General features: G+C 62.8%; 50 protein-coding genes and 5 tRNA genes (2 of these 55 cut by a window edge). 42 read left to right on the forward strand and 13 right to left on the reverse strand.

Annotated features, from left to right (window positions below; genetic code table 11):
- The 20 genes from CD04_RS24670 to rplL all read left to right on the forward strand — a co-directional run.
- Positions 1 to 494: the 3' end of a secretin N-terminal domain-containing protein gene (locus tag CD04_RS24670; protein ID WP_038167778.1), read on the forward strand. Its footprint begins 703 nt before the window's first position; only the last 494 of its 1,197 coding nucleotides appear in the window; its start codon lies off the left edge, out of view; its stop codon occupies positions 492 to 494.
- Complete coding sequence (locus CD04_RS24675) at positions 473 to 1,960, forward strand: AMIN domain-containing protein (protein ID WP_051849153.1); 1,488 nt, start codon at positions 473 to 475, stop codon at positions 1,958 to 1,960. The genes CD04_RS24670 and CD04_RS24675 overlap by 22 nt, the downstream gene beginning before the upstream one ends.
- A 12-nt stretch (positions 1,961 to 1,972) precedes the next feature.
- Positions 1,973 to 3,397 carry a type II secretion system ATPase GspE gene (gspE, locus tag CD04_RS0112385; RefSeq protein ID WP_031407223.1) on the forward strand — a complete coding sequence of 475 codons (1,425 nt, stop codon included), beginning with the start codon at positions 1,973 to 1,975 and terminating at the stop codon, positions 3,395 to 3,397.
- A 47-nt stretch (positions 3,398 to 3,444) separates the two neighbouring features.
- Positions 3,445 to 4,659, forward strand: coding sequence for a type II secretion system inner membrane protein GspF (gene gspF / locus CD04_RS0112390; RefSeq protein WP_031407225.1), 1,215 nt, complete (start codon positions 3,445 to 3,447; stop codon positions 4,657 to 4,659).
- A gap of 3 nt (positions 4,660 to 4,662) precedes the next feature.
- Positions 4,663 to 5,577, forward strand: a complete 915-nt coding sequence (locus CD04_RS0112395; protein ID WP_031407228.1) for a 5'-nucleotidase — start codon at positions 4,663 to 4,665, stop codon at positions 5,575 to 5,577.
- A gap of 44 nt (positions 5,578 to 5,621) precedes the next feature.
- Positions 5,622 to 5,906: an acyl-CoA-binding protein gene (locus tag CD04_RS0112400; RefSeq protein ID WP_031407231.1), complete on the forward strand. Its 285-nt coding sequence runs from the start codon at positions 5,622 to 5,624 to the stop codon at positions 5,904 to 5,906.
- A gap of 243 nt (positions 5,907 to 6,149) precedes the next feature.
- Positions 6,150 to 6,722: an aminodeoxychorismate/anthranilate synthase component II gene (locus tag CD04_RS0112405; RefSeq protein WP_031407233.1), complete on the forward strand. Its 573-nt coding sequence runs from the start codon at positions 6,150 to 6,152 to the stop codon at positions 6,720 to 6,722.
- A 14-nt stretch (positions 6,723 to 6,736) separates the two neighbouring features.
- Positions 6,737 to 7,798: an anthranilate phosphoribosyltransferase gene (trpD, locus tag CD04_RS0112410; RefSeq protein ID WP_031407235.1), complete on the forward strand. Its 1,062-nt coding sequence runs from the start codon at positions 6,737 to 6,739 to the stop codon at positions 7,796 to 7,798.
- Positions 7,795 to 8,625, forward strand: coding sequence for an indole-3-glycerol phosphate synthase TrpC (trpC, locus tag CD04_RS0112415; protein ID WP_038167781.1), 831 nt, complete (start codon positions 7,795 to 7,797; stop codon positions 8,623 to 8,625). The genes trpD and trpC overlap by 4 nt, the downstream gene beginning before the upstream one ends.
- 39 nt (positions 8,626 to 8,664) lie before the next feature.
- A tRNA-Tyr gene (locus CD04_RS0112420) sits at positions 8,665 to 8,750 on the forward strand.
- Positions 8,751 to 8,860: 110 nt separating this feature from the next.
- A tRNA-Gly gene (locus tag CD04_RS0112425) sits at positions 8,861 to 8,934 on the forward strand.
- An 83-nt stretch (positions 8,935 to 9,017) separates the two neighbouring features.
- Positions 9,018 to 9,092 (forward strand) — tRNA-Thr (locus CD04_RS0112430).
- 52 nt (positions 9,093 to 9,144) lie between these two features.
- On the forward strand, positions 9,145 to 10,335 hold the full coding sequence (gene tuf / locus CD04_RS0112435; RefSeq protein WP_031407240.1) for an elongation factor Tu: 1,191 nt from the start codon (positions 9,145 to 9,147) through the stop codon (positions 10,333 to 10,335).
- A gap of 78 nt (positions 10,336 to 10,413) precedes the next feature.
- Positions 10,414 to 10,489: transfer RNA gene (locus tag CD04_RS0112440), tRNA-Trp, on the forward strand.
- A 28-nt stretch (positions 10,490 to 10,517) separates the two neighbouring features.
- Positions 10,518 to 10,901, forward strand: a complete 384-nt coding sequence (gene secE / locus CD04_RS0112445) for a preprotein translocase subunit SecE (protein ID WP_031407241.1) — start codon at positions 10,518 to 10,520, stop codon at positions 10,899 to 10,901.
- Between the two features lie 12 nt (positions 10,902 to 10,913).
- Positions 10,914 to 11,468, forward strand: a complete 555-nt coding sequence (nusG, locus tag CD04_RS0112450) for a transcription termination/antitermination protein NusG (RefSeq protein WP_031407243.1) — start codon at positions 10,914 to 10,916, stop codon at positions 11,466 to 11,468.
- 170 nt (positions 11,469 to 11,638) lie between these two features.
- The gene (rplK, locus tag CD04_RS0112455) at positions 11,639 to 12,070 is read left to right on the forward strand and encodes a 50S ribosomal protein L11 (protein WP_031407245.1); all 432 of its coding nucleotides are present in this window, start codon (positions 11,639 to 11,641) and stop codon (positions 12,068 to 12,070) included.
- Entirely contained in the window at positions 12,071 to 12,778 is a 708-nt protein-coding gene (gene rplA, locus CD04_RS0112460) for a 50S ribosomal protein L1 (protein ID WP_031407247.1), read from the forward strand.
- Positions 12,779 to 13,081: 303 nt separating this feature from the next.
- Complete coding sequence (gene rplJ / locus CD04_RS0112465) at positions 13,082 to 13,582, forward strand: 50S ribosomal protein L10 (protein WP_031407249.1); 501 nt, start codon at positions 13,082 to 13,084, stop codon at positions 13,580 to 13,582.
- Positions 13,583 to 13,632: 50 nt separating this feature from the next.
- Entirely contained in the window at positions 13,633 to 14,007 is a 375-nt protein-coding gene (rplL, locus tag CD04_RS0112470) for a 50S ribosomal protein L7/L12 (protein WP_031407251.1), read from the forward strand.
- Here rplL and CD04_RS23755 read toward each other — a convergent pair.
- Complete coding sequence (locus tag CD04_RS23755; RefSeq protein WP_156030254.1) at positions 14,000 to 14,167, reverse strand: hypothetical protein; 168 nt, start codon at positions 14,165 to 14,167, stop codon at positions 14,000 to 14,002. The two genes, rplL and CD04_RS23755, sit on opposite strands and share 8 nt — an antisense overlap.
- On the opposite strand from CD04_RS23755, the gene rpoB reads away from it, so the two are divergent.
- From rpoB to CD04_RS0112485, 3 genes are all read left to right on the forward strand, one after another.
- Positions 14,166 to 18,269 carry a DNA-directed RNA polymerase subunit beta gene (gene rpoB, locus CD04_RS0112475; RefSeq protein WP_031407252.1) on the forward strand — a complete coding sequence of 1,368 codons (4,104 nt, stop codon included), beginning with the start codon at positions 14,166 to 14,168 and terminating at the stop codon, positions 18,267 to 18,269. The two genes, CD04_RS23755 and rpoB, sit on opposite strands and share 2 nt — an antisense overlap.
- Positions 18,270 to 18,303: 34 nt before the next feature.
- Positions 18,304 to 22,515, forward strand: coding sequence for a DNA-directed RNA polymerase subunit beta' (gene rpoC, locus CD04_RS0112480; protein WP_031407254.1), 4,212 nt, complete (start codon positions 18,304 to 18,306; stop codon positions 22,513 to 22,515).
- A gap of 79 nt (positions 22,516 to 22,594) precedes the next feature.
- Positions 22,595 to 22,671 (forward strand) — tRNA-Met (locus tag CD04_RS0112485).
- 179 nt (positions 22,672 to 22,850) lie between these two features.
- On the opposite strand, the gene CD04_RS0112490 is transcribed toward CD04_RS0112485, so the two are convergent.
- Positions 22,851 to 23,078: a helix-turn-helix transcriptional regulator gene (locus CD04_RS0112490; protein ID WP_031407256.1), complete on the reverse strand. Its 228-nt coding sequence runs from the start codon at positions 23,076 to 23,078 to the stop codon at positions 22,851 to 22,853.
- A gap of 148 nt (positions 23,079 to 23,226) precedes the next feature.
- Between CD04_RS0112490 and CD04_RS0112495 the strand changes: the two genes are divergently transcribed.
- The 5 genes from CD04_RS0112495 (at position 23,227) to CD04_RS0112515 (ending at position 26,290) form a co-directional block, all read left to right on the forward strand.
- Complete coding sequence (locus CD04_RS0112495) at positions 23,227 to 23,457, forward strand: hypothetical protein (RefSeq protein WP_031407258.1); 231 nt, start codon at positions 23,227 to 23,229, stop codon at positions 23,455 to 23,457.
- A 71-nt stretch (positions 23,458 to 23,528) separates the two neighbouring features.
- A complete protein-coding gene (locus CD04_RS0112500) occupies positions 23,529 to 24,791 on the forward strand; it encodes a site-specific integrase (protein WP_051849154.1) in 1,263 nt (420 codons plus the stop codon).
- Complete coding sequence (locus CD04_RS0112505) at positions 24,784 to 25,752, forward strand: HD domain-containing protein (RefSeq protein WP_031407262.1); 969 nt, start codon at positions 24,784 to 24,786, stop codon at positions 25,750 to 25,752. Before CD04_RS0112500 ends, CD04_RS0112505 begins: the two co-directional genes overlap by 8 nt.
- A gap of 59 nt (positions 25,753 to 25,811) precedes the next feature.
- Complete coding sequence (locus CD04_RS23760; protein ID WP_156030255.1) at positions 25,812 to 25,970, forward strand: hypothetical protein; 159 nt, start codon at positions 25,812 to 25,814, stop codon at positions 25,968 to 25,970.
- A 110-nt stretch (positions 25,971 to 26,080) separates the two neighbouring features.
- A complete protein-coding gene (locus CD04_RS0112515; protein ID WP_031407264.1) occupies positions 26,081 to 26,290 on the forward strand; it encodes a hypothetical protein in 210 nt (69 codons plus the stop codon).
- Positions 26,291 to 26,415: 125 nt separating this feature from the next.
- Here the strand turns inward: CD04_RS0112515 and CD04_RS23765 are convergent, their stop codons facing one another.
- Both CD04_RS23765 and CD04_RS24680 read right to left on the reverse strand, forming a co-directional pair.
- Positions 26,416 to 26,559, reverse strand: a complete 144-nt coding sequence (locus tag CD04_RS23765; protein WP_156030256.1) for a hypothetical protein — start codon at positions 26,557 to 26,559, stop codon at positions 26,416 to 26,418.
- Between the two features lie 676 nt (positions 26,560 to 27,235).
- Positions 27,236 to 27,712, reverse strand: coding sequence for a GyrI-like domain-containing protein (locus CD04_RS24680; RefSeq protein ID WP_369792804.1), 477 nt, complete (start codon positions 27,710 to 27,712; stop codon positions 27,236 to 27,238).
- A gap of 455 nt (positions 27,713 to 28,167) precedes the next feature.
- On the opposite strand from CD04_RS24680, the gene CD04_RS0112540 reads away from it, so the two are divergent.
- The 4 genes from CD04_RS0112540 to CD04_RS0112555 all read left to right on the forward strand — a co-directional run bounded on the left by CD04_RS0112540 (position 28,168) and on the right by CD04_RS0112555 (position 32,579).
- Positions 28,168 to 28,779 carry a sugar O-acetyltransferase gene (locus CD04_RS0112540; RefSeq protein ID WP_051849282.1) on the forward strand — a complete coding sequence of 204 codons (612 nt, stop codon included), beginning with the start codon at positions 28,168 to 28,170 and terminating at the stop codon, positions 28,777 to 28,779.
- Between the two features lie 585 nt (positions 28,780 to 29,364).
- Positions 29,365 to 30,555 (forward strand): sulfite dehydrogenase, encoded by a 1,191-nt coding sequence (gene soxC / locus CD04_RS0112545; protein WP_081857925.1) that lies wholly within the window; start codon positions 29,365 to 29,367, stop codon positions 30,553 to 30,555.
- A gap of 22 nt (positions 30,556 to 30,577) precedes the next feature.
- The gene (locus CD04_RS0112550) at positions 30,578 to 31,141 is read left to right on the forward strand and encodes a c-type cytochrome (RefSeq protein WP_369792806.1); all 564 of its coding nucleotides are present in this window, start codon (positions 30,578 to 30,580) and stop codon (positions 31,139 to 31,141) included.
- A 496-nt stretch (positions 31,142 to 31,637) separates the two neighbouring features.
- Positions 31,638 to 32,579, forward strand: a complete 942-nt coding sequence (locus CD04_RS0112555; RefSeq protein WP_156030257.1) for a hypothetical protein — start codon at positions 31,638 to 31,640, stop codon at positions 32,577 to 32,579.
- A 193-nt stretch (positions 32,580 to 32,772) separates the two neighbouring features.
- Here the strand turns inward: CD04_RS0112555 and CD04_RS0112560 are convergent, their stop codons facing one another.
- From CD04_RS0112560 to kdpF, 9 genes are all read right to left on the reverse strand, one after another.
- A complete protein-coding gene (locus CD04_RS0112560) occupies positions 32,773 to 33,786 on the reverse strand; it encodes a tyrosine-type recombinase/integrase (protein ID WP_031407278.1) in 1,014 nt (337 codons plus the stop codon).
- Entirely contained in the window at positions 33,779 to 34,756 is a 978-nt protein-coding gene (locus tag CD04_RS0112565) for a tyrosine-type recombinase/integrase (protein WP_031407279.1), read from the reverse strand. The genes CD04_RS0112560 and CD04_RS0112565 overlap by 8 nt, the downstream gene beginning before the upstream one ends.
- Entirely contained in the window at positions 34,753 to 35,709 is a 957-nt protein-coding gene (locus CD04_RS0112570; RefSeq protein WP_031407281.1) for a site-specific integrase, read from the reverse strand. The genes CD04_RS0112565 and CD04_RS0112570 overlap by 4 nt, the downstream gene beginning before the upstream one ends.
- Positions 35,710 to 35,978: 269 nt before the next feature.
- Positions 35,979 to 36,662 carry a response regulator gene (locus tag CD04_RS0112575; protein WP_031407283.1) on the reverse strand — a complete coding sequence of 228 codons (684 nt, stop codon included), beginning with the start codon at positions 36,660 to 36,662 and terminating at the stop codon, positions 35,979 to 35,981.
- Positions 36,625 to 39,369 carry a DUF4118 domain-containing protein gene (locus tag CD04_RS0112580; protein WP_031407285.1) on the reverse strand — a complete coding sequence of 915 codons (2,745 nt, stop codon included), beginning with the start codon at positions 39,367 to 39,369 and terminating at the stop codon, positions 36,625 to 36,627. Before CD04_RS0112580 ends, CD04_RS0112575 begins: the two co-directional genes overlap by 38 nt.
- 131 nt (positions 39,370 to 39,500) lie before the next feature.
- Positions 39,501 to 40,091, reverse strand: coding sequence for a potassium-transporting ATPase subunit KdpC (kdpC, locus tag CD04_RS0112585; protein WP_031407287.1), 591 nt, complete (start codon positions 40,089 to 40,091; stop codon positions 39,501 to 39,503).
- Positions 40,092 to 40,104: 13 nt separating this feature from the next.
- A complete protein-coding gene (gene kdpB, locus CD04_RS0112590) occupies positions 40,105 to 42,171 on the reverse strand; it encodes a potassium-transporting ATPase subunit KdpB (RefSeq protein ID WP_031407289.1) in 2,067 nt (688 codons plus the stop codon).
- A gap of 19 nt (positions 42,172 to 42,190) precedes the next feature.
- Positions 42,191 to 43,990 (reverse strand): potassium-transporting ATPase subunit KdpA, encoded by a 1,800-nt coding sequence (kdpA, locus tag CD04_RS0112595; RefSeq protein WP_031407290.1) that lies wholly within the window; start codon positions 43,988 to 43,990, stop codon positions 42,191 to 42,193.
- Positions 43,990 to 44,082, reverse strand: a complete 93-nt coding sequence (kdpF, locus tag CD04_RS23235) for a K(+)-transporting ATPase subunit F (protein WP_081857926.1) — start codon at positions 44,080 to 44,082, stop codon at positions 43,990 to 43,992. Before kdpF ends, kdpA begins: the two co-directional genes overlap by 1 nt.
- Positions 44,083 to 44,378: 296 nt before the next feature.
- Between kdpF and CD04_RS0112610 the strand changes: the two genes are divergently transcribed.
- From CD04_RS0112610 to CD04_RS0112675, 10 genes are all read left to right on the forward strand, one after another.
- Positions 44,379 to 45,416, forward strand: coding sequence for an IS630 family transposase (locus CD04_RS0112610; protein ID WP_031407292.1), 1,038 nt, complete (start codon positions 44,379 to 44,381; stop codon positions 45,414 to 45,416).
- 549 nt (positions 45,417 to 45,965) lie between these two features.
- A complete protein-coding gene (locus CD04_RS0112615) occupies positions 45,966 to 46,196 on the forward strand; it encodes a hypothetical protein (RefSeq protein ID WP_156030258.1) in 231 nt (76 codons plus the stop codon).
- A 252-nt stretch (positions 46,197 to 46,448) separates the two neighbouring features.
- Positions 46,449 to 50,762 carry an EAL domain-containing protein gene (locus CD04_RS22660; protein ID WP_051849155.1) on the forward strand — a complete coding sequence of 1,438 codons (4,314 nt, stop codon included), beginning with the start codon at positions 46,449 to 46,451 and terminating at the stop codon, positions 50,760 to 50,762.
- A gap of 204 nt (positions 50,763 to 50,966) precedes the next feature.
- Positions 50,967 to 52,130, forward strand: a complete 1,164-nt coding sequence (locus CD04_RS0112630; protein ID WP_031407298.1) for a cysteine desulfurase family protein — start codon at positions 50,967 to 50,969, stop codon at positions 52,128 to 52,130.
- 558 nt (positions 52,131 to 52,688) lie between these two features.
- On the forward strand, positions 52,689 to 53,108 hold the full coding sequence (locus CD04_RS0112640; RefSeq protein ID WP_031407302.1) for a hypothetical protein: 420 nt from the start codon (positions 52,689 to 52,691) through the stop codon (positions 53,106 to 53,108).
- 10 nt (positions 53,109 to 53,118) lie between these two features.
- Positions 53,119 to 54,084 (forward strand): FHA domain-containing protein, encoded by a 966-nt coding sequence (locus tag CD04_RS0112645; protein ID WP_031407304.1) that lies wholly within the window; start codon positions 53,119 to 53,121, stop codon positions 54,082 to 54,084.
- 13 nt (positions 54,085 to 54,097) lie between these two features.
- Positions 54,098 to 54,502, forward strand: a complete 405-nt coding sequence (locus CD04_RS0112650) for a hypothetical protein (protein ID WP_031407306.1) — start codon at positions 54,098 to 54,100, stop codon at positions 54,500 to 54,502.
- Between the two features lie 68 nt (positions 54,503 to 54,570).
- The gene (locus CD04_RS22665) at positions 54,571 to 55,182 is read left to right on the forward strand and encodes an EAL domain-containing protein (protein WP_197033094.1); all 612 of its coding nucleotides are present in this window, start codon (positions 54,571 to 54,573) and stop codon (positions 55,180 to 55,182) included.
- 361 nt (positions 55,183 to 55,543) lie between these two features.
- Complete coding sequence (locus CD04_RS0112665) at positions 55,544 to 56,575, forward strand: GGDEF domain-containing protein (RefSeq protein WP_081857928.1); 1,032 nt, start codon at positions 55,544 to 55,546, stop codon at positions 56,573 to 56,575.
- Between the two features lie 567 nt (positions 56,576 to 57,142).
- A protein-coding gene (locus tag CD04_RS0112675) for an aldehyde dehydrogenase family protein (protein ID WP_051849157.1) crosses the window boundary here: on the forward strand, positions 57,143 to 57,671 show its 5' portion. It continues 635 nt past the right edge of the window; the window shows 529 of its 1,164 coding nt (coding positions 1–529); the start codon lies at positions 57,143 to 57,145; the stop codon falls past the right edge of the window.

The following is a 57,671-nucleotide window of genomic DNA, read 5'->3' on the forward strand; positions in this document are numbered from 1 at the left end:
AAAAGCTCATTGACATGCAGGCCGGCTCGACCCCAGGCGCGCCGGGTGCACCGGCTGCCGTCACGAGTGCCAACGGCATGCGCGCGGTGGTGCTGCCGGAGAGCAGCAGCAATGCGCTCATCATCCGCGCGGCCAATGGTGCGCAACTCATGCAGATCGAGCAGATGGTCAAGAAGCTCGATCGGCCGGATGACACGGACAACATTCATGTCGTCTACCTGCATAACGCCAATGCCGCCGACCTGGCGCGCACCTTGCGCGGCGTGCTGGCTGCAACTGGCGGCAGCCTGGGCTCCACGAGCGGGGGACGAAGCGGCCGCAGCACCCAACAAACGATCGGCCAAAGCAGCGCGCCCTCGACCCAGCAGGGCATGAGCAGCGGCAGCAGTGCCACCAGCCCCGGGCTGGGACAGACGCCGGAGTTCGCGCAATTGCAGGGTAGCGAGACCGTCACGCTTCCCGAGGGGGGTCGGTGCACGCCGACACGGCCCTGAATGCGCTCATCATCAATGCACCGCAGCCCGTGTACCAACAGCTGCGCGGCGTCATCCAGCAGCTCGACGTGCGCCGGGCCCAGGTGTACGTCGAGGCCCTCATTGCCGAGGTGGACGCCAACAAGGCCGCGCAACTGGGCATTCAGTGGCAAGCCATCGCGGGAAGCGCAGGCAATCAGAATGCCATCTATGGGGGCAGCAATTTCGGCACCGGCGGCTCCAACATCATCAACCTGCAAGCAGGCATCTCCGCAGGGGGGACGGCTGCCGGCACGGCCATTGCCAATGGGACCCTTGCCATCCCCAACGGCCTGAACATCGGCGTACTGCACAACGTGGCGGGCTTGGCCACGCTGGGACTGCTGGCCAATTTCCTGCAAACCCACGATGGCGCCAACATCCTGTCGGCTCCGAACCTGATGACCCTCGACAACGAGGACGCCAAGATCGTCGTGGGCCAGAACGTGCCGTTCATCACAGGCCAATACGCGCAGACGGGATCCACCGCCACGGTCACGCCCTTTCAAACCGTCGAGCGCAAGGACGTGGGGCTGACGCTGAAGGTGCGCCCCCAGATCACGGCCGGCGACACGATCAAGATGGATGTTTACCAGGAAGTGTCGAGTATCGCCAGCACCAGCAATTCGGCGGGGATCATCACCAACAAACGATCGATCCAGACCGCAGTGCTGGTCAACGATGGCCAGACGATCGTGCTTGGCGGCCTCATGCAAGACAATGTCAGCGAGAACAACAGCAAGATTCCTGGCTTGGGTGACATTCCGGGCCTGGGTGCGCTGTTTCGGTCCAACTCGCGGCAAATGCAGAAGACCGACCTGATGGTCTTCCTGCGGCCCATCATCGTGCGCACGGAAGGCGAAGGCAACACCATCAGCCAGCGCCGCTACGACAACATGCAAAATCTGCAGACGCAGAGCCAGTTGCCGTGGCAGCTGGGCATGCCCGACCTGCCTGGGCCCATCCTGCCCGAAATCACCCCGCTTCCAGGGGCAAGCACGACGCCGGCGGCCGCCGGCCCGATGGCCAACCAATCCCCTGCGGTCTTCCAGCCCGCGACCAGCCAGGCCCCTGCCCAGGGCGAAAATGTGCTGCGATCGGTGCAGGCCAGCACGCGTGCTGGCCTGCTCACCGTGCAACTCGACTTCGCGCAACCCCTGGCGGCGGCGCCAGCCGGCTTCACCATCGACCAGCCTGCGAGCATCGTGCTGGACTTTCCCGGTGTGGTCTCCGGCCTGGGCCGCAATGCAGTCAGCCTTGAACAAGGCGACTTGCGCTCGGCCAAGGTCGTGGAAGCGCAGGGCCGCTCACGCGTGATCCTCAATCTGCGCAGTCCGGCTCCCTACACCACAAGCATCGAAGGCACGCACCTTCTGGTGGAAGTGGGCAAGCCGAACACGCCACCGTCCGGCGCGAATCCTGGCACGGCCACGCCGCCACAGAACTGAGGGGTCAAAGGGGTGTCTTCGCGTTATCCACTGCCTTATGCGTTTTGCCGGGATCAGTCGCTGCTCGCCGAGCAGGACGGCTCCCGGCTCAAGCTCTGGGTGAGTGAGGCCACGCGCGCCGCAGGTCTGGCTGAGGTGCAGCGCGCGCATGCGGTCCAGGCGCTAGAGCGCATCACGGCCACGGAACTCCAGCAGCGCATCGGCGCTGCCTACGCGGCGCGCGATGGCAGCGCTGCCGAGGTGGTCAGCGAGGTCGAAGGCGATGTTGATCTGTCGCGCCTGATGCAGGATCTGCCCGCGGTGGAGGATCTGTTGGAGACCGCGGATGACGCGCCCATCATCCGCATGCTCAACGTGCTGTTCACCCAGGCCGCGCGTGATGGCGCCAGCGACATCCACATTGAGCCCTACGAGCAGAGTTCGGTGGTGCGCTTCCGCGTGGACGGCACCTTGCGTGACGTCGTGCGCCCGAACAAGGCGCTGCACGGTGCGCTCATCTCGCGCGTGAAGATTCTGGCCCAGCTCGACATCGCCGAAAAGCGCATGCCACAGGATGGGCGCATTTCCTTGCGCATCGGTGGACGTGCACTGGATGTGCGCGTGTCCACTTTGCCGTGCGCGCACGGCGAACGCGCAGTCATGCGGCTTCTGGACAAGTCGGCGGCGAAGCTCGATCTGCGCGTGGTGGGGATGGCTGAAGACATGCTGAGTCAGTTTGATGGGCTGGTGCGCCACCCGCACGGCCTGCTTCTGGTGACCGGACCCACCGGGAGCGGCAAGACCACCACACTGTATTCGACGCTCGCGCGCCTGGACGCTGCAACCACCAACATCATGACGGTGGAAGACCCCATTGAGTACGACCTGCCCGGCATCGGCCAGACGCAGGTCAATCCCCGCATCGACCTGACCTTCGCACGCGCCCTTCGCGCGATCTTGCGCCAGGACCCTGATGTGGTGATGATTGGCGAAATCCGCGATTTCGAGACCGCGCAGATCGCCATCCAGGCCTCGCTCACCGGCCACCTGGTGCTGGCCACGCTGCATACCAACGATTCGCCCTCAGCGGTCACGCGCCTCATCGACATGGGCGTGGAGCCCTTCCTGCTGGCGTCATCCCTCCTGGGCGTACTGGCCCAGCGCCTCGTGCGCCGGCTCTGCCCCGCCTGCAAGCGCCCCGCGGCCGATGGCAAGGCCTACGAGCCTGTGGGATGCGACGCGTGCAACCACTCGGGCTATACGGGGCGCACCGGCGTGTTCGAACTTCTGGTGGCCAACGACGCCATCCGCGCGGCAGTGCACGAACGCGCCAGCGAAGCCGAGCTGCGAAGACTGGCCGGTCTGACCGGCATGCGCACGATGCGCGACGATGGCATGCGCTGGGTGCAGGCGGGCGAAACCTCCTTGGCCGAATTGATGCGGGTGACACGAGAGTGATGCACCTGCCTTCCCGGCCTGCTGACCCCCGGTACGGTTGATCGCCCATGCCTGCGTACCGGTTCATCGCCCTGGATGCCACTGCGGTCGAGCAGCGTGGGGTGCTCGAAGCCGACAGCGCGCGCGGCGCACGCGGCATGCTTCGCGCACGCGGTCTGATCCCCATTGAAGTCGATGCGATCATCCCGGAGGCGGCGTCGAGTCAGGTTCGGCGCTTCAAGCGGCGGCTGCTCGCCCCCCAGGAGCTGGCACTGTTCACGCGCCAGCTCGCCGGGCTTCTGGTATCCGGGCTGCCTCTGGAGCGCGCCCTGGCCGCGCTTGCCGAAGACGCCGACCGCGCCGAAGTCGGCCACATGATGTCGGCCATCAAGAGCGAAGTCGCTGGCGGGCATAGCCTGGCCATGGCGCTGTCGCAACATCCGCGCGAGTTTTCGCCGATCTACCGCGCGCTCATCGCGGCGGGGGAAGACAGCGGGAACCTCGGCACCGTGCTGGCCAGCCTGGCCGATTATCTGGAAAGCAGCCAGGCGCTGCGTGGCAAGCTCATTCAGGCCATGGCCTACCCGGCGATCGTGGTGGTGGTGGCCATCACGGTGGTCGTGCTGCTCCTGACGTATGTCGTCCCTCAGGTGGTGGGCGTCTTTCAGGGTGCGCACCAGAAACTTCCCATCCTCACCCGCGGCCTCATCGCCGTCAGCGATTTCCTGCGGCACTGGGGCTGGGGCATTGTGGTGCTTCTGGTGGCCGGTGGCGTGCTGGCGCAGCAAGCGCTCAAGTTGCCGGGCCCGCGCGCGGCACTCGACGGTTTTCTTTTGCGCAGTCCGCTGCTGGGGCGGCTGGTGCGCGGGCTGAACACGGCGCGCTTTGCCTCGACCCTGGCCATCCTCACAGCCGCCGGCGTCCCGATCCTGCGCGCCCTGCAGGCCGCGATCGACACCCTGTCGAACACTGTGCTGAAGGCCGACGCCCAAGAGGCGCTGGCACTGGTCCGCGAAGGGTCCACGCTGTCAGCCGCACTGGCCCTGCACAAGCGCTTCCCGCCAGTGCTCATCACGTTCATCCGCCTGGGTGAACAGACGGGCACGCTGCCACAAATGCTCGACCGCGCGGCCGAGCAGCACGGCCAGGAGGTGCAGCGCCGCGCCTTTACCCTGGTGACCATCCTCGAGCCCCTGCTCATCCTGGGCATGGGTGTGCTCGTGCTTGTCATCGTGATGGCGGTGATGCTGCCCATTATCCAGCTCAACAACCTGGTGAAGTGATCCATGAGCGCCAAGATTTCCGACAGACTGGTCGTGGCCATTTCTTCGCGTGCCCTGTTCGATTTTGAGGAAGAAAACCGCATCTTCGAGAATGCTGACGACGCGGCGTACATGCAACTGCAACTCGACCGGCTGGCCGAGCCTGCGCAGCCGGGCGTTGCGTTCCAGCTGGTGCGCAAGCTCCTGGCGTTCAATACCGAAGGCGGCGAGCGCGACCGCGTGGACGTTGTGCTGCTTTCGCGCAATGACCCGGTTTCGGGGCTGCGCGTGTTCCGCTCGGCACAGCACCACGCCACGCCCATCGAGCGCGGCGTGTTCACCCGGGGACGCCCACCCTATCACTACCTGCGCGCCCTGCAGGCCAATCTCTTTCTGTCGACCAATCCGGATGACGTACGGGCGGCGCTTGCAGCAGGGTTCGCCGCAGCGCAGGTGTATCCGCAGTCCGCGCACGCCTCGAAGGCTCATCCCATGGAAGTGCGCATCGCCTTCGATGGGGATGCCGTGCTGTTTTCCGATGAGGCCGAACGCGTGTATCAGACGCAAGGCCTGCCCGCCTTCCAGCAGCACGAGGCCAACAAGGCGGCACTGCCGCTTCCGCCGGGGCCGTTCAAGCCCCTGCTGGAGGCCCTTCATCGGCTGCAAAATGCAGCCAGCTCGGGCACGGTGGCGATGCGCCTGCGAACGGCACTGGTGACGGCGCGCAGCGCGCCGGCGCACGAACGCGCGATCCGCACGCTCATGCACTGGAATGTGGCGGTGGACGAAGCGATGTTCCTTGGCGGCCTGGACAAGGGCCCTTTCCTGCGCGAGTTCCAGCCCGACTTCTTTTTCGACGACCAGACCGGCCATGTGGAGTCCGCCTCGCGTCACGTGCCCAGCGGCCAGGTCCATGCAGGGGTGCGCAATGAGCCTTGAGACACCGCCTGCAGACCCCGATGGCTCCGCCCGATCACCGCGCAATGCCAACCGATAACGACGTCGCAAAGGACGCCTTTCATGCGGCCTTTGCGAGCACCAGGCATCTCACACGGCGCCCGGACAATGCGGCACTTCTGCGCCTGTATGCCCTGTACAAGCAGGCTTCGGAAGGCGACGCTGAAGGTCCCCGACCCGGGGCCATGGACTTCGTCGCGCGCGCGAAATGGGATGCCTGGGCCGCGCTGGCGGGCATGACCTCGGAGCAGGCGATGCACGAATACATCACACTCGTGGAAACTCTGAAGGCATCGCAGGCTCGAGATTGAAAGCGCACGAACGTGACGCCCCCCGCCCTTGGTCGGGCCGAGCGATAATGTGGACATGTCAGCACTGATGACCACCCTCATCCGGCGCCAGCATTGGCGTAAGCCAAGCGCCTGACTTGCCCTACCGCCCCAAACGGGGCGCCATGTCTGCCACCGGTGCCAGCGGCTCGCGCAATGCGGGCCATTCAGGCTCCGCAATCCGGTGGGAATCGACCGAAACCCAAGCCTTGCGAGGATGGACCCATGCTGCTGATGATCGACAATTACGACAGTTTCACCTTCAATCTTGTACAGTACTTCGGTGAACTTGGGGAGGATGTGCGAACGGTGCGCAACGACGAACTCGGCCTGGCCGACATCGAGGCCCTGAGCCCGCAACGCATCGTGATCTCGCCTGGCCCGTGCTCGCCTGCCGAGGCCGGCATCAGCGTGCCCGTGTTGAAGCACTTTGCCGGCAAGGTTCCCATCCTCGGCGTGTGTCTGGGCCACCAGGCCATCGGCGCGGCCTTTGGCGGCCACGTGGTTCGCGCGCAAACCATCATGCATGGCAAGACAAGCCCGATCACCCATGACGCGCGCGGTGTGTTTGACGGGCTGCCGAGTCCCTACACCGTGGTGCGCTACCACTCACTGGCCATTGCGCGCGACAGCCTGCCGGATGTGCTTGAGATCTCGGCTGAAACCGAGGACGGGGAGATCATGGGCGTGCGCCACAGACAGTACGCGATCGAGGGCGTGCAGTTCCACCCGGAATCGATCGAGACCGAGCACGGCCACCGCCTGCTGCGCAACTTCCTCCACCTCACCAACCGTTGAACGCGAGGCCCGACATGCCCATCTCCAATCAGGAAGCGCTGGTCCGCGTGATCGAGCACCGCGAGATCTTTCATGACGAAATGCTCGCGCTGATGCGCCGCATCATGACCGGGGAGATGTCGCCGGTCATGATGGCCGCCCTCATCGCCGGTCTGCGCGTCAAGAAGGAAACCATCGGCGAGATCACGGCAGCAGCCATGGTGATGCGTGAATTTGCCACGAAGGTTGCCGTACCCGACACCACCCACCTTGTGGATATCGTGGGCACCGGTGGCGACGCAGCGCACAGCTTCAACATCTCGACCACGAGCATGTTCATTGCTGCAGCCGCGGGGGCCCGAGTGGCCAAGCATGGCGGCCGCAGCGTGAGTTCCTCCAGCGGGTCGGCCGATGTGCTCGAAGCGTTGGGCGCCAATATCCAGCTCACACCCGAGCAGGTGGCGCTGAGCCTGGCCGACACGGGCATCGGCTTCATGTTCGCGCCCAATCACCACAGCGCCATGAAATATGCCGCGCCGGTGCGCAAAGAGCTGGGCGTGCGGACGCTGTTCAACATCCTCGGCCCCTTGACCAACCCCGCCGGTGCGCCCAACCAGTTGCTCGGGGTCTTCCACCCGGACCTTGTGGGCATCCTGGTGCGCGTCCTGCAGCGGCTGGGTAGCCAGCGCGCCTTGGTTGTGCATGGGCTGGACGGGCTGGACGAGGTCTCGTTATGCGGAGAAACACTCGTTGGCGAACTCAAGGACGGCCAGATCATGGAGTACCGGGTTCACCCCTCCGATTTCGGCCTGAAGGTGTGCAACCTGCAGGACTTGCAGGTCAGAACCCCTGAAGAGTCGGCCGAGCGGGTGCGCCAGGCGCTGGACAATGTGGAGGGTCCTGCGCGCGACGTGGTCTTGCTCAATGCCGGCTTTGCCCTGTACGTGGCTGGACTGGCGGCGTCGCTTTCTGATGGCATCGAGCGTGCGCGCAAAGCCCTATCGAGTGGCAAAGCACGCGAAAAACTCACCGAATTTGTCGCTTATACGCACGAAGAGGGGCGAAAAGCGGCCCAACAATCATCAATTTCCCCATGAGCGACATTCTTCGGCGCATCCTGGCAACCAAGGCAGATGAAATCGTCCGTGGTCGCGCCTTGCGGCCCCTGTCCGATCTGGAGCGCGAAAGCCGCTGCGTGGGTCCCAGGCGCGGATTCGCCGCCGCACTCCAGCAGCGCGTGGCAGCCGGTGGCGCGGCGGTCATTGCCGAGGTCAAAAAGGCCAGCCCGTCCAAGGGGGTACTGCGCGCCGACTTCCAGCCCGCGGCCATCGCCGCGAGTTATGCCCGCCATGGCGCCACCTGCCTCTCGGTGTTGACGGACCGCGAGTATTTCCAGGGCAGTGCCGACTACCTGAGGCAAGCACGCGCCGCCTGTGAACTGCCCGTTTTGCGCAAGGACTTCATCATCGACGCCTACCAGGTGGTTGAAGCCGCAGCCATGGGAGCCGACTGCATCCTGCTCATCGCAGCGGCGCTGGACGATGGACAGATGGGCGAGCTTGAGGCTTGTGCCGCCGAGCATGGCCTGGATGTGCTGGTGGAGGTGCACGACCGCACCGAACTCGACCGCGCCCTGCAGTTGCGCACCCCCCTCGTCGGAGTGAACAACCGCAATCTACGCACGTTCGAAACCCGCCTCGACACCACGCTGGAGTTGCTCGCGGCCATCCCAGGTGACAGACTGGTGATCACTGAGAGCGGCATCCGAACGCCGCAAGACGTCACCCGCATGCGCACCGCCGGCGTGCATGCCTTCCTCATTGGCGAGACATTCATGCGCGCCGAGGACCCCGGCCGGGCGCTTGCCGAGCTTTTCTCGCCCCGGACCGAGCCCGCGTCGCAGGGATCACAAGATTTGTGTTGACAAATGCCGCAAAGAATCTGAAAATTTTAGGTTCGCCTCGGAGGGGTGCCCGAGTGGCTAAAGGGGGCAGACTGTAAATCTGTTGGCTTACGCCTACGTTGGTTCGAATCCAACCTCCTCCACCAAGCGAATCAGGTGATTGAATTCTTTAGTGGATTGCAAGTTCGGAAGCTCGTCCTGCAATCTTTGCGCGCGTAGCGCAGGCGGCATTCACGGCATGAATTGGTTGAGCCGGGCGGGAGTAGTTCAATGGTAGAACCTCAGCCTTCCAAGCTGATGGCGCGGGTTCGATTCCCGTCTCCCGCTCCAACCCTGGCGCAGGGAGCGCGGTTGCAGACAGAGTTGCATTGGCTGTTGTGAGCAGGCAGTACCACAGACGCAGTACCTCATTCGCCCATGTGGCTCAGTGGTAGAGCACTCCCTTGGTAAGGGAGAGGTCGCGGGTCCGATTCCCGCCATGGGCACCAATTTTCGGTTTCGAGTCATTTCGCACCATCATCGTCTTCAGGAGCATTCATCATGGCGAAGAGCAAATTTGAGCGGACCAAGCCACACGTGAACGTGGGGACGATTGGTCACGTGGATCATGGCAAGACCACGCTGACGGCGGCCATCACGACGGTGCTGTCGAAGAAGTTCGGCGGCGAGGCCAAGGCGTATGACCAGATTGATGCGGCGCCGGAGGAGAAGGCGCGGGGCATCACGATCAACACGGCGCACGTGGAGTACGAGACGGCGAACCGGCACTATGCGCACGTGGACTGTCCGGGGCACGCGGACTACGTGAAGAACATGATCACGGGTGCGGCGCAGATGGACGGGGCGATTTTGGTGGTGTCGGCGGCCGACGGCCCGATGCCGCAAACGCGCGAGCACATTTTGCTGGCCCGCCAGGTGGGGGTGCCGTACATCATCGTGTTTTTGAACAAGTGCGACATGGTGGATGACGCCGAGCTGCTCGAGCTGGTGGAGATGGAGGTGCGCGAGCTGCTGTCGAAGTATGACTTTCCCGGCGACGACACGCCGATCATCAAGGGTTCGGCCAAGCTGGCGCTCGAGGGCGACAAGGGCGAGCTGGGGGAGCAGGCCATTCTGAAGCTGGCCGATGCGCTGGACACGTACATTCCGACGCCGGAGCGCGCGGTGGACGGGGCGTTCCTGATGCCTGTGGAGGACGTGTTTTCGATCTCCGGGCGCGGCACGGTGGTCACCGGGCGTGTGGAGCGGGGCGTGATCAAGGTGGGCGAGGAAATCGAGATCGTCGGTCTCAAGCCCACGCTGAAGACGACCTGCACGGGCGTGGAGATGTTCCGCAAGCTGCTCGACCAGGGCCAGGCGGGGGACAACGTGGGGATTTTGCTGCGCGGCACCAAGCGCGAGGAAGTCGAGCGCGGCCAGGTGCTGTGCAAGCCCGGCTCCATCAAGCCCCACACCCACTTCACGGCTGAGGTGTACGTGCTGTCGAAGGACGAGGGCGGGCGTCACACCCCGTTCTTCAACAACTACCGCCCGCAGTTCTACTTCCGCACCACCGACGTCACCGGCGCCATCGAATTGCCCGAGGGCAAGGAAATGGTCATGCCCGGCGATAATGTCAGCATCACCGTCAAACTCATCGCCCCCATCGCCATGGAAGAAGGCCTGCGCTTCGCCATCCGCGAAGGTGGCCGCACCGTCGGTGCCGGCGTCGTCGCAAAAATTCTCGAGTAAAGGATGTGCGGCGCTGGATCCGATCCGGCGCGCCATCCTGCTGATCAAGTGTAGAGTGGCCAATTCTCCGCGTTTCACAGGGGCATAGCTCAATTGGCAGAGCGTCGGTCTCCAAAACCGAAGGTTGGGGGTTCGATTCCCTCTGCCCCTGCCACAACCGGATGCAGTACAAACAGTCCATCATGGCCAATCCGAATGTAGAAACCATCTCCACCTCGGCCGACAAGGCCAAGTTGGGGTCCGCAGGCGTTGCCTTTGTTGCAGCGTTTGCGGCGTATTACCTGCTGCACAGCCAGCAGATCTGGCTGCGCGTCTTGGCCTTGGTGCTCTTACTGGCATTGGCTGCCGGGTTATTCCTCCTTGCCGAACCCGGGAAAGCACTGATTGCTTATACTCGCGAGTCTGTTCGTGAGGTTCGCAAGGTTGTCTGGCCCGAACGCAAGGAAGCGATCCAAATGACGGCCATCGTCTTTGGTTTCGTCATTCTCATGGCGCTGTTCCTGTGGGTCACCGACAAAACGCTTGAGTGGGTGTTTTACGACCTGATCCTGGGTTGGACAAAATAAACGGAGTGGTCGATGGTTGAAACCTTGCCTGCCGGCCAGAAGCAATGGTACGTGGTGCATGCCTATTCCGGCATGGAAAAGGCGGTTGAGCGCAATCTGCTTGAGCGCATCGAGCGTGCAGGAATGCAATCCAAGTTTGGCCGCATCCTGGTGCCAACCGAAGAAGTGGTGGAAATGAAAAATGGTCGCAAGACCATTACCGAGCGCCGCTTCTTTCCGGGCTACGTCTTGGTCGAGATGGAGATGGATGATGCGACCTGGCACCTGGTGAAGCACACGAGCAAGGTGACGGGCTTCGTGGGCGGCGCGAAAAACCGCCCTGCCCCGATCAGCGAAGCCGACGTCAACAAGATCATGAGCCAGATCCAGGAAGGCGTGGAAAAGCCGCGCCCCAAGGTCTTGTTCGAAGCGGGCGAAATGGTGCGCGTCAAGGAAGGCCCGTTCACGGACTTCAACGGCAATGTCGAGGAAGTCAACTACGAGAAATCCCGGCTTCGCGTTTCCGTGACGATTTTCGGCCGCGCAACGCCCGTGGAGCTGGAGTTTCAGCAAGTCGAAAAAGTCTGAATTCGGTCGCCGAATCCATGGATCGCATCAAGATGTGATCCGAACGCAAGCACGTGGGGTGGCCCGGCGTGCTGCGCCAAACCCGGAGGTGGCAATTGCCGCTTCCGCAGAGGCCACAGGAACGAGGAGCCCGCATCGCGCGGGCGTTTGAACTCGACAGGAGAAACCGCATGGCGAAGAAAATCGTCGGCTTCATCAAGTTGCAAGTGCCCGCGGGCAAAGCCAACCCCTCCCCACCCATTGGCCCGGCCCTGGGTCAGCGTGGCCTGAACATCATGGAGTTCTGCAAGGCATTCAACGCGCAGACCCAGGGTGTCGAGCCGGGTCTCGCGCTACCCGTGGTGATCACGGCTTACGCCGACAAGTCGTTCACCTTCATCATCAAGACTCCGCCCGCCGGCGTCTTGATCAAGAAGGCAATCAAGCTCGACAAGGGCTCGGCCAAACCGCTGACCGACAAGGTCGGCAAGATCTCGCGCGCCCAGCTCGAGGAAATCGCCAAGACCAAAATGAAAGATCTGACGGCAGCCGACCTGGATGCCGCCGTACGCACGATCGCGGGCACCGCCCGTTCGATGGGCGTCACCGTGGAGGGCGTGTAAATGGCCAAGAAACTACCCAAGCGTTATGCCGCGCTGCGCGCCAAGCTTGAACCCAACAAGCTTTACTCGGTCGACGAGGCCCTGAATCTCATCAAGGGATGCGCCACCGCCAAATTCGATGAATCCATTGACGTGGCTGTCGCCCTGGGCATTGATGCACGCAAGTCCGATCAGGTCGTGCGCGGCTCCGTGGTGTTGCCCGCCGGGACCGGCAAGGTCAAGCGCGTGGCCGTGTTTGCGCAGGGCGCCAAGGCGGAAGAAGCCAAGGCCGCCGGGGCCGACATCGTGGGCTTTGAGGACCTGGCCGAACAAATCAAGGCCGGCAACCTGAATTTCGATGTCGTCATTGCTTCGCCCGATGCCATGCGCGTGGTTGGTGCGCTCGGCCAGATCCTGGGCCCGCGTGGCCTCATGCCGAACCCCAAGGTCGGCACCGTGACGCCTGACGTGGCGGGCGCCGTGAAAAACGCCAAAGCCGGTCAGGTGCAGTTCCGGGCAGACAAGGCGGGAATCGTGCATTCGACCATCGGCCGCGCATCGTTTCAGCCGGATGCGCTCAAGAGCAATCTGCAGGCCTTGGTGGATGCCCTGAACAAGTCACGCCCGCAGACAGCCAAGGGCGTGTACCTGCGCAAGGTGGCGGTTTCGTCCACCATGGGAATCGGTGTGCGTGTGGACGCGGCCAGCATCATGGCGGCTGCGGCCTGAACAGGAATGCATGAGTGGCCGCGGCTTGCGCCGCGGCCGTGAGCAAATTTGGTGGGTCGGGCGCGGGAAACCTCTACGGGGACCCAAGTCCGAGCGATCCAAGACCGTTGGCGACATGCAGTGCATGTCTTAATTGCGAAGCCCGGGGCGACCTGGGACTCAAAGCCGACGCAGATGGCGAACCCGCTGGAAGTTGCAGTCTCGCTTGGCCTTGTGCGAAGCGGATTTGTTGATCTCCAGAGGACGCTGCAACCCGGTTTGTGGCTACACGATAGCCCGGACCATTTTCTTCAGGAGTCAATCTTGAGTCTGAATCGCACTGAAAAGCAAGCCGTCGTGACCGAGGTCGCGGCGCTTGCAAGCAAGGCGCAAACTCTGGTGCTGGCGGAATATCGAGGAATCGAGGTGGAGCCCATGACCCGGCTGCGCGCGCAAGCGCGCGGCAAGGGCGTGCATCTGCAGGTTCTGAAAAATACGCTGGCCCGGCGTGCCGTGGCAGGTACCCCTTTCGAGGTACTTGCCGGAGAAATGACCGGCCCCTTGATCTACAGCTTTTCCGAAGATGCCATCGCTGCGGCCAAGGTCATCAATGACTTTGCCAAAACGAACGACAAGATGGTCGTGCGTGCGGGCGCCTACAACGGCAAGCTTCTCAATGCCGAAGGCGTCAAGCAGCTTGCCAGCATCCCCAGCCGCGAGGAGCTTCTTGCCAAGTTGCTGGGCGTGATGCAGGCGCCGCTCACGGGCTTTGTCGCTTCGGTGGCTGCGCTGGCCAAGAAACGCGAGGAAGAGGCTACGGCCTGATTCCGCGCCAAACTTCCATCCCTTATTGATTGCATTCAGGAGTACACAAAATGGCATTGAGCAAAGACGACATTCTGGAAGCCGTTGGCGGCATGACGGTTCTGGAACTCAACGATCTGGTGAAGGCTTTCGAAGACAAGTTCGGCGTGTCCGCAGCGTCCATGGCTGTCGCAGCCCCGGGCGCCGGCGCAGCCGCTCCGGCCGCTGAAGAGCAGACCGAATTCAACGTGATGCTGCTCGAAACTGGCGCCAACAAGGTTTCGGTGATCAAGGCCGTTCGCGAGTTGACCGGCCTGGGCCTGAAGGAAGCCAAGGACTTGGTGGATGGTGCACCCAAGGCCGTGAAGGAAGGCATTGCCAAGGCCGACGCGGAAGCGGCCAAGAAAAAGCTGGAAGACGCGGGCGCCAAGGCGGAAATCAAATAATCACCTTGGTTCCCAACTGGCCCGGAAGGCTGATTTGGCCTTCCGGGCTTTCGCGCCTTGAGACAGGCGCGGTTGAAGATGAACGGATCGGTTTTTGAATGTACACCTGCAGTGGTGTGCATTCCAAAACGGTTTCAGTCCTGCGCAGCGGAGCGTCCATGTCCTACTCGTTCACCGAAAAGAAGCGGATTCGCAAGAGCTTTGGCACTCGCCAAGGCGTCATCGAAGTACCCTATCTGCTGGCCACCCAGCTCGAATCGTATGAATCCTTCCTGCAGAAGGACAAGCCGATCGACAAACGCAAGGACGAAGGCCTGCAGGCGGCGTTCACAGCCATATTCCCCATCGTTTCGCACAACCAGAACGTGCGCATGGAGTTCCAGGGTTACAACCTGGCGCGACCCGCCTTCGACATGCGCGAATGCCAGCAGCGGGGCCTGACCTACGCCAGCGCCCTTCGCGCCAAGGTGCGCCTGATTGTCATGGATCGCGAGGCTGCGAAGCCCACGATCAAGGAAGTGAAGGAGCAAGAGGTCTACATGGGCGAGATTCCGCTCATGACCGATAAGGGCTCGTTCATCATCAACGGCACCGAGCGTGTGATCGTCAGTCAGCTGCACCGCTCGCCGGGTGTGTTCTTCGAGCATGACAAGGGCAAGACGCACTCCTCCGGCAAGCTGCTGTTCTCGGCGCGCATCATCCCCTACCGCGGCTCGTGGCTGGACTTCGAGTTCGATCCCAAGGACATCCTGTACTTCCGCGTCGACCGCCGCCGCAAGATGCCCGTGACCATTCTGCTCAAGGCCCTGGGTCTGAACAACGAGCAGATCTTGGCGCATTTCTTCAGCTTCGACCGTGCCGATCTGATGGATCAGGGCGCGATGATGGAATTCGTGCCGGAGCATTTCAAGGGTGAAGTTGCCCGATTCGACATCGTCGACAAGTCGGGCAACGTGGTAGTCGCCAAGGACAAGCGCGTGACCGCGCGCCATTTGCGCACCCTGGAAGACAGCGGAACGCAGCGCATTTCGGTGCCCGAGGATTTTCTGATTGGCAAGGTCCTGGCCCGCAATGTGGTTTCGGAGGACACGGGCGAGATCGTCGCACTTGCCAACGAAGAGCTCACTGAAGCGCTGCTGAAGAAGATGCGCGACGCCGGCATCCGCCGCATCGAGACCCTGTTCACCAACGACCTGGATCAAGGCCCGTTCATCTCGCAGACCCTGCGCATGGACGAAACCCCTGACCAGCTCTCGGCCAAGGTGGCCATCTATCGCATGATGCGCCCCGGCGAGCCGCCCACCGAGGACGCCGTTGAATCACTGTTCAAGCGCCTGTTCTTCGACGCTGACGCCTACGACTTGTCGCGCGTGGGCCGCATGAAGTTCAATCGCCGCCTCGGCCGCGAGGAGATCGAAGGCGAGATGGTGCTGTCGCACGACGACATCATGGCCGTGATCAAGATGCTGGTTGAATTGCGCAACGGGCGCGGCGAAGTCGACGACATCGATCACCTCGGTAACCGCCGCGTGCGCTGCGTGGGCGAACTTGCCGAAAACCAGTTCCGTGCCGGCCTGTCGCGCATCGAGCGCGCCGTGAAGGAACGTCTCGGCCAGGCCGAGACGGAAAACCTGATGCCGCACGACTTCATCAACTCCAAGCCCATCTCGGCAGCCATCAAGGAGTTCTTCGGCTCCTCGCAGCTCTCGCAGTTCATGGACCAGACGAATCCGCTTTCGGAGATCACCCACAAGCGGCGCGTCTCGGCCCTGGGCCCCGGTGGTCTCACGCGTGAGCGCGCCGGCTTTGAGGTGCGCGACGTGCATCCGACCCATTACGGTCGCGTGTGCCCGATTGAAACACCGGAAGGCCCGAATATCGGCCTGATCAACTCGCTGGCCCTGTTCGCACAGCTCAACGAATACGGTTTCATCGAAACCCCGTACCGCCGCGTGGTCGATGGTCTGGTGACCGACACCATCGACTACCTGTCGGCCATCGAGGAAGGCAAGTATGTCATCGCCCAGGCCAACGCCAAAATCGATGACAAGGACCACCTCATTGACGAACTCGTGTCGGCCCGCGAGAAGGGCGAGACCATTCTGGTGTCGCCCGAGCGCGTGCAGTACATGGACGTGTCGCCGGCGCAGATCGTCTCGGTGGCCGCCTCCCTCGTGCCGTTCCTGGAACATGATGACGCGAACCGCGCCCTGATGGGCGCGAACATGCAGCGTCAGGCCGTGCCCGTTCTGCGCCCGGAAAAGCCCCTGGTGGGCACCGGTGTGGAGCGTGTCACGGCGGTCGACTCAGGCACTGCCGTGACCGCGTTGCGTGGCGGCGTGGTGGACTATGTGGACAGTGCTCGCATCGTGGTACGCGTCAACGACGAGGAAACCCTCGCTGGCGAGGTCGGTGTGGACATCTACAACCTCATCAAATACCAGCGTTCGAACCAAAACACCAACATCCATCAGCGACCGCTGGTCAAGCGTGGCGACATCATCGCGCGCGGGGACGTGGTGGCCGACGGCGCATCCACCGACCTGGGCGAACTGGCACTTGGGCAAAACATGCTCGTGGCCTTCATGCCCTGGAACGGCTACAACTTCGAGGACTCCATCCTCATCTCCGAGCGCGTGGTGGCTGAAGACCGCTATACGTCGATCCATATCGAGGAGCTGAACGCGGTTGCGCGCGATACCAAGCTGGGCGCAGAAGAAATCACACGCGACATTCCGAATCTGTCGGAAAGCCAGTTGGCGCGACTCGACGAATCGGGCATCGTGTACATCGGCGCTGAAGTGGAAGCCGGTGACACCTTGGTGGGCAAGGTCACCCCCAAGGGCGAGACCCAGCTCACGCCAGAGGAAAAGCTGCTGCGTGCGATCTTCGGCGAGAAAGCATCCGACGTAAAGGACACGTCCTTGCGCGTGCCCTCGGGCATGTATGGCACCGTCATCGACGTGCAGGTGTTCACGCGCGAAGGCATCCAGCGCGACAAGCGTGCGCAGCAAATCATCGATGATGAGCTCAAGCGCTACCGCCTGGACCTGAACGACCAGATGCGCATCGTCGAAGCCGACACGTTTGACCGTATTGGAAAACTGCTGATCGGCAAGCCGGCCACCGGTGGGCCCAAGCGACTGGCGAAGGGCACCGTTGTCACAGCCGAATATCTCAAGGAGATCGAGCACTACCACTGGTTCGACATCCGGCCGGCTGACGAAGCCGTAGCGCAGCAGATCGAACAGCTCAAGGACTCGCTGGAGAAGCGCCGCCACGAGTTCGACCAGATGTTCGAGGAGAAGCGCCGCAAGCTCACCCAGGGCGATGAACTGCCCTCAGGCGTGCTGAAAATGGTGAAAGTGCACCTTGCCGTCAAGCGACGCCTGCAGCCTGGCGACAAGATGGCGGGGCGCCATGGCAACAAGGGCGTGGTATCCAAGATCCTGCCTGAGGAAGACATGCCCTACATGGCCGACGGCACGCCGATGGACATCGTGCTCAACCCCCTGGGCGTGCCCTCGCGCATGAATATCGGCCAGATCCTGGAAACGCACCTAGGCTGGGCTGCGCGCGGCATCGGGGACCGCATTGCTGAAATGCTGCGCAGCCATGTCAAAGCCAGCGAATTGCGCAAGCTTCTGAGCACGCTGTACAACTTCAGTGGCAAGCAGGAGCAACTGGACCAGCTGTCGGACGCCGAAATTCTGGAGCTGGGCGAGAACCTGCGAAAGGGCATGCCATTCGCCAGCCCGGTCTTCGACGGCGCCTCGGAGCAGGAAATCGACCAGCTGCTGCACATGGCCTACCCGGACGAGCAGGCGCAGCGTCTGAAGCTCACCGCCTCGAAGAAGCAGGCCATCCTGTTTGACGGCCGTACCGGGGATGCTTTCGAGCGCCCAGTCACGATCGGCTACAAGCATGTGCTCAAGTTGCATCACTTGGTCGACGACAAGATGCATGCGCGCTCCACCGGTCCGTACTCGCTGGTTACGCAGCAACCGCTGGGCGGCAAGGCGCAGTTCGGCGGTCAGCGCTTCGGCGAGATGGAGGTGTGGGCACTCGAAGCCTACGGCGCCAGCTACGTGCTGCAGGAAATGCTGACGGTCAAGTCCGACGACGTCAATGGTCGCACCAAGGTGTACGAAAACATCGTCAAGGGCGAGCATTCGATCGAAGCCGGCATGCCCGAGTCGTTCAACGTGTTGATCAAGGAAATCCGCTCGCTGGGTTTGGACATCGAACTGGAACGCAACTGAACGCGCCGTTTATTCACAGGATTTGGAGGTTCGCATGAAAGCCTTACTCGATTTGTTCAAGCAGTTCCAGAAGGACGAGCATTTCGATGCCATCAGCATCGGCCTTGCTTCGCCGGAGAAGATCCGTTCATGGTCGTTCGGGGAAGTGAAGAAACCCGAGACGATCAATTACCGCACCTTCAAGCCCGAACGTGACGGCTTGTTTTGCGCCAAGATTTTCGGGCCTATCAAGGACTACGAATGCCTTTGCGGTAAATACAAGCGCCTGAAGCATCGCGGAGTCATCTGCGAGAAATGCGGCGTCGAAGTCACGCAAAGCAAGGTGCGGCGCGACCGCATGGGCCATATTGAACTGGCCTCGCCGGTCGCCCACATCTGGTTCCTCAAGAGCCTGCCCTCGCGCTTGGGCATGATTCTCGACATGCCCCTGCGCGACATCGAGCGCGTCCTGTACTTTGAAGCCTATGTCGTGACCGACCCTGGCATGACGCCCCTGGCCAAGCGCCAAGTGCTGTCGGAAGACGAGTACGCAGCCAAGCGCACGGAGTTCGGCGACGAATTCGTGGCGTTCATGGGCGCCGAAGGCATTCGCGACTTGCTTGCCGACCTCGACCTTGAACAGGAAACGTCGACGCTTCGCGGCGACTTGCAGGGGTCGGACACCAAGGTCAAGAAGAACTCCAAGCGCCTGAAGGTGCTGGACGCCTTCCGCAAGACCAACTCCAAGCCGGAGTGGATGGTCCTGACCGTGTTGCCGGTTCTGCCGCCCGACCTGCGCCCGCTCGTGCCGCTGGACGGCGGCCGCTTTGCCACAAGCGACCTCAACGATCTGTACCGCCGCGTCATCAACCGCAACAACCGCCTGCGCCGCCTGCTTGAGCTCAAGGCACCCGAGATCATCGTGCGCAACGAAAAGCGCATGCTGCAGGAAGCGGTCGATTCGCTCCTGGACAACGGTCGCCGCGGCAAGGCGATGGTGGGGCAGAACAAGCGCCCGCTCAAGTCACTGGCCGACATGATCAAAGGCAAGGGTGGCCGTTTCCGGCAGAACCTGCTGGGTAAGCGCGTGGACTACTCCGGCCGTTCGGTCATTGTGGTCGGCCCCACGCTCAAGCTGCACCAGTGTGGTTTGCCCAAACTCATGGCGCTCGAGCTGTTCAAGCCCTTCATCTTCAATCGCCTCGAAGCCATGGGTGTGGCCACCACGATCAAGGCCGCCAAGAAGGAAGTGGATTCGCAGACGCCCATCGTTTGGGATATTCTGGAAGAGGTCATCCGCGAGCACCCGGTGATGCTCAACCGGGCTCCCACGCTGCACCGTCTGGGTATCCAGGCCTTTGAGCCGGTGCTGATCGAAGGCAAGGCCATCCAGCTTCATCCGCTGGTTTGCGCGGCGTTCAACGCTGACTTTGACGGCGACCAGATGGCCGTGCACGTCCCGCTTTCGCTTGAGGCGCAGGCGGAAGCCCGCACCCTCATGCTGGCCTCCAACAACATCCTGTTCCCAGCCAACGGCGAGCCGTCGATCGTGCCGTCCCAGGACATGGTGCTGGGCTTGTATTACGCCACCCGTGAGCGCGTCAACGGCAAAGGCGAGGGCATGGTGTTTGCCGACGTGGGCGAAATCCATCGCGCGCTGCAATCAGGCGACCTGGAACTGACCGCGCGCATCAGCGTGCGCCTGACCGAGTATGAGCGTGACAAGACCACCAAGGCCCTGACGCCGAAGACCTCGGTTGTGGAAACCACCGCTGGACGTGCATTGCTGTCAGAGATACTCCCCAAGGGCCTGCCTTTCAGCGTCATGAACAAGGCGCTGAAGAAGAAGGAGATCTCGCGGCTGATCAACACATCGTTCCGCCGCTGCGGCTTGCGCGATACCGTGATTTTTGCCGACAAACTGCTGCAATCCGGCTTCAGCCTGGCCACGCGTGCAGGCATTTCCATCAGTGTGGATGACATGCTCATCCCGCGGGAAAAACACGACCTGATCGCCCACGCCGAGGGAGAAGTCAAGGAAATCGAGCAGCAGTACTCCTCGGGTCTCGTCACCCAAGGCGAGCGCTACAACAAGGTTGTGGACATTTGGGGACGCACGGGTGACGAGGTTGGCAAGGCGCTGATGAATCGTCTGGCCACCGAACCCGTGACCGACCGCCACGGCAAGGAAGTTCGCCAGGAGTCGTTCAACTCGATCTACATGATGGCTGACTCCGGCGCGCGTGGTTCGGCAGCGCAGATCCGCCAGCTCGCAGGCATGCGCGGGCTGATGGCCAAGCCGGACGGCTCGATCATCGAAACACCGATCACGGCCAACTTCCGCGAAGGCCTGAACGTTCTGCAGTACTTCATCTCCACGCACGGCGCCCGCAAGGGCTTGGCCGATACGGCGCTCAAGACCGCCAATTCCGGCTATCTGACGCGTCGCCTGGTGGACGTCACGCAAGATCTCGTCATTACCGAACAGGACTGTGGCACCACGCACGGTGTGGCCATGCGTGCCCTCGTCGAGGGTGGCGAAGTGATCGAGTCGCTGCGCGATCGCGTGCTCGGCCGCGTCGCTGCCACGGACGTGGTGAACCCCGAGACCCAGGAGACCCTCATCCCGGCGGGCGACATCCTCGATGAAGACCTGCTGGATCTTGTCGAAGCCGCAGGCATCGACGAGATCAAGGTGCGCACTCCCCTCACCTGCGAAACCCGCTACGGCATGTGCGCCAAGTGCTACGGCCGCGACCTTGGCCGCGGTGTTCTGGTCAACGTGGGCGAGGCCGTGGGCGTGATTGCCGCGCAGTCCATTGGCGAGCCGGGCACGCAGCTCACCATGCGCACATTCCACATCGGCGGTGCAGCATCGCGCGCCGCCGTGGCGTCCAGCGTGGAAGCCAAGAGCGCCGGTACGGCCCGCTTTACGGCCACAATGCGCTACGTGACAAACTCCAAGGGGGAACAGGTGGTGATCTCCCGCTCCGGCGAAGTTCTCGTCACCGACGACTACGGCCGCGAGCGCGAGCGCCACAAGGTGCCCTATGGCGCACTGCTGTTCGTGAAGGATGGCATGGCGGTGAAAGCCGGCACGGCGCTCGCGAGCTGGGATCCGTTGACCCGACCCATCATCACCGAGTACGCCGGGCGCGCGAAATTCGAGAACATCGAAGAAGGCGTCACCGTGGCCAAGCAGGTGGACGAGGTCACCGGCCTGTCGACCCTGGTGGTCATTGACCCCAAGCGGCGCGGCTCAGCCAAGGTCGTCAGGCCTCAGGTGAAGCTGCTGAACGAGCAAGGCCAGGAAGTTAAGATTCCCGGCACGGAACACGCTGTTGCCGTGGGCTTTCAGGTCGGTGCGCTCATCCAGGTGCGCGATGGCCAGGACGTTGGCCCCGGCGAAGTGCTCGCACGCATTCCGATGGAAGGCCAGAAAACGCGTGACATCACCGGTGGTCTGCCGCGCGTAGCCGAACTGTTCGAGGCCCGTTCGCCCAAGGACGCGGGCATGCTGGCGGAAGTCACCGGGACCGTATCCTTCGGCAAGGAAACCAAAGGCAAGATCCGCCTGGTCATCACCGACCTCGATGGCCAGTCCCACGAGTTCCTTGTTCCCAAGGAGAAAACCATCCTCGTGCATGAAGGCCAGGTCATCAACAAGGGTGAGCTTGTCGTCGACGGTGCAGCCGAGCCACAGGATATTCTGCGTCTTCTGGGCGTGGAGGCATTGGCCCGTTACATCGTCGACGAGGTGCAGGACGTCTATCGCCTGCAGGGCGTGAAGATCAACGACAAGCACATTGAGGTCATCGTGCGCCAGATGCTGCGCCGCGTTGAAATCAAGGATTCCGGTGAGAGCGACTACATCACCGGCGAACAGGTCGAACGCTCCGAGGTGCTGCAGACGAACGCCCGGCTCATCGAGCAAGGCAAGGTTCCCGCCACGTTCAACAACATCCTGCTTGGTATTACCAAGGCCAGCCTGTCCACGGACAGCTTCATCTCAGCCGCGTCCTTCCAGGAAACCACGCGCGTGTTGACCGAAGCGGCGATCATGGGCAAGCGCGATGAGCTGCGTGGTTTGAAGGAAAACGTCATTGTCGGCCGCCTGATTCCCGCAGGTTCCGGCATGGCGTTCCATCAAGCGCGCAAGGCCAAGGAAGTGCTCGACCACGCCGAGCGCACCGCGCAGGCCGCAGCCGAACTGCAGGCCCTGGAAGACAGCGGGTCGGCGCAGACTGGCGAGGAAACCAGCCACTGACCGCACGGCGGATTCGCGTGCAGCGATGCATGCGCCGCGACACGCGGATCCGTTTTGGGTTATACTTATTGATTCCAGACGCGGGGTGGAGCAGCCTGGTAGCTCGTCGGGCTCATAACCCGAAGGTCGCAAGTTCAAATCTTGCCCCCGCAACCAAGATTTCTTTAATAAAGCCAAGCACTTAGCGGTGCCTGGCTTTTTTGTTGCCTAAGGCATTTTGGGCACCGTGCCCATTTCGTGCCCGCGCCGTGCCCACGGACAAAATCCTGGCCGACAGGCTTTGACCGTCGGCCTGATCGTCAGCGTGCCCAACTGGGCACAAACGCCCTGCCCCATCAGCGCGTCGCTGGCGCTTCTCCCAAGCCTCTTTCGTACTTCAGCAGATCCTGCACCTCGCAACCGAAGTGCGCACAGAGCTTATCGAGCACATCAATCTCGATACGCTCAGCCGTCTCGTAGTACAGCCGGGTCAACGTGCCTCGATTGATCCCCGTGTCGCGCGCTACGTCAGCGATTTTGAGTTTGCGATCTCCGAGCAACGAAGATAGACGGCATCTAATCAAAATATGCTCCTGCAGATCATTTTTACAACATAAAGACCGTTTTGACTTGCTAAAGAACTCCTAAAGACTAGAATGCTCTTCAGAAGACCATTTAGTCCATCGACAAATGATTTTCACCTTCGCCAACATCTTACTTTGGAGAGCATGCATGTGTACCTATCTCACAACTGACGAACTGTCTTCGCGCATTCGGTATGACAGCAGGACCATCCGCGAGCGCCTGAAGGATTCCGTCCTTCTGGAAGGCATCCACTACGTGCGTCCATTCGGTCGCAGAAAAATCCTCTATATCTGGGAGCGGATCGAAGAAGACCTCGGAGTCTTCTCTACGGGAAATACCACCATCCCGATGGCGAGTGGGGGAGTGTGCCGTGGGTAACGGACACAGCGACCCAGAGTTCGGCAAGTTGCCGTTGAACTTTACCGATACGACCAACGGAGGTATCTGCTATGGGTAACGTGCGCGTCCGGCCCGACTCGGCCAAGCTGTTTCTGGATTTCCGCTACCAAGGCCGTCGCCATCGCGAACTCACGCTGCTCGACGACACCGCCAACAACCGCAAGAAGCTTGAGCGCCTACTCCAACGCATCGAGCGCGACATCCAACTCGGCCGCTTCGAATACGCGGCCTATTTCCCCAACAGCCGGGGAGCGACTGTGACGCCCAAGCCTCCTGTTTCGCTCGCTGCGGGGATGACCCGTAGTTTGGCCTCTGTGGAGCCGGTCGCAGCACATCACGCACCCACCCCCACGTTTGCCGATTTCACCCAGCAGTGGATGCAGGAAAACGCCGTGCAATGGCGCCGCTCTTACCAGCGCACGGTCGCCGACATCGTCTCGGTGCATCTGTTGCCGCACTTCGGGCAGCGGGAGGTCGGAAGCCTCTCGCGCGAAGAACTTCTTGCCTTTCGGTCGAAACTCGCCAAAGTACCCGGCCGAACCAAGCAAACCCTCTCACCACGCCGGATCAACGCCATCATGAATGTGATGCACGCCATCCTGAACGAAGCCTCCGACCGGTATAAGTTTACGTCGCCCTACTACAACATCAAACCTTTGAAGATCGCCAAGAGCGATGTGCAGCCCTTCACCCTGGAGGAAGTGCGCTTGCTCATCCAGAGCGTGCGCGAGGACTTCCGCGACTACTACACCGTGCGCTTTTTCACAGGGCTGCGCACTGGCGAGATCGATGGACTGAAGTGGAAGTACGTGGACTTTTCCCGCCGGCTGATCCTGGTGCGCGAGACCATCGTCGCCGGTGAACCCGACGAGGCCACCAAAACGATTGAGTCCAACCGCGAGGTGCAGATGAGCCAAGTGGTGTTCGACGCCCTGCAGCGGCAATTTCAGCGCACGGGGCCGCTCAAGCTCTGGGTCTTCTGCAATAGCGAAGGTCAGCCACTCGACCACAACAACGTGACCAAGCGGGTCTGGTATCCAATCCTGCGCTATCTCGGCCTAGATCCCAGGCGACCTTACCAATCACGCCATACGGCGGCCACGCTGTGGTTGGCGGCGGGCGAGAACCCGGAGTGGATCGCCAGGCAGATGGGACATACCTCGACCGAAATGCTGTTCAAGGTCTACAGCCGTTATGTGCCCAACCTCACCCGGCGCGATGGCTCGGCCTTCGAGCGGCTGCTGGCTTCAACGCTTGGGACGCACCCCGCCACACAGCCAAACCCCAATACCGAGGAGGCCGACCATGTCTGATTCCACACTGCCCTACCCTCTGGGTCTGTCCATGCTGCCGCAGATCTTCCGCCTCACCAGCCTGCAGACGCGCGTTGACAATCGTGGGGAGGCCACGCTCACCGCACATCTGTTTCACGAGCGCGCCCAACTCAAGGTGCGTTGGACGGCACGCACGGTTGATGCGCGGCTGCAAGCCGGCCTGCTCGTGGGTCCCCGCTGGACAGGGCCTGCCAGCAGCCTCGATGGTTGCCTGCGCATTGCGCGGCTAGCCATCCTGGATCGGCCTGTCGCGACGCTGTCCCTTTTTGACACCGTTCCCCCTGGCTGGGTGCGCGAACGCAGCCTGGTCCAGCGTGCGGCTGCCCTGATTGCCGAATTGCCGGCGTCGTACCAACGCTTGTTCCATGCCGTACTCTGGGAGGAGAATCGATTTTGGGGTTTCTGTACTGGGCCGTCCTCCATGCATGGTCACCACAACGGCACGAGCGGCAATTTGCGGCACACGGTGGAAGTCGCCGAGCAGGTACGCGCGCTGTGTGCTGAGCGCCTGTATGTGCACCGCGACCTCGCGGTGCTGTCGGCGTTGCTACATGATTGTGGCAAAGCGGTGGAATACCGGCTCAAGCCTGATGGGAGCTGGGGGCTGTCCGATCGTGGGCGGCTGCTCGGCCACCGGGTCACGGCCATCGAGTGGATTGCGGCGGCCATGGCCCGCTGGGCGATTCGACTGCCCGATGGCCATGCGCAGGTGTTGCTGCACAACCTGAGTGCCGTGGCCCATGCCCCCAGATGGATGGGGTTGCGCGAGCCGCAGACGCCGGAGGCGGAAATCCTGTCTTTGGCCGATCGCCTCTCGGGCACGGATGATCTGATGCAGCGCTGCCTGCCTGATACAGGAGGCTGGGGGCACTATCACCGTCATCTGGGACGGCAGCCATTTCGGGTAGTGGCCACCCAGGCCGCTGCTGAAATGGCTTGACCCATGTCTCAGGCTGCGCCTCTTCCCCTTTTTTCCTCTTTCCGGCAATCGGAGGGCCTATGCATTGGACGTTGATCGTCGTTTTCCTGTTGGTAATGGCTGTGATCCTGGCGCTGGTGGGTCGCGATGCTCGCCAAACGATCTGGCGTGAGATCTGGGCCACGGCCTTGCACGATTGGCATGCCTTCCTGCGCCTGTTCGGGCGCGGGCGTAACTAGCCCGCTGCTAGGATCGCCACATGCATTGATCGCGCTTTCCTTTCGTCATGACGTGCTGGGCCGATGCCAGGCCCGCGCACGTCCTCACAAACTCGACGAAAGGAAGTCTCATGCATCCCGATTTGTACGCTGCAGCGCTGCAGCTTCTCCAGGAGGGCGCGGTCATCATTGAAATGACCGCCGCACCGTCCACGTATCGCATCGCCTTGGGCCACGACAGCGTGCCCATTCCAGGCCATGTGGTGCAGCAGTTGGTGGCGCACCGCAAGATTCACGCGGTCTGCCAAGTCTCAGGCAAACGAAGGTTTGTGCTGCGCTGAGATTGCTCAAGAAAACTTGGCGCTACCCACGAGGCAACGGGTAGCGTCGGGTTTCAAGACGCGCGGTTTGGGCATCGCCGCTGCATTCACAGGCCGGCGAACGCCATCGCAAGACCCGCAGAGGCTTATTCCTCGCCTTTGATCTCCGATATCGAGCGGGGACCGTTGCGAGCGAACCGAGCGTAGACGGCGACGCCGATCACACCCACCATGGCGCTGAGCACCTCTGTCGCGAGTGAAATCTCATAGATCCATCGACCGAGGTTCATGGGGCACCACAAGGTTCTGAACGGGGCGTCCCATGTTAAATCAATTTGTGCTCTCGCCGGGAGCAATACGCTGGTGCACCGTTCCATCTGCCGCTGCACGATGGCGAGAGAACGCCTCGCGCAGCACCACGACGAGCGCCTAGGCGAGGGTGTCGATAAGATCGTCAGGGGTTTGTGCATCGCCGTTTTCGGGCAGTCATTCGCCTCAAAAGTTGCTCGCGTCGCGTGACGAGAGTGGTCAGTGCCCTGCGTTCCTGCCGACGGTATTGTGGATCTTGGCTGCGGCACATTGCGCCTCGCCGGTTCGCACAATCCAAGCTGGAGAAGTTGCGTTGCTTCCCAACGCCCAGATATGAAGACGCAATGCACCGATCGACCGAATCGGAGGGAGGTTGTGTGCACATGCACCGCTGCTTTGAATGCGCGACAGCTTGACGCGTTAGATCGCTCTATAGCGGATGATCGCCATCGCGGGAAGCGTTGGGCGCCCCTCAGAGACCGCTTACTTGTGCGTTCTCAAAAATTCTTCCCGAATTGCCGCCACTGGCAGGTGCTCGGCCTTATGTGGAGCTCCAAGGCCGATTATGTAGATGCCGTGATTATGTTGAGCCACGACCGGCGTCGTGCGCCAACGGACCGTCTGGAGCGGCCGGCGCCGATTTTGATCTCCACATAATCAGAGCGTCCGGAGGAAGTCGATCAGCGAGTCGGGTGCCCGATAGCGGCGAGGCTTGGCTTCTGGCTCTTGAAGCCGGGCCAGTGCCCGTTCCTTCATTGCCAAGTCGGCTTCGACGTATTGGTGAGTCGTTGCCGGACTCTCATGGCCGAGCCAAAGCGCAATGACGCTGATGTCGACGCAGGTGTCGAAGCGAAACTCGTCGGGTGGCGCGGTGTCCGGGTTGCCGTGGGGAATGCCGAAGGTGCGGCTACTTTGCACTGGCGACTGGCCGCTTTGCTTAGGCCACGCGATGAAACGCTGCACACTGGCGTTGACCAGGCCGGGGGCTCCCCAGTGCGACAGGGGCGCGACACAGGTGGGTTGGAATTCGACAATGCGGATTTGCATGACAATGCCCCTGGAAAAATGGGGGACGACGAACACCGCGCTCCAGATCTGCCAGTTCGGCGCGCGCCGGAAGCGGCCTGGCGCCATGCAGAACGCCCGCCGAAATGCCCGCGAGAACGCCTCGGGGCATTCGAAGCCTGCTTCGAGCGCGGTTGCAGCACCGAACACTCCGTCTGGGACACCAGGCGGTGCGCGGTCCTGCGCAAGCGCATCAGCTGCACGTAGCGCGCCACCGGCACGCCGACGTAGGCGCTGAACTGGCGATGGAAGTGAAACGCCGAGAAGTTCGCAACACGGCTCAGCGCCGGCACCGACAGTCCCCTTCGAGGTTGGCGTCGATGTACGCCAGAACGGCGTCGAAACGCTTGGCGTAGCCTTGGGCGGGAACGGTGCGGGTGCGCATGGCGACATGGTCGCTCGTGCAGGTTGCCTTGTCCTTGCAGCGTTTGCTCGATCGCCGAAATTTTTGTGAGAGCCGCGCCGGCATGGCAGCCGGCGGCCGCTATGCTTCGGGCAACGGCCGCACGGCCATCGAGCCAGGCATGGACACGGACCCTTCCCGACACACGAAGCGCGTGGCGACATCCAGCTCCGAGTGGGCTGCTGAAGCCGACGACATCCGCCGCGGCATGCGCCTGGCCGCGGAGCTGAACAAACTGGGTATCGACGATGGGCGCCTTATCCGGGAACTCTTCGGTGAATTGACCGGACAGCCGGTCGACGAGAGCTTCACGCTGCTGCCGCCCTTCTACACCACCAGCGGGCGTCGTATCCGGGTCGGGCACAAGGTGTTCATCAACCAGTGCTGTACCATCTACGACCTGGGCGGCGTGGAGATCGGCGACCTCGTGATGATCGGGCCGAACGTGAACCTGATCACCACGGGCCACGCGATGGCGCCGTCGGAGCGCCGCAAGATCATCGAATCGCGGCCTATCGTCATCGGGCGTAACGTATGGATCGCCACCGGCGCGACGATCCTGGGCGGGGTAACCGTCGGCGACAACGCAGTGGTGGGCGCCGGCGCCGTGGTCACGCACGACGTGCCGCCGAATACCTTCGTGGCCGGCGTGCCAGCGCGAGTCGTGCGGCAGCTGGAAGCGGGCGAAGACCGCGATGTGTCTTCCGCAGCCTGCGCGCCGGCGGCGCTCTGAACGCGACCATGACAGCCTCAAGGAGTGGCAGAAGCTCGGCCTGACCGGTCATTGGGTATTGCATGAGGCGACGACCGCTCTGCCGATGCCAGCGGCCGCACGTAGTCGCTCCTGCAAAACCCCGCCAGCCCGCATGAATGCTCACTTTGTTTGGTGTTTTCCGTCCGCCGAATCCATGGAGTGTTGGCGCCGACGCCGATTTGAGCCATGCGCCGGGTTTGCTGTGAGCCGGTTGGAACGCGCCGAAATTCAAGCCTGACGCCGCGCGCAGCTCGTTTGCCATGGCTCAGTCACCGGCCGGCATGTGGCCAAAATTGGTATTAGCGCCAAATTGGCGGAGTCAAAAACGCAAATCTCCATGCCAATGTCGCTTTCAGCAATGTGAGTTTCCCTAGGGACATCGGCTTGCAATAGCACTGACGCGGTCATAGTCTGACAACCATCAAAAAAACAAAGGAGACTCAAGTGACTCAATCATCGTCAAAGGTGACGAGGCGTGCTGCACTTTCCAGCATCGCCACTGCCGCACTCGGAGCTGGAACTCTTCTGACGGGCAGGGCTGCCTCAGCAGAAACGAATGCGCAAATGCTCAACAATCGCGGTGGTTGGGAAGAGCAGCCCCCCAACCCAGCCGATCTGCCACCCAACGTCCCACCGTGGATGCAGGAGCAGGGGCGCCCTTTGACGCCTTATGGCCATCCATCTCCCTATGAAAAGGCGGTGGTGCGGGTCCCGACGAATCTCACACCCACCGAGTTGTCCTCCTGGAACTTCACACCGCTGCAGTATCTGCAGGGCACTGTGACGCCGAACGGGCTGCATTTCGAGAGGCTCCATGCTGGCGTTCCAGACATCCACCCATCACAGCACCGGCTGCTGATCGAGGGGATGGTCAAACGCCCCATCGTCCTGACCATGGACGATTTGATGCGCTATCCCAGCGTTTCCCGGTTTCACTTCCTGGAATGCTCCGGCAACACCTTGACCGAGTGGAGAAAACCCGTTGGGAAAAATGTGCAGTACACCCATGGACTATTGAGTTGTGCCGAGTGGACGGGTGTGCCGCTTGCCGCCATCCTCGACGAAGTTGGCGTCGATCCAAAGGCAACATGGGCATTGGCCGAAGGCGCGGATGCCGCAGCTATGGATCGCAGCATTCCGGTGCAAAAGCTCTGGGAAGACGCGATCCTCGCCTATGCGCAAAACGGTGAAATGCTGCGCCCCTCCCAAGGCTACCCCTTGCGCCTGTTACTGCCCGGTTATGAGGGGAACATGAACATCAAGTGGCTACGACGCCTGAAGTTTGGTTCCGCTCCATTCGAGACCTACGAGGAAACCGCCTACTACACCGAGTTGATGAAAAACGGCAAAGCACGGCAGTTCAACTTCATCATGGAAGCTAAGTCGGTCATCACCTACCCATCGGGCGACATGAAACTGCAGCAGCCCGGCTACCACCAAATCTCTGGGTTGGCTTGGTCAGGCAACGGCCGCATCAGTCGGGTTGACGTTTCGACCGACGCTGGGCGGACCTGGCGCCAGGCTGTGCTGCAGGGTCCTGTGCAGTCGCGTTGCCTGACCCGATTCCGGCTGGACTGGCAGTGGAGTGGTGCGCCCGCAACGCTGCAAAGCCGATGTGTTGATGAAACTGGCTATGTGCAGCCGACCATCGACCAACTCGTCGCCGCGCGTGGCTACAACTCGGTCTATCACATGAACGGCATCCAAAGTTGGAAGGTCGCGGCCAATGGGGAGGTGAGCAATGTTCACGCGTAAAAGCTTCATCGGAGTGTCAGCAGTGGCTCTCGTCGGCCTCTCGCTGGCGAATGTGGCGGCAGCTCACGACCATGCGTCACTGGCTTTTGGTACGCCCGCAACGCAAGCGCAAATCGCCGGCTGGAATCTAGACGTGGTGCCTAGCGGTGCGGGATTGCCGTCTGGACGTGGCACACCGGCAGAAGGCTCGAAGTTATATGCGGCGCAGTGCGCAGTTTGCCATGGGGCCGAAGGCCAGGGCATGGCTGTCCCCGGGCACGGCATGTTTCCACGCCTTGTCGGTGGCATTGGGACCATCACGACGGATGCCCCAGTGAAGACGGTTGGAAGTTTCTGGCCGTATGCGACCGGTTTGTTCGACTACATCCGCCGCGCCATGCCATTCACCAAGCCGCAATCACTGACTAGCGACCAGGTTTATGCCTTAACCGCTTTTATTTTGGCGAAGAACGGGATCATTCCGAACGACGCTGTGATGAATGCCCAGACGTTGCCAGCGGTGAAGATGCCAAACCGTGATGGCTTCTATTCAAGGCCCGAACCAGAAACGGATAATATCGCTAGGTATTCTGTCACTGGGCCATGACGATGGTGCACCGGCCTGGCGCAATGGGTGTGGTCGAAAGCACCAGATCGTCGATTTTTGAAGGATTAGCTCTGGCGCCAGCGACGTAAGCGACCACCGCCCGACGCAATGCGGAAGCCTGCTCGCGGGGCCGCGAGCACCTTCTTTGGCCGATCAGCACTCATCCTGTGCGCGCCGATGCCAAATTGATCAATATGCCGATTTTGTTGTGACCGGACGCTTTCCGGCATCGACATCGTGGTGATGCAGGTACTGGCCGATCGCTTCTGGTCAAAATTGTGTCGGCACCCTAGACGAGGCATGTCAGCAGCAATTTCCACTTCCAATCGCAATAGCTCAGAGTACGTTTCACTTGGTGTCCGTAACACGCGGGTCTAAGGCGGCGTGCGAGCGATTCTTTGCGCACAAGAGTATCGGGAGTCTGCGGTACTTTGGGGACATCCAGGGTGACCAAGTGCCGTTCACGTTAGGGCCGATTCGGACCAAGCATGGGCTGGTGCATGTGTTTGACGAAAACACCCTTGACATCGTTTTCAGAGAGCTTGATACGGTGGCAGACTTCGTCACGTATCTGAGTAAGCGAACAGAACTTCTCTGCCGCGAAAGGCCGACCATTTGGGCGGATGGAGAGGAACAATTACTCGCCCTGTACCTGCGAAACACTCGTCACGGAGAACACGACTTCGACATCGAAGTTGAGTCAAACGGGAAGCCAATCACACACGTCTACGTCCAAGAAGGTCATTGGGAGAAGCTGCAGGCACACCCGCAGTATCTTGCCAAAAAGGCGGCTGACAAAATTAGCTACCAGTGGGAAAGGCTGGTGAGCAAATTCATCGAGGTTGGCAATCCCACGCTCGTGGACATGCCGGACTGGCAACCGGTGAACGATGTAGAGCCAGCTATTCGGGAGATGGCTAGCGAAACACGTCTTGCCCGCAGAATCCTGGCCGATGGCCTATCGAAGTTCGTCGATTCGCTCGAACTGGGGAAGGCTAAAGTACGCGTGATGTCCAGCCCATCTACTAACGACAGGGTGTACGCAATACTGGCCGAGCCCTTTGTTTCGGAGCGGTTCGGCACCTATGAACAGTACCGGAGGGACAGGCTAGCTAAAGTTGCGGCCTATGCGATCGTGGCGCGTACCAAGGTGCCGACAGCAAGAATGGCAATAGGCATAGCCTTCGACGGCCCCACCAAGGACATGAGCGGTGGCAGCGAAGATCTGTTCTGCCACTCCGTGCCCGAGGTCACACAGGCCGTCTTGAACGATGCGGAGCGTGTCCCACGCGAGTTGAGAATTCTCTTGCCAGAGAATGTCAGGAGCGCTGGTTCCCGTCACCAAGAGTATCCGGAAATCCCGCCCAGGATGAGTCGCCAACAGCGGCGTGCCCAAGAGCGCGCCGCTAACAAGAAGAAGAGGAGGAAGTTCAGATAGCGTCCTGTCGAGGACAGGTTCGCTTGGTTGCTAAGGTACGACCGCTTTTGGCAGACACCCGGCATCCGGTCACGCGGGATGACCGGCCGCAAAGGCCGATTATGTAGATGCCTCGATTATGTGGAGCCACAACCGGCGTCGTGCCCCAACTGCCCATCTGTGGCGGCAGGCGCCGATCTCGAGCTCCACATAATCAGAGCGTCCGCAGGAAGTCGAACAGCGAGTCGGGTGCCCGATAGCGACGAAGCTTGGTCTCTGGCTCTTGAAGCCGGGCCAGCGCCCGTTCCTTCATGGCCAGATCGGCCTCGACGTATTGGTGGGTCGTTGCCGGACTCTCATGACCGAGCCAAAGCGCAATGACGCTGATGTCGACGCCGGCCTGCAGAAGGTGCATTGCCGTCGTGTGGCGAATCACATGCGGCGAGATGTGGTGTGTTGCCAAATCGGGGCAGGATTCTGCGGCAAGCTGTACGGCGTGATCCAGTCGCTGCATCACGTTCCATCGCGACATCGCTTGGCCGTCCCGATTGGGCAGCAATGGCGAGTCCGAATCAAACTGCGGATTTCGCCGGAACCAGGCTCGGATTGCCCTGACGGTCGAACGCCACAGCGGCACGCTGCGCTGCTTGCGTCCCTGGCCGTGCAAATGAACGCAGGCGGCCCTATCGTCGAGCACCACCTCTCCGACCTTCACGCCGGTAATCTCGGAAACCCGGGCACCGGTGTTGTAGAGCAACAGCAGCAACACATGATCCCGTTGGCTGAACCACGTGCCGTCCGGCGTTCCGATCACCGCCAGCATTTCCTCCCGGGACAGATAGCCAAGCATCGGGCGCTCGAAGCGCTTTGCCGGAACGCCGAGCGCGCGTTCGACCACCTGCAGCGATGACACATCGCGGTGCGCGGCGAACTTCAGGAATGAACGCAGCGCCGCGAGACGGGCATTGCGGCTGCGCACGCTGTTGTGCCGCTCGCGTTCCAGATGATCGAGGAAGGCCGTGATCAGGTCCGGCGTGATGTCGGCCAGCGTGATCAGCGCTGGCGAACGGCCAAGGCGCGCCTCGGCAAAGCCCAGGAAGAGCAGGAAGGCATCCCGGTAGGCGGCAACCGTCTGCGGGCTGAGTGCGCGTTGTTGCGTCAGATGCTCGACGAAGAAGGCTTGCACAAGCGCGGGAAACGATGGCGGTGGTTTGGGTTGTCTACGCATCATCATCATCTCCCACGAGATCGGCGAATTGTTCGAACCGGCGGGCAGCGATCGCCATCAACTCGGGAACGGCGGTGAGATACCAGTATGTGTAGAAGATCTCGGCATGACCCATGTAGGTCGACAGCGCCAGCATCTTCTGGTCGACCTCGGCGCCGTCGGCGTACCAGCGCACCAGCCGCCGGACGGCGAAGGTGTGGCGCAGGTCATGCAAACGGGGTGCCTCGTGTCCACCGCGATTGACCCAGCCAAGACCGTCACGCAGGCCGGTAAAGACGCGGTGTGCCTGCCGCTCGCCAAGCAGCAGGCCCTGTCGGCGGCCACGGCTGCTGATCAGGAACGGCATGTCGGCTGTCGTCGGAACATGCCGCTCACGTTGTTTCCGGTAGCGCACCAGCGCCTTGACCGTGCTGGGATGGATCGGCAGTTGCCGGGACTTGGCGAACTTGGTCTGCCGTATCGTCAGCATCCCGCGCTTGAGATCGACATCCGCATCGCGCAGGTGAATGGCTTCGGAAACGCGCAACCCGGTCGAGGCCATCAGGCCGAACAGGGTTTCGTAGGTCAACGGCCGAAGGCTGCCGGCGGGGGCGAGTCTGCGTGCCGCAGCGAGCAAGTCGACGATCTCGTCGTCACGGTAGATGTGTGGTGCAACGCGGCCGGGTTCCGGACCGAAGAGCGACGCCTCAGGAATCTCGGTGTCCGGCTCGAACTGCTGCAGGTAGCAGATGAAGTGCCGCAGCCTTCCCCAACTGCGCGCCCAGGTGCCCGCATCGCCATCGCCACCCTTGGCAGCACGCACCCATTCGACCATGAGTTCCGCCGTCAGCGGACCCCGATGGCGCTTGGCCTCGACGAAGCGGGCAAAGCCAGAGAGGAAGGCATCACGGGAGCGCAGGTGGAAACCCTGACGGCGACGCTCGGCCAGATAGTCGTTGATTCTGGCCTGCAGGCTTTGGCGCCGGCTCATGATTCACTCCCTGGCCAGGGCAACGCGACCTCAGCAAGGTTTGGCGTGTCGAGCTTGGCGTAGATCCGGGTGGTTTCCAGCGAACGGTGCCGCAGGACATCGGCAACTTCCTTGAGCGAGCTGCCTTGCTCGACCAGGCGACAGGCCAGCGTATGACGCAGCACGTGCGCTCCGGAATTGGGCAAACCTGCCCGTCGGCAGGCATGGTGGATGACCTTCTGAACCGCAGCCGTCGTGATCGGGATGTCACGCAAATCGCGTTGGCGAACGAAGATCGCCCGGCTCATGGTTGCTGGGCGCTCATGTTGTAAATAATCCGCCAATGCTTGTCCGGTGGTCATCGGAAGCGGCAGGATGTCCTGCCGTCGCGACTTCGTGCCTTTCAGCGTGACCGTGCCTTCGCGCCAGTCGATGTCATCGATCAACAGATTCGCGATCTCGCCAGCGCGCAGTCCCATGTCCAGTGCGCAGCGGACGATGGCATAACCGCGTCGGGGCCAGCGTCCGTTGGGGAATGCGCCGAGCAGCCGTTGAACTTCGTCCGGCTTGAGGGCGCGTGGCAGCGATGCAAGCTTCCACTGTACCGGCGAGGAAATGACTGCGGTCAGGCTGGCAACCGAGTCACCGCAGATCGTCCGGTAGCGGAGGTAACTTCGCAAGGCCGTTGCCACTTGGGCAGCGGCGGAATGCGAGGGGCTATCCCCCAGTTGCCGAGCGATGAAGCGGCGAACATCGGCTGGACGTAGCTTGGCCATGGCGACGACGCCACCGGCGAACTTCTTCCGCAACAACTGCGCGACGATACGGCAATGGTTGCGACGCGTGCCCGCCGCAAGGCCGCAGACGTCACGCAGGTGGTCGTCGTACCGGCGCAGTTCGTCGGCGATCGGGTCGGAAGGGACTACAGATGAGCGCACATGCTGCGCGCTCCGGGGCGGTGAGGTTCGGTTCATGAGCGTCTCCTGGAGTGAAAACTCCACTTCAGGAGAACGCTGAAATTATGTCGAGCTCAAAATCCCTTGCTCGGCCCGCATAAGCCCGTGGACACTGGGCACTCCGAACTGCTAACCGGGAAGCTCAACATAATCGAGGCATCTACATAATTGGTCAAAGCGGGCGTTAGCTGCCACCGCTGATAGCAGCGGCAATGCGCCAGCCAGCGGTCGCCGAGCCCACCTTCATCTTCGCTGGTGTCGTTGCCATCCCGGCCTAACCCAAACCGTCACGGCACGAGCCGGTAGCCAGCCCCACTTTCCGTCAGGAGGTGGCAAGGTCGTGCAGGCTCATTCTCCAGTTTGTGACGAAGCCGCCCCATGTACACCCGCACATAGTGCTGGCTATCGAGCGCGTTGGGGCCCCAGACCTCCTGGAGAATCCGTCTGTGCGTCAGAAGCGCTCCAGCATTACGGGCGAGCAATTCCAACAGGCGATATTCGATGGCTGTCAATCTCACCGGAACGCCTTGCCTGACGACCGACTGCTTGCTCATGTCGACGACGATCTCGCCAAAGTGCAGCACGCTTCCCTGCTCGGTGATGCTTCGACGACGCAACGCTGCACGAACACGCGCCAGCAGTTCATTGACGCTGAACGGCTTGGTCAAGTAGTCGTCGGCTCCAAGGTCCAGCGAGGCGACCTTGGAGCCTTCGTCGTTGCGTGCCGAGAGCACGATGACAGGGGCCAGACTCCAGGCGCGGAAGCCGCGCAGGAATTCGATGCCGTCGGCATCGGGCAATCCGAGGTCCAGCAGCACCAAGTCGGGGCGGCGCGCTGCAGCGTCGACCAATCCCCGCCGGCACTCGCTCGCCTCCTGCACACGGTACCCTGCAGCTTCGAGCGCGACGCGCACGAAGTGCCGGATTTCCGCGTCATCTTCGACCAGGAGAATCAGTTGATGGCTCTTCATCTGCGCTGTCCTCGACGCCGTCGTCGCCGGGCGGCGCGTCCAGCGGCAATTCAAAGCTGAAGCTGGCGCCTCCGTCGGGCCGGTTGGCCGCGGTGATGGATCCGCCGTGGGCCTCGACCACCGAACGGCAGATCGCCAGGCCGAGCCCGACCCCCGGGACGCTGGACTCGACCTGTCCGCGCGCGAATTTGTCGAACAGATCACCTTCGCGTCCGCGAGGCAGCCCCGGCCCGCGGTCCCAGACGGTGACCCGCAGACGATCGCCCGCGCGCCGCGCATCGACCCCGATCGGCGTACCCGCCGGCGTGTACTTCAGCGCATTGTCGAACAGGTTGACGAACACGCGCTCGAGCAGCTGCGCGTCGGCGTGCACCAGCGGAAGCTCGGGTGGCAGATCGATGTGCAGCGGGTGCTGCGCCAGCTGCTCGGGCTCGAAGCCGCGCAGCGCGCTTCCGAGCACCTCCTCCACCGATTGCCAGTCCTTGCGCAACGTGACCTTGCCAGCCTGCAGGCGGGCCATCTCCAGCATGTCGTCAACCATGCGCGCCAGGCGGCGCGCCTGCTTGCCCACCGACTCGACCTGCTCGCGCAACCGGGCGGGCTGGGCGGGCGTGTGCATACGCAACAGGTCCGTGGCGCCCATCAGGGCGGTCAGCGGCGTGCGCAGGTCGTGCGAGAGCGCCGACAGCACCGAATTGCGCAAGCGTTCCGCCTCCATCGCGACCAGCGTGTCCTGCGCGACCTCGACGAAATGGACCCGCTCCAGCGCGATCGCGATCTGCGATGCGATGGTATCGAGCAGCCTGCGCTGTTCCGGAATGAGCACGCTGCGCGGCGTTCCGGGAGCGACGACCAGCACCCCTCGCACCCGCATCGGCGCCTTCAACGGCAGGTAAAGCAACGGCAGCGCGGGCAGCGTGTTGGTGCCGATTCCGGCCGTCTCGCCGTGCTCGATACACCAGCGCGCCAGATCGGCGTCGATGCCGTCGATCGGGCCGGCGGGGTCCGGCGAGTCGGCCTCGCGCAGGCGTTCATCGATGCCCAGCAGCAACAGTTCGGCCCGCGCGCCGAAACCGTTGCGCACATGCCCCAACCCGAAATCGACCACTTGCTCGACCGTCAACGCCCCCGAAAGGTCGCGCGACAGCGCGTAGAGATCCCGGGTGCGGCGCTCGCGCTGGTTGGCCACGCGCACCTGGTAGCGCAATCCAGCGGTGAGGTGCCCGATGAGCAGGCCGACGCCGAGCATCACGCCGAAGGTGAACAGGTACTGGACGTCGCTGACGGCGAAGGAGTACTTCGGCGGCACGTAGAAGAAGTCGAAGGCCAGCACGTTGATGAAGGCCGCCAGCACCGCCGGGCCGCGACCCAGGCGCCACGCCACCAGCACCACCCCGACCAGGAACAGCATGACGATGTTCGACAGGTGGAAGTACCAGCTCAGGGGTATCGCCACCAGGGTCAGCGCGGCGCTGCCGGCCAGCGCCCACGCATAGTCCCGCCACGGAAACGGGTGGACTTCGGCGGCGGACACCTGCGCGGCGCCGCGCGTGGGTGGCGCGTGTGGCTCGGGGGCGAGCAGCACCAGATCGAGGTCGGGAGCCAGGTTTCCCAGCCCCCTGGCGAAGGATTCGCGCCATGCCTCGCGCCACCACGCCAGCCTGCGGCGACGCGCCATCACGACGCGGTTCAGGTTGTGCATGCGCGCGTAGGCGAGCACTTCCGAGGGTGCATGTTGGCCCGCGAGCACCGCGGTGTGCGCGCCGAGATCGCGGCCGAGCTGAAGCAGCTTCAGGATCGCCGAGCGGCGCGCCTCGGCGAGCTGCTGCAGCGGCGGCGTCTCGGCGTAGACCACGTGCCAGCGCGCGTGCAGCGCCTCGGCCAGGCGCGCCGCCGCGCGCACCAGGCTCGGGCCGTTGTCCGGCCCCACGCATACCAGCAGCGCCTCCGACGCACTCCAGACCTCGCCCCCGACCTGGCTGCTTCGATAGCTGCGCATCTGGCTGTCGACGCGCTCGGCGGTCAGGCGCAGTGCGAGTTGGCGCAGCGCGAGCAAGTTGCCCTTGCGGAAGAAATTGCGCAGCGCGCGCGCCGCCTGCGCGGCGACGTAGACCTTGCCTTCGCGCAGGCGCTGCAACAGTTCGTCGGGAGTCAGGTCGACGAGCACGACGTCGGCCGCCTGCTGGAACAGGCTGTCCGGGACCGTCTCGCGCACCGGTACCTCGGCGATGCTGGCGACGATGTGGCTGACGCTGTCCAGATGCTGCACGTTGAGCGTCGTGTAGACGTCGATTCCGGCGGCCAGTAGCTCCTCGACGTCCTGCCAGCGCTTCGGATGCCGGCTGCCGGCGGCGTTGCTGTGCGCCAGTTCGTCAACTAGCAGCACCGCGGGCCGGCGCTGCAGCGCTGCGGCCAGGTCAAACTCGCCCGCGTCGCGCGCGCCCCCCTGCGGCTGCAGGCGCGGCAACACCTCCAACCCTTCGAGCAGCCGCTCGGTCTCGGCTCGACCGTGGGTTTCAACGACCCCGCAGACGACGTCGACGCCCTTCTCGCGCAGTTGCTGTGCCGCGCCGAGCATCGCGTAGGTCTTGCCAACGCCTGGAGACGCGCCGAAGAAAATCCTCAGCTTGCCCTGCTGGGCCTGCTTCTGCTCATGCTCGACCTCGCGCAACAGGGCGTCGGGGTCGGGGCGTTGATCGTCGGTCATCGCGGCACGCGTGCAGGGGTGGACGTGGCCGCGACGCAGAAGACAGACTGCAAAAGGTTCATGACAGGATAGCTCGGATCAGGGCATTGTCCGTCGGAAGTATCGCCCGGCGCGGCGGCCGATCGGTCGGGTCAGGGCAGAGGAACCGGATGCAGGCCGTCGAGTGCGAGGTTCAGCGCCAGCACGTCGACCTGGGGCTCGCCGAACAGCCCGAACCAGGGACGGTGGGCGTACCGGTCGATCAACCGCTGTACCGCTCGCGGCGGGAGGCCGCGCGCCTGCGCGACCCGCGCGAGCTGGTACTGCGCGGCCGCCAGACTGATGTCCGGATCCAGCCCGGAACCAGAAGCCGTGACCAGGTCGACCGGAGTCGGCTTGCCGGCCTCGGCCGGGTCGGCGTGTCGCAAGGCTTCGACGTTGGCCTTCACCGCCCCCAACTCCTCGGGGTTCGTGGGCCCGAGGTTGGAGCCGCCCGAGGCCAGGCCGTTGTAAGGCTGCGGCGAGGTCGCCGACGGCCGGCCCCAGAAGTACTTCGGCGCCGAGAACGACTGCCCGATCAGCGCCGAGCCGACCGGCCTTCCGGCCACGGCGAGCACCGAGCCGTTGGCCTGCCACGGAAACACCGCCTGCGCCAGTGCGGTGACCAGCAGCGGATAGACCAAGCCCAGCACAAGCGTGAAACCGACGAACAGGGTCAACGCGGGGCGAAGGAGTCGCGACATGGAGGTCTCCGTTTTACAGCAGATGCAGTGCATTGAGCACGAGGTCGATCGCCTTGATGCCGACGAAGGGCAACGCGATGCCTCCCAGCCCGTACAGCAGCAGGTTGTTGCGTAGCAGCGTGGCCGCCGGAAGCGGGCGGAACTTCACCCCTTTCAGAGCCAGGGGAATGAGGAACACGATGATCAGGGCGTTGAAAATCACCGCCGAGATGATCGCCGAATCGGGAGTCCCCAGGCGCATGACGTTCAAGGCCCCGAGTTGCGGGTAGGTGCCGATGAAGATCGCAGGGATGATCGCGAAATACTTCGCCAGGTCGTTGGCGATGCTGAAGGTGGTCAGCGCGCCGCGGGTCATCAGCATCTGCTTGCCGATCTCGACCACCTCGATCAGCTTGGTCGGGTTGGAGTCGAGATCGACCATGTTGCCGGCCTCGCGCGCGGCCTGGGTGCCGCTGTTCATCGCCACCGCGACGTCGGCCTGCGCCAGCGCCGGCGCGTCATTGGTGCCGTCGCCGGTCATCGCCACCAGGCGTCCGTCGGACTGATACTTGCGGATCAGCGCCAGCTTGGTCTCGGGCGTGGCCTCGGCCTGGTACTCGTCCACGCCGGCCTCCGCGGCGATCGCCGCTGCGGTGAGTCGGTTGTCGCCGGTGATCATCACGGTCTGGATGCCCATCCGACGCAGCTGGGCGAAGCGCTCCTTGATGCCGTCTTTCACGACGTCCTTGAGTTCGACCACGCCAAGCACACGCCGATCGTCGGCCACCACCAGTGGCGTGCTGCCCCGGCGGGCGACCGCGTCGACCAGATCCTTCAAGCCCGCCGGCAGTTCCCCGCCGCGCTCGCGCACGTGGCGCGACACTTCGTCGGCCGCACCTTTGCGGATCGGCCGGCCGGCGATGTCCACGCCGCTCATGCGGGTCTGCGCGGAGAACGGCACGAAGCTGGCGTGCAGCGATTCCAGGTCGCGCTCGCGCAGGTTGAAACGCTGCTTGGCCAGCACGACGATGCTGCGCCCCTCGGGTGTCTCGTCCGCCAGTGACGCCAGTTGCGCGGCGTTGGCCAGTTCGCGCTCGGAGACCCCGGCCACCGGCACGAAGGCGCTGGCCTGGCGGTTGCCCAGCGTGATGGTGCCGGTCTTGTCCAGCAGCAGCACGTCGATGTCGCCGGCGGCCTCGACCGCGCGCCCCGAGGTCGCGACCACGTTGGCGCCGAGCATGCGGCTCATGCCGGCCACACCGATGGCCGACAGCAGCGCGCCGATTGTCGTCGGGATCAGGCACACCAGCAGCGCCACCAGCACCGTGATGCTGACCGGATGGCCGGCGCCGGTGGCCTTGACCGAGTAGATCGAATACGGCAGCAGCGTCACCGTGGCCATCAGCAGAATCACCGTGAGCGCGATCAACAGGATGGTCAGAGCGATCTCGTTGGGCGTCTTGCGGCGCTTGGCGCCCTCCACCAGCGCGATCATGCGATCGAGGAACGAATCGCCCGGATTGGTCGTGCAGCGCACGACGATCCAATCGGACAACACCGTCGTGCCGCCGGTCACCGACGAGAAGTCGCCGCCCGACTCGCGGATCACCGGGGCGGACTCGCCCGTGATCGCGCTTTCGTCGACGGTCGCCGCGCCTTCGATGACTTCGCCGTCGCAGGGGATCAGTTCGTGCGCGAGCACGACCACGACGTCGTCCTTGCGCAGCGTCTCGCCGTCTACCAGGGTCCACGGCGCACCGTACCTGGGCTCGCTCAGCCGCTTGGCCTTCACGGCGCTGCGCGTGCCGCGCAGACTGGCCGCCTGCGCCTTGCTGCGCCCTTCGGCCAGCGCCTCGGCGAAATTGGCGAACAGCACGGTGAACCACAGCCATACCGTCACGGCCAGGATGAAGCCGGACGGCGCCTCGCCATGTCCGCGCAGCGCCTGCAGCCACAGCCCGGTGGTGAGCAGGCTGCCGACGTACACAACGAACATCACGGGGTTGCGGAATTGAACCCGCGGGTCGAGCTTGCGGAACGATTCGACCACGGCCGGACCGACCAGCGACGAATCGATGAGGGAAAGACGTTGACGACTCATGTCGGCTCCTGGTGCCCGCTCAATGCGCGGCCCACATCGCGAAGTGCTCCGCGATCGGACCCAGCGCCAGCGCCGGCAGGAAAGTCAGCGACGCGACCAGCAGCACCGTGCCGATCAGCAACCCGATGAACAGCGCCCCATGCGTGGGCATGGTCCCGCTGGATTCCGCCAAGCGTTTTTTCGACGCCAGCGAACCGGCGATGGCCAGCGCCCCGACGATCGACACGAAGCGACCGAACCACATCGCCAGCGCGAGCGTGAGGTTGTAGAAGGGCGTGTTGGCGTTCAGCCCGGCGAAGGCGCTGCCGTTGTTGTTCGACGCCGAGGTGAAGGCGTAGAGCATCTCGGAAAATCCATGTGCCCCGGGATTGGCCAGGCTGGATACCCCCTGGGCGCTGACCGACGCGATCGCGGTCCCGAGCAGCACCAGCAGCGGCGAGATCAGCAGCCCGATCGAGATCATCTTCATCTCGAAGGATTCGATCTTCTTGCCCAGGTATTCCGGGGTTCGCCCGATCATCAGCCCACCGACGAACACCGCCATCAGCGCCACCATCAGCATGCCGTACAGACCGGTTCCGGTACCGCCGGGAGCGACCTCGCCGAGCTGGATCATCAGCATCGGCACCATGCCGCCCAGAGGCGTGTTGGAATCGAACATCGAGTCGACCGCTCCGGTCGACGTGCCGGTGGTCGCCGCGGTGAAGATCGCGGTCGACGCAATGCCGAAGCGCGTCTCCTTGCCTTCCATGTTGCCGCCGGACTGCAGCGTGCCCGCCTTCTGGTCAATGTGCAGCGCGGCGAAGGCCGGATTGCCCTGCTGCTCGAAATGCGCCTCGGCGCCCATGCCCACGCCGAGCATGATGGTCATCGCAACCAATAGCGCCCAACCCTGGCGCCGATCCCCGACCATGCGCCCGAAGGTGAAGGTCAGCGCCACCGAGATCAGCAGCAGCAGGAACACCTCGAGCATATTGGTGAAGGCGTTCGGGTTCTCGTAGGGATGCGCCGAGTTGGCGTTGTAGAAGCCCCCGCCATTGGTCCCGAGTTCCTTGATCGCCTCCTGCGAGGCCACCGGCCCCATCGGCAGCGTCTGCTGCGCGGCCTGCGACGCGACCATTACCGGCTGCCCCTGCGCGTCCTTCACCGGGTTGCCCTGGGCGTCGGTCTTCGGGACCTGGAAGCTCACCGGCGCGATCAGGTCGACGGCGCGGTCGGCTCGCAGCGTCTGCGGAACCCCCTGGCCGACCAGCACAGTCGCCGCCACGAAGGAGATGGGCACCAGAACGTACATCGTGATGCGATGCAGATCGACCCAGAAATTGCCGATGGTCGCGACGCTGCGCCGCGCGAATCCGCGGATCAGCGCGAAGGCCACGGCGACTCCCGTCGCGGCCGACAGGAAATTCTGCACCGCCAGCCCGGCCATCTGCACCAGGTTGCCCATGGTGCTTTCGCCCGAGTAGCCCTGCCAGTTGGTGTTGGTGACGAAGCTGATCGCCGTGTTGAACGACGAAGCCCTGCCGACCGCGCCGAAGTGCTGGGGATCCAGCGGCAGCACACCCTGCAGACGCTGCAGCGCGTACACCGCGACCACGCCTAGGAAGTTGAACATCAGCAGCGCGCGCGCATAGGCGCCCCAGCCCATCTCCTCGTCGGGCCGAGCGCCGCACAGGCGCAGCAGCCTCGACTCGACACCGAGCAGGCGCTTCGGCATGCGGCCGTCGGCCAGCGCGGCCATGTACAGGCCCAGTGGCTTGCCTGCCAGTACCAGCGCTGCGAACAGCACGACCAGCAGCGCCCAGAATGTGGGAGTCATCAGAAGTCCTCCGCGCGCAGCAGCGCGTAGCCCAGGTAGATCAACAACAACACGGTGATGATCCCGCCCAACCAGTAGAAGAGCAGCGTCATGTCAGCGCCTTTCCTGCAGCTTCTCGCAGCCGCGAACGAGCAGCGCCATGCTCAGGAAGCACAGCACCGCGACACCTACCCAGATCAGATCCATTGCAGCAGCCCCTTGCTACTAAACCCACCGAAATCGTAGGAACTCTGGCGTAAATAGCGCGTAAAAACATTGCCCTGGCGCATAAACGCAGCGTCAATTTTTTTGAGGAAGGTGGCGGAAGCAGCGCGATATGCCGGCGCAGGCTATAGACTAAGCACGAATTATCCGTGAACTTTAAGGCGTGGAATGAGTCTGACTTTGCATGGAAAAAGAAGACGCCCGCAAGCAGTCGCGAGAAGTACTGCACGAGAGACGAAAACAAGTCATCCGCATGCACTGCAAAGGGATGCCAGTGATGCAGATTGTTGAGCACAGCGGTCTCAGTTGGTATGCCGTGAACGCTGCGCTGACCGCGTATTCGACTGCGGGGGCAGCGGCACTCAAGCCTGCTGCACGTGGCAAGAAACCAGGCAGTGGACGCATGCTGAACGAATCGCAAGAGAACGCGGTTCGGCAACTCATCTGCGACAAGCGCCCCGAACAACTGAAGATGGAATTTGCGCTATGGAACCGGGCTGCGGTCACGCAGTTGGTTGAACGCGAATGCGGCATCAAGTTGTCAGTGCGCGGCGTTGGCAACTATCTCAAGCGCTGGGGATTCACCCCGCAAAAGCCGATCAAGAAGGCGTATGAGCAGCGTCCAGAAGCCGTACAAGCCTGGCTGGACGATGGATACCCGGCCATCGAACAACGCGCCAGGTCCGAGGGTGCCGAGATTCACTGGGGCGACGAAACCGCGGTCGTGAATACCGACGTGCGTGGCCGCTGCTACGCACCGGCGGGCAAAACACCGGTGACCTTTGCGGTCGGTGGCACACGCCAGAAACTGTCGATGATCGCCACCGTCACCAACCAGGGCACGACACGCTGGATGATCATTGACGAGGCGTTCAACGCAGACAAGCTGATTGAGTTTCTGGGTGCACTGATCCAGGACGCCGGCAAGAAAGTGTTCCTGATTCTCGACAACCTGCGCGTCCATCACAGCAAGCCGGTCAAGGCCTGGGTTGAGAGGCGTCAAGACAAGATCGAGTTGTTCTATCTGCCCAGCTACAGCCCTGAGCTCAACCCGGAAGAACGGCTCAATGCCGATTTGAAACAGGCTCCTTATACGAAGGTGCCGGTACGCACCAAGGCCAAATTGAAAACCGCCGCAACAGAGCACATGCAGACGTTGGAGAAATCACCCGCGCGGGTGAGAAAGTTCTTCCAGGACGCACGCGTGAAATATGCTGCGTGACTCACGGATAAATCGGGCCGGATCAATAATGCGAAAGTGAACCGCCCCTGGTTCAGCGGACTTCGGTTGGTTTAAGTCATGCCGGGATGGCGGCCTGACTGGCAAGGGTGCTGACGATCGCACCGACCGCTGCCTGCAGCATTGCTGTCGCCGCCACAGGCAGCGTCCAGCGCCCGCTCAGGCCGACAACAAGCCCTTGGCGACGCGTCGAGTGAAGCGGCAGCGCATCAATCTGCAGGGCGCTTCCGCTTCATTTTTCCGGGTCGCGGAGGCTGGCGGCTTTTCGTCGGGTTTGAGCGCCAGTTTGACTTGCGAGGGTTGCGCCAACCCGTCGCAGAAGCACAGATTCCACGATTTTTCATGACGTGGATCATGAAACCTCCTTGGGCCTCCTCCAACAGTGGCCGTTCCGCCCGGAGACCCTTTACGATGCCGGATCCGCTTCGACTTTGGTCTTGCAACCTCTGGTTGCGGCTTTTGTCGCGAAGTTACTGGCCATCGTTGCGGCGGCCCTTCCCCCTATGCTCGCGTGTAACCATGGTCATCGACATGTCGGATTTCTGCGCCCATTGGGACGTTCACGGCAACGTCCAGGTCTGGGCAAACGATCGCGTTGTATCAACCGTGAAGGTCCTGCAACGCGGCACGCCGCAATCATTGCCCGCGGCCGCCGATCGGGTGGAACGCATGGCACGCGACCCCGCGTACCGTTTCGCCATCCTGGCCCTTGTGCACGGCCAGGTCCGACCGGTCAGGCATGCGAAGCCACCATCCGCTTAGCGCTGCGCAAGCCAGCGCTGCTTTTGTGCACGGTTCCGTGCAGCCAGCGCTTGGGCCTCGCGCAAAAGGCCGCGATGTTTGCGCTGGGAGCGCCGTGTGGAGACCGGCCGATGGTCCGATGTCTCCTTGTGGGATGGTGCATCACAGCCGCGGTGAGCATGGCATCGCGTTGACCAGGCGCGCGCATTCCCTCGCACCCCGCGAGCTGCAGCTCCTTGTGTTGACCAAGACCAACGCGCGGCAGACCTGACCATGCGCCTGCGCCTTCAGCTGCTCGCGCGGGGTCTGATCTTCATCCTGCCCGTCCTGCTGGTGACGGTGTGGGGGCTGTGGGCCGAGCGCAATCAATACCTCCAGATCAAGGACCGGGTCGTCGAGGACGCTCGGCGCGACGCGTCGACCGATGCGCAGGCCATCGCCAGTCGCCTTCAAACCCGATTCACCGAGCTGCAGTTTGCCGCCGTCGCCCTGCACGGACCCGACGCTGATCCGCCGTCCCCGGACCCCAAAGCGGTGCAATCCCTGCGACGCCTCATGGTCTGGCATCCCGGTCTTTACGCCGTCAATCTCGAGGCGCCAGACGGCGCCGTCCTGTGGTCGACGGAAGTTCGTCGCCAGGCGCCGTCCGTCGCCGCGCAATCGCTGACACCGCTGGCATCCAATCCCAATTTCCTGCTTGGCGCAAGCCAATCCGTTGGCCCTGCGCGCGTGCACGTCCTGACCATGAAGTATCGGGTGCAAGATGCGCAAGGCCAGACCCGTTACCTCATCAGCGCTCCGTACCGACTGGATCGGCTGCTCGCCTTTTCCGCGCCCGGTAGCCCTTGGGAGCTCACCGCTTTGGACGTACGCAACCATCGCACGCTGGGCGCCTGGCAGCAGGGGCCGGTGGACTTTGCCCCGAAGCCGGCGCACGCCGCTGCGGTTGAAGTCGCGGTGCGAGGTTATCCGCTGATCGTGGACGCGAGTTGGCCATCCGGGCTTGTGTGGCATCGGTATTGGAAGAGCGCGCTGATGCGTTGGATCTTCGAGGCGGGGACCATCCTGCTTCTCGGCCTCGCCAGCTTGAGCGTACGTCGCCAGCTTCGCCAACGCGGACGCGATGCCAGGCGCCAACGCCAGCTGGCGGACTTCAACGCCATGCTGGCGCAAGTCAATCAGACCATCGCACGCGCCGACGACGAGTCGTCCCTTCTCACGACTCTTTGTCAGACCACCGTCAAGCAGGCCAACCTCAAATTTGCCTGGATCGGACGACCAGGGGACGCGCAAGGCGTCGAAGTTCTTGCCGCCTCGAGCAAGGCCCAGGGCCATCCCGACGAACTCACGGGCGCCCGTTACCCCGATGTGGCGGCGGCTCGGGAGGCCGTCGGGCGAGCGTGGCGCGAAGGGCGCAGCGTGCGCATGCCAGTCGTTGACTCGCCACAATCCGCGGATCGCGCCGAACCTCCAAACCCCTCCAACATCCGCTCCATGGCCGTTTTACCCATCCGCCGCAGCGGCAGCATGTGGGGGGTTTTTGCGATGTACAGCGCACGCGCTGGGCTCTTCGGCAGCATGGCGGAGTCCTTGCTCGACCGGCTGGCCTCCGATGTCTCCAGCGCCCTCGATCGCATCGACCTTGCGCAGCGCGCACGCCATGCTGCATTGTTGCGTGAGGCGCTTCTGGACAACGCGGTTGCCGGCATTGCGCTGACGCGGGGGCGCCGCATTGTCGATACCAACTCGCGATTTGCAACCCTGCTGGGGCACCCCGACAGGACGGCGTTGATCGGTCAGGCAACCGGCATTCTCTACCCCGATGAAAGCGAATTCGCGCGGATCAAGGCCCTGTATCCGGAACTTTACGCGAAAGGCGCCGTCCAGCTGACGAGCGTACGCCTGCGGCGCTTTGATGGGGGCCTCATCACGTGCGACCTGTCGGGCGGCGTTGTGCAGGACGTCAAACAGGCCCTCGCCGTCTGGACCATCGTCGACGTGACCATGCGGGATCGGCTGCAGGCGCAAATCGAGCACGAGGCTCTGCACGACCCGCTGACGGGGCAGCCCAACCGACGGGCGCTGGAAGCGCATCTGCCCAAGGCGATCGCGCGTGCACAGCGCAACGGCACAGCTCTGGCTGTGGGCATGATCGACCTGGATGATTTCAAGCCAGTCAATGACACGTGGGGCCATGAGGCCGGTGATGCGCTTCTCCAGGAATTGGCCAAACGACTACGAGCCGAGTTGCGCGTGTCGGATGCGCTCGCCAGACTTGGAGGCGATGAGTTCATCGTCGTGATCGAAGATCTGGACCCATACCAAACGACAGCCGAACTTGCCCGGATTGCCGAGCGACTGCATCACGCAGTGGAAACCTCGGTGAGCGTTGCCGCGGGACACACGGCAACGGTCGGCTTGAGCATGGGCCTGGCACTGTTCCCGGCAGACGCCATGGAAGGCGATGCGCTGATGCGTCTGGCCGATGCCGCGATGTACCAGGCCAAGATGCACAAGCATGACGGCACATCCTGGTGGCGCCTGTCCAGCGTGAGTTCAACCGCCCCGGAGCGCGAAACAGGGTTCGATGCCTACGGCCGGGACGCTGCCGTCCTCCTGGACAAAGCCCATGCGCATGTCGCCCATGTTTCAGAGCATTTTATCGACGCGTTCTACGCCGACCTGGGTCAAGAGCCCCTGTCCAAGGACATTCTGGCGAACCTTGGCACCACGGACCTCGCGGCGCTCAAACAACGCCAGGCCGATCACCTCCGCCTCATGCTCGCCCCTGACACGACTCTGGCGGACGTGCAACAGGCGGCGAAGCGTCTGGGCCGCACCCACGCCCTGGTTGGCGTCAGTAGCGCGCTGCTGGTGCATTCCATGGCCTTGTACCGAAGACTGCTGACGGACCATCTGAACCAAGTCCTTTTGCCGGCGCGGGAGCGCTACCGGATTTTGCTGGTCGCCGAAAGACGCCTTCAGGACGACATGCAAACGCAATTGCATGTTGCTGATGCAACCATCGGTGCCTATCTGGACGTCCTGGCGACCCCCCTCCCGAGGTATGGACGCTTACTCGCCGATGTTCGCCCCCTGGAGCTTGCGGCCCTCGCGCAACTCCCCGGAATTCTTGGAGCACTCCTGATGCGCCCGAACACGCTCGGGGCACTCTCGGTCGAGAACTGCGCCGGCTCGCGAGGGGAGGACATCGCAGCGGTCCTTCGCGCCCCCGAGTCGCAGATTGTGATCCATGACCCGGCCGATCCGCGCAGCACCAACGTCATCGCCCAAGCCTGGCGGCGCGGTGAGATCACAGGACTGGCGTCTTTCACGCGCGATCCCAGCCATGCCTTTTGGCGCGAATCGGCGCAGGCGCTCGGCCTGCGATCCGTGCTTGCCATTCCGCTAAGCGACGCATCGGACCATATTGTCGCCGTGCTTGCACTGTACGGCGCCTATCCGGGTCAGTTCGAATCGGCGGTGATGCGGCAAATCGCTCGGGGAATCCAGCAGCGCTGGGAACAGGTGGGGTTGCGCTGCAGCGCGCCCGCGACCGTCGTGACACAGGAACGTGCGGAGATTTTGCGCCAGCAGCTTTTTTCGGGCGGCTTGCGCATGTTCATGCAACCCATCGTTGACTTGCGCAGCAGCCAGCTGATCAAGGTGGAGGCACTGGCTCGCTTGGAGCTGCCTGACGGGTCGATCATTGCGCCTGGTGTGTTCCTTCCCCTACTGGGGGAGACCGAGTTGAGCCGTCTCTTCCGCATGGGGCTGGACATGGCGCTTGCGCATCTCACTTTGTGGGATGCACAAGGTCTGCGTATCGGTGTGGCGGTCAACATGCCCCCCAGCGTGCTGCGCGACCCCGAATGTGCAGTGTGGGTCGAGGACATCCTTCGCCTGCACAAGATCGAGGCGGACCGGCTGACCCTGGAATTGCTGGAGACGCAAGCTCTGGAGAGCGGAGCGCAGGATGCAGCCCTCTCTCAGATTAAGCACCTCGGCTGCAAACTCGCCATGGATGACCTGGGCTCGGGCTACAGCAGCTTGCTGCGCCTGACGAGCGTATCGTTCGACATCATCAAGATCGATCAGGCACTGCTCACGCGCATCCGTCAAAACCCCCTTGAGACCTTGGGCCTCATGGTCACCATCATCCAGATGGGGCTCGATCTTCGCCGGGATGTGGTCGTCGAAGGCTTGGAGGATGCCGGAATGATCGAAGCGGCGTTACTCCTGGGTGCGCAATATGGGCAGGGCTTTGGCTTGGCCAGACCCATGCCGCCGGATCAAGTCGTGGCATGGCGCGCCTGCCTCCAAGCGCCAGCAAACCCGTTCAGGATTCGGACCTACCTGGGAGCCCTGGCCTATTCCTGGCTCCGCATGCGCGGCGAAGCGCAGGGACAGTCGTTGGCACCCCACCCGGTGGCGGACTTCTTACGCACGCGCGGCCTCCACACCAGCCCCGCCGCCCAGTGGTACGCCCAGGTCCATGCCAATCCCGGCGACCTCGACACGGCCCGCAAACTGCTGGACTGGTTCGTGGCACAAGTCCAGAAGGAAGGGCCGCATGGTGACGCCTGATGCCCTGGCGGGCGACTCGACGAACGATTCAATTCTGGGCTGCCTCACGTTCAGGTGCTTGGGCACCTCCACTCGGCGAGCGGGAGGCGGCGTTCGCACGCGCGACCATGCCAGGCGCCGCAGCGCTTTGCGCGTCCCGGACCTGTACCTGCCAGAGTTGCCCAAGCGCCCGGGGATCGGCCAGGTGCCAAACGCATGATGCCCATGATCTATCTTGACCACAACGCAACCACCCCCGTGGCAGCCGAAGCTCTCCAGGAGATGCGTGACGTGCTCGAACGCGTCTGGGCCAATCCCTCGTCTGCTCACGGCCCAGGCCAGGCGGCACGGCGCGTGCTGGCGGACGCGCGGACTCGGATTGCACGTTTTCTGGGTTGCGGCCCCACTGAACTGGTGTTCACCAGCGGCGCCACGGAGGCCAATCACATGGCCGTGCTCGGTGCCTGCAATGCGCGCCGCCGCGGGGCCCATTGCGGGCGCCGCAGGCTGGTGCTGTCCGCCGTTGAACATCCATCCATGATGGCGTTGGCCGCACGTGTGCGCGACAGCGGATGTCCGGTCGACGTGATCCCGGTGGACGGTGAAGGCCGCCTCGATCTGCAGGCCGCGCATGCGTTGATCGACACGGACGTAGTGCTGGTCAGTGTGATGGGCGCCAACAATGAAACGGGGGTGCTCATGCCTGTGGCGGAGTTGGCCGAGATCGCCCACGCGCAAGGTGCGCTGCTGCACGTCGACGCCACGCAAGTCGTGGGCAAGAGCGTGCAACGTTTTGCCGTTAGCGCAGCGGATCTATGGTCGGTGTCGGCGCACAAGTTCAACGGCCCGAAGGGGGTGGGAGCGCTCGTGGTGCGCAAGGGGCTGGACTGGCCAGGGCTGCTGGCAGGAAACCAGGAGCGCGGGCGGCGAGGCGGCACCGAAAACCTGCCGGGAATCGCGGGATTCGCCGCTGCTGCCGAGGGTGCGGCGCTCGACTTGGCCGCTGACGTCGATCGCATGACCGCACTGCGCGAGCGTTTCGAATCAGGTCTGAAACAGTGCTCGACGCAACTGAATGCGCCACTGACGATCTATGGCTGCGCCACACAGCGCCTGCCCAATACGAGCTTGGTGCGTTTTGGAGAACTCAAGGCCGGGCGCGTGCTGCGTGCGTTGGAGCGCACAGGGGTGATCGCCGCATCGGGCTCGGCTTGCTGCAGTGGCAGGGACCTGCCGTCCCATGTGCTGCTGGCTCAAGGCGAGAGCCCCCAGCATGCACGTTGTGCGGTGCGGTTTTCGCTTGGACGCCACACCACGTCCGAAGAGATTGACGCGGCACTGCTCGCGGTGCAGCGGGTCCTCGGATCATTGCTGAACACGCGTCACTGACGGCAAGCTCCAGAGCAGAAGCGCGTCGCGGAAATCCTAGCGTTTAAACCTTCACGACACGACCGATAGCCAATGCCGAGGCACATCGGACGGGGCCGGTGCCAACAACACCATAGGCGCCGACCTGCGAACCGCCTTGGAAATGGCAAGGGCAGATCGAGCCATGGCGGATTGGAAACCCAGGGATGCGGATCGGTGGTCATCATGGGCCGCAGGATTCGGGCTGTGCAGCTGGAAACGCGGTCAGTGTCGTTGGACTGATCGCACGCAAGAACAGGGGTCGAGCCCAGCCTGTGAGGTTGAAGTCGTTGCAGATGCGGCCCCCTCGTGCCGATCGTTGGCAACAGGCCGATCAATTTTTCGTTGGCGCCAAGGGTCGACACGACTGACCTGCTGACAGCCGAGTCAATTGGCTGGCCGGACGGCGCCTCCGCGCGTGAACAATTTCACACTTTGCCCAATTTTCGTCTGCCGCCTCTGGCTTGTTTGCGCGAAATCATGGATTTTGCACAGCCCACGGGCCTAGGCTTCGTGTGACACGTGAAGATCACTCCCCTGATGAACCCGATCAAACCAAGGATTGACGCCGAGAATCCCGCGCCATCAATCTCGCCAAGTCCGCCAACCAACGGCTGGCTTGGCGAGATTGACGCAATGATGCAGGATCCTCGTGGTTGGTTTCGACCCCGGACCCTGATGCTCATTGATGCCAAGCGCCCTGAGCAGGATCGCGTGGTCATGCAAGTTGGCCAAGACGAGCAGGGCCGCATCAGGGTGGCCACAGCCGAGGCACTGCGCGCCGGGACGTCCTATTGGATCGAATCGATCCCCGGAGCATCCGACGTGCCCGACGGGCTGTATGTCTTGGAATGCGCGCACCCGGGGCGCCGCCCCGATGACGTCGCAGCGGCGTGCTGGATCAGCACGCTCGCACCCTCCGATCTGACTTCCAGCTTCCTTGCCGCGACGTCACGGTAGGAGCTGACCCATGTTCGAAAAATGGCGCGGCCTGCGCCCGGTCCCTGAGCTGGTGGCGCTGAGTGCGCAGATCCCGGCCACGCATGCGCTGTTCGTGCTCATGGGGGAAGCAAAGGCGATCGGTTTCATGGATCGCACCGTCAACCGCCTTGCGCACAGCGCGGCCTCGGCATCCGGATTGGTCGTCCACCTCGATTCCACATCCCTGCTCGTCTTATTCGAGCAAGCCGAGCAGGCCATGCGCGCCGCAAGGACCATGCGTGCGCATCTGGATCAATGGTGTCGAAATCTCAATGAGCATTTGCGGCTCGCTCTGGATATTGGACTGAGTTGTGGGGCGGTTCTTTGTCGCCCACCGTCCTATGAGGGGGAGGCCCTGCTTCGTGCGGTCTCTTTGGCTACAGGTGCGAACGATGGACAGACTCTGCTCGACGAGGCTGTCGTCGCGCGACTGCCCGAGACGTTCGTCAGCCAACTGCAACCTGCCACCGCGTCTGAACCGGAAGGCGTGCGTCGGGCCTGGATGGTCGCGAACGCGCAGGCACCAGGAACACCCCGCGTTGCCTCCCCCCTGTGGCTCAAGCTGCGCAGTCCTGACGGGCGTGTGAACCTGACACTCGCGCCAGGGCGCCCCATCCGCATCGGCAGAGACCGGCGCGCCGACGTGGTTCTCCATTCCGCTGTCATCTCTCACCAACACGTGGTCATTGCCTGGCGTCATGGGTATTACACGATCTTCGACACCAGCCGCAACGGAACCTGGCTGCAAACCGATCGGACGGGTTCGATAACACGCATTGTCCGCGGCGTGGGTTTACTCGACGGATCTGGATCGTTGCACCTTGGAGAAGAACCTCAAGGCTCTCGACCACCCGACCTTCTGTTCAGTGTCACGCCGCCACTGGCGGGGCACGACCTGACGACCGTCCGACGCGGATCCCGCGAGTCCTTCGCGCTGACCCTTCCGGTCGCATGACCATCCACTCGCCATGACCCACCCTTTCAAGGACCCCACGAGCAGCTTGGTGGACGTCGATTGGGACGACCCTCGCTTGCAGGATTTGTTGCAAAAGATTGAAGGCCTGCGTCTGGACAGCCGCGGCACCTTCAAGGCCAGGTCTGCGCGGCTGCACTTGGGCCTAGACGTCAAGTCGAGCGCTGATTCCTCGGGGGTACCCGTCACCGTGGTGGCGGACTCCGGCCCTGGCCGTCTCGTGATCAAGACTGACTTTGCACTGCAACCGGGTGAGCCGGTGACCCTGGAGCGAAGACTCGCCACGGGTGTCGGCCGCCTGCTGCAGTGTGATGTCGAGCGGTGTCAACCCGGCTCACGCGCCGAGGATCACGGGCAAGGCGTGTTTGTCAGTTGGTTGCGCGAGCACCGGCCACGATGAATAGCGCCTCGTCATGGTGAAACCGTGGATCGACAAACTGGGTGGCAAGCGCTGTATTGGAGACCGAGTTGATCGATCAGCAGACCCAGGTCGAGGCCATCGACCGACTCGTGCGTCTTGGTGTCAAACTGGCGATGGACGATCTCGGCGCCGGTTACTCCAGCCTCAAGCGTCTGTCTGCCTTGCCTTTCGATGTGGTCAAGATCGACAAGGATCTGCTCAGCGAATGGCGCCTCTCGCCCCTGGAGACCGTTGGTCTGATCTCCACACTCATCGAGACGGGGCAGGACCTGAATCGAACGGTGGTGGTCGAAGGGTTGGCAGACGTCGGCATGGTCGAAGCGGCGATGGTACTGGGCGCCACCAAGGGCCAAGGTTATGCGCTGGCGCATCCCATGCCCGCGGACGCTGTTCCGGATTGGATCCGCCAGTTCCGGATGCCGGCGGTGCCAGGCACGATTCACACTCTTCTTGGGGCACTGGCGAACCACTGGGCGGTGATGCACTCCCGCCGCTTGGCGCAGACCCTGTCGCTTGATCATGCACAGACCACACTTCTATTCATGGAACAGGGATGGCAAGACACCGAAGCTGCCGCCTGGACGGCCCACAAATTCAAGCGGGTACGGACGTTGCCAATGCTTCGCACAAGCTTTTGCAATGGCTTGTGGCACGCGTGAAGGAGAATCGAACGCCGTGAAGCGAACGTTTTCGAGGAGGAATGAGCTTGCCACCCAAGCGACCCACTGTCGCGGAGTGCGATGTCCGCACAAGCGCGTTCAGAGCGCAAGGCGCTTGACGTGGCGCGCGGATTCACAAGCGGAACGCTCGAATCGCGCCAGGTTCACCGGGTGTGGCCAAATTCACACATTTGCTTATTTCTTGGATGGCATGGATGACGGTGACCTCGCATTTCGGCCAGACTGAGTCCAGTCATTCGATTGATGTCTTGCAGCGCCAGCGCCCGACATTTCCATCAGAATTCTGGACCCTCGGCAGCATGCCCACCACTCAGCGAAACTCTCACTGTCGAGGTAAGCGATGCAAATTCTGATGGAGTTCCTGCAACTCACTGCCGATGAAGTGCAGGCCTTGGTGGCGGGCGCGCCACAATTGCTCAGCAGGCTGGACGCGTTTGCGAGGACCTTTGCTGAGCAAATCCAAGCGCAGGCCGACGACGAGGGTGCATTGGCTGGGCTCAGCAAGGATCAGCGCCTCGAGCTGGCAAGCATGCAGACCGATCATTACCGCGAACTGCTGGCCTCGGAGTACACGCAGCAACTGCAGCACCGCATGGTGGAGATCGGGGCGTTGTACTACCGCTGGGGTCTGCCACCCATGTGGATCATGACCACATCGTCGCTGTTTGCCGCCGAGTTCGAGACGTTTGCCGCCGATCTGTCGCTGGCTCAACGCCGCCCACTCATGGGCGCCTTGTACAAGCGCTTGCGCCGCGACGAGGCCTGGCAGATGGAAGGCTATCGACAGGCGGCCGAACGCGTGCGACGCCAGCTTGAGCGCAGCCCGTTGCGCGACGCCCTGACCGGCTCGCTCAACGGCGATGTACTCCAGGAAATGCTGCCCAGCGCCCTGGCTCGCGCGCGTCGGCATGGCAGCAAGGTCTTGGTGGGATTGCTGGAATTCGATGACTACAGCGCCCTGACCGCGGCGCAGGGCAACGCGGTGGGCGATGCCGTGCTGCAGCAGCTTGCCGACCGGCTGCGCAATGCACTGCGCAAGACCGATCTTGTGGTGCGACTCGAAGGCGACCGCTTTGCCGTGGTGCTCGAAGATATTTACCGCATCGAGGCCGTCGCGCCCCTGCTTGAGCGCCTGCAGATGGACTTGAACCTGCCCTACACGCTGTCGGATACGGTGCTGTGGCAATGTCCGCTGAGCATCGGCATCACGGTGTTCCCCGATGACAACGTCGACGCGCCGGAGCTGTTGCGCCATGCCCAGCAGGCCATGCACAACGCCCGCACCAGCAAGTCCCACCGCGAGTGCTTCTGGTCCTTCTATGACCGCGAAGTTGATGCGCTGATAGCTGAGGCGCAAAGGCTCGAGCATTGACGTCCCCATTCCGGCCCCCCTTCTGGGGCGCAGGCGGTTGGTACCCTGACGGCCAACCCAGCCCATCATTCGACGGTCGCCAGAGCGCAGCATGGCGATCGCCAATGCATGGCTGATTTGTCTTTTGCACGATCGACGCGCGGTCTCTTGCCGTCGATGGCGCAATGTCACGTTCAGCCCATGACCGCCCGGCCCATGGCCCGATCGTTGATGTTGCCGCGCACCATAAAACCAGACTTTGTTTGATGCGAGTCAACCTTGCTCGGGGACCGGATCGGGACAATATCACCAATACCGCCAATTGAATGAAGTGGCCGCGGCCATCAATGCCGCTTCCAACGATCGTTCACTTCGCCAAACTCACCGAAGATCCACAAGCTCCGCTGAATCGGCAGGCGCTCTGTCTGACCGGGTCGACATCGCTTCCTTCAAAAACAGCGTTCCCCATCGTTGGCCAGAAGATGACGATGCAACCCATTCAAGACACCACATCTCTTCAATTTTGAGCCGCGGACATTCACGATCAGCGCCTCCTCAAACTGACCTTCGGCAAGGCGTGAGATCTTGATGCAATTGGCGCGTGGCCTCCTGCTCCGAGCATTGCATGATCAGACGCTTCTGCAGGCGAGTGTCGATGATGTGTGGCCATGGGTTAACCCGCCCCAATATCGGTGGGTCACGAACCCCGCCGACGGTGACATCATTGGTCGCGTACCGTCTCCAGGCGCTTGCGAAGCTACCAAGGTTGTGAACGACGCGAGCATTGCTTGGCCTGCTTGGCGCCGCTCTTCGGCCCAGCAACGCGCCGCGCTGCTGCGGCGGTGGCATGACTTTGTTCTGATTCACGCCGACGATTTGGCGCGCATCATCACCAGTGAACAAGGAAAACCACTTGTCGAGGCGCATGGCGAGGTGATCGCCGGCGCTGCATATCTCGAATGGTTCGCCGAAGAGGCCAAACGCATGGGTGGGGAGACCCGAGCCGGCGACAGCTCGGCAATGCGGTTCATCACCGTGCGGCAGCCCGTCGGTGTATGCGCTGCGATTACGCCGTGGAATTTTCCACTCTCGATGATCACGCGCAAGGTGGCTCCGG

It is taken from the genome of Thiomonas sp. FB-Cd (genome assembly GCF_000733775.1).
Taxonomy (GTDB): Bacteria; Pseudomonadota; Gammaproteobacteria; order Burkholderiales; family Burkholderiaceae_C; genus Thiomonas_A.

Coding starts and splice junctions, on each gene's coding strand:
- CD04_RS0112580 (WP_031407285.1), bottom strand. CDS start 39,369: ATGACCGACGATCAACGCCCCGACCCCGACGCCCTGTTGCGCGAGGTC.
- soxC (WP_081857925.1), top strand. CDS start 29,365: ATGCTCAACAATCGCGGTGGTTGGGAAGAGCAGCCCCCCAACCCAGCC.
- kdpF (WP_081857926.1), bottom strand. CDS start 44,082: ATGACGCTGCTCTTCTACTGGTTGGGCGGGATCATCACCGTGTTGTTG.
- rpoC (WP_031407254.1), top strand. CDS start 18,304: ATGAAAGCCTTACTCGATTTGTTCAAGCAGTTCCAGAAGGACGAGCAT.
- CD04_RS0112540 (WP_051849282.1), top strand. CDS start 28,168: ATGGACACGGACCCTTCCCGACACACGAAGCGCGTGGCGACATCCAGC.
- kdpA (WP_031407290.1), bottom strand. CDS start 43,990: ATGACTCCCACATTCTGGGCGCTGCTGGTCGTGCTGTTCGCAGCGCTG.
- tuf (WP_031407240.1), top strand. CDS start 9,145: ATGGCGAAGAGCAAATTTGAGCGGACCAAGCCACACGTGAACGTGGGG.
- gspF (WP_031407225.1), top strand. CDS start 3,445: ATGCCTGCGTACCGGTTCATCGCCCTGGATGCCACTGCGGTCGAGCAG.
- trpC (WP_038167781.1), top strand. CDS start 7,795: ATGAGCGACATTCTTCGGCGCATCCTGGCAACCAAGGCAGATGAAATC.
- CD04_RS0112615 (WP_156030258.1), top strand. CDS start 45,966: ATGTCGGATTTCTGCGCCCATTGGGACGTTCACGGCAACGTCCAGGTC.
- CD04_RS0112645 (WP_031407304.1), top strand. CDS start 53,119: ATGTTCGAAAAATGGCGCGGCCTGCGCCCGGTCCCTGAGCTGGTGGCG.
- CD04_RS0112610 (WP_031407292.1), top strand. CDS start 44,379: ATGGAAAAAGAAGACGCCCGCAAGCAGTCGCGAGAAGTACTGCACGAG.
- CD04_RS23760 (WP_156030255.1), top strand. CDS start 25,812: ATGCATTGGACGTTGATCGTCGTTTTCCTGTTGGTAATGGCTGTGATC.
- kdpB (WP_031407289.1), bottom strand. CDS start 42,171: ATGAGTCGTCAACGTCTTTCCCTCATCGATTCGTCGCTGGTCGGTCCG.
- CD04_RS23755 (WP_156030254.1), bottom strand. CDS start 14,167: ATGGACGCTCCGCTGCGCAGGACTGAAACCGTTTTGGAATGCACACCA.
- CD04_RS0112405 (WP_031407233.1), top strand. CDS start 6,150: ATGCTGCTGATGATCGACAATTACGACAGTTTCACCTTCAATCTTGTA.
- trpD (WP_031407235.1), top strand. CDS start 6,737: ATGCCCATCTCCAATCAGGAAGCGCTGGTCCGCGTGATCGAGCACCGC.
- CD04_RS0112570 (WP_031407281.1), bottom strand. CDS start 35,709: ATGAACCGAACCTCACCGCCCCGGAGCGCGCAGCATGTGCGCTCATCT.
- CD04_RS0112630 (WP_031407298.1), top strand. CDS start 50,967: ATGATCTATCTTGACCACAACGCAACCACCCCCGTGGCAGCCGAAGCT.
- CD04_RS0112575 (WP_031407283.1), bottom strand. CDS start 36,662: ATGAAGAGCCATCAACTGATTCTCCTGGTCGAAGATGACGCGGAAATC.
- CD04_RS0112650 (WP_031407306.1), top strand. CDS start 54,098: ATGACCCACCCTTTCAAGGACCCCACGAGCAGCTTGGTGGACGTCGAT.
- CD04_RS0112495 (WP_031407258.1), top strand. CDS start 23,227: ATGTGTACCTATCTCACAACTGACGAACTGTCTTCGCGCATTCGGTAT.
- rplA (WP_031407247.1), top strand. CDS start 12,071: ATGGCCAAGAAACTACCCAAGCGTTATGCCGCGCTGCGCGCCAAGCTT.
- CD04_RS23765 (WP_156030256.1), bottom strand. CDS start 26,559: ATGAACCTCGGTCGATGGATCTATGAGATTTCACTCGCGACAGAGGTG.
- rplK (WP_031407245.1), top strand. CDS start 11,639: ATGGCGAAGAAAATCGTCGGCTTCATCAAGTTGCAAGTGCCCGCGGGC.
- nusG (WP_031407243.1), top strand. CDS start 10,914: ATGGTTGAAACCTTGCCTGCCGGCCAGAAGCAATGGTACGTGGTGCAT.
- rplL (WP_031407251.1), top strand. CDS start 13,633: ATGGCATTGAGCAAAGACGACATTCTGGAAGCCGTTGGCGGCATGACG.
- CD04_RS0112400 (WP_031407231.1), top strand. CDS start 5,622: ATGCCAACCGATAACGACGTCGCAAAGGACGCCTTTCATGCGGCCTTT.
- CD04_RS0112665 (WP_081857928.1), top strand. CDS start 55,544: ATGCAAATTCTGATGGAGTTCCTGCAACTCACTGCCGATGAAGTGCAG.
- CD04_RS0112515 (WP_031407264.1), top strand. CDS start 26,081: ATGCATCCCGATTTGTACGCTGCAGCGCTGCAGCTTCTCCAGGAGGGC.
- CD04_RS0112640 (WP_031407302.1), top strand. CDS start 52,689: ATGAACCCGATCAAACCAAGGATTGACGCCGAGAATCCCGCGCCATCA.
- CD04_RS0112565 (WP_031407279.1), bottom strand. CDS start 34,756: ATGAGCCGGCGCCAAAGCCTGCAGGCCAGAATCAACGACTATCTGGCC.
- CD04_RS0112500 (WP_051849154.1), top strand. CDS start 23,529: ATGGGTAACGTGCGCGTCCGGCCCGACTCGGCCAAGCTGTTTCTGGAT.
- kdpC (WP_031407287.1), bottom strand. CDS start 40,091: ATGTCGCGACTCCTTCGCCCCGCGTTGACCCTGTTCGTCGGTTTCACG.
- CD04_RS24680 (WP_369792804.1), bottom strand. CDS start 27,712: ATGGCGCCAGGCCGCTTCCGGCGCGCGCCGAACTGGCAGATCTGGAGC.
- CD04_RS0112560 (WP_031407278.1), bottom strand. CDS start 33,786: ATGCGTAGACAACCCAAACCACCGCCATCGTTTCCCGCGCTTGTGCAA.
- CD04_RS0112395 (WP_031407228.1), top strand. CDS start 4,663: ATGAGCGCCAAGATTTCCGACAGACTGGTCGTGGCCATTTCTTCGCGT.
- secE (WP_031407241.1), top strand. CDS start 10,518: ATGGCCAATCCGAATGTAGAAACCATCTCCACCTCGGCCGACAAGGCC.
- CD04_RS22660 (WP_051849155.1), top strand. CDS start 46,449: ATGCGCCTGCGCCTTCAGCTGCTCGCGCGGGGTCTGATCTTCATCCTG.
- rpoB (WP_031407252.1), top strand. CDS start 14,166: ATGTCCTACTCGTTCACCGAAAAGAAGCGGATTCGCAAGAGCTTTGGC.
- CD04_RS0112505 (WP_031407262.1), top strand. CDS start 24,784: ATGTCTGATTCCACACTGCCCTACCCTCTGGGTCTGTCCATGCTGCCG.